Raw genomic sequence first — 57,671 nt, 5'->3', positions numbered from 1 at the left:
CATAGGCATGTTGCCGGGACAGGCCTATCAACAAGAGACAGTTTCCATCAAACCGGGAGATGTCCTGGTTCTCTATACCGACGGGGTCACTGAGGCCGAAGGGCCGGTTCCCGGGGATGACGATCCGACCGGGAAGACGCCACCCGGAAAGATTCCGCCGGAGGAGATAGAAGATGAGAAAACCATGGACAACATGTTCGGCGAAGAGCGCCTGCTGCAGGTCATCCGTCAATCGTCGCATCTCCCCGTCGCCGGGATCCGGGAAGCAATCCTGAAGGCCGTTTTGGAACATGCGGCCGGGGTTCCACAATCGGATGATGTGACCATGGTGATTATAAAGCGGCATCCTCTTGCTGAACCGGACGGCGGGACGGTCCCACAAGATGGATCAGAGGCGAATGTATAAAATGAAGAGGTTACAGAACCGGCCTCTTTGTCAATTCGGGTTCCTGAATGTGGCCTTCACAATCATCCTGCTCGCCGCGGGGGGCGGCCGCGCCACTCCCCATCCCATCACCATCGACGGCCGGTTTCCCGACTGGGACGTTGTTGAGATCATTTATGAAGATGCGGCCGGCGACGGCGCCGGCATCGATTTCGGAAAACTCCTGCTGGCCGACGATTCACGCTTTCTCTACCTGAAAATCGACCTGGGCGCTGTTTTGAACCTGCAGCAGAATAACAATCTCATCCTCTATCTCGATACCGATGCAGATGATCAAACCGGCTTAAATATTAATGGTATCGGCGCCGAACTGGAATGGAAATTCGGCGAGCTCACCGGTAACTTTTACACGGGCGGATCCCCCTGGAATATAGACTATAGCGATATTCGCTTCCGGTGCGGCCCCTCCGTCACATCGTCCGTATTTGAGATGGCGATCGGGCGCGGCATCCGGCCTGACGGCAGCCACTACCTCTTCAACGGGAATGACATCAGGATATTCTTCCGGGATGCATCAACCGGAGGGGACGAACTTCCCGAAGCCGGGGAAACCATCACCTATAAACTCGACAACGGAACGCCGCCCCCCGATGAGATAATAACGATGGGCCGTTCCGACCCGAACGATATGCGGATATCGACCTACAATGTCGAGAGGGACGGTCCTTGGTCGGGCGGACAGGCTTCTCGATTCGGCCGGCAGCTCGCCGCGGTGGCTCCGGATATTCTGAGTTTCCAGGAAATCTATGAACACACGACAGCGGAAGTCGTCGATTTTGTCTCTGATTGGATTTCATTGGAGCCGGGTGAGAGCTGGTACGCGGCCGGGAACAATGATTGCCATACCATCAGCCGTTACCCCGTTCTCGAGAGCTGGGCTATCGATGGCAATCTCGCCGTGCTACTGGATGCAACGGCCTTGCGGGGAACCCAGATCCTTGTCATCAACGCGCACCTCCCCTGTTGCGAGGAGGAGGCGAACCGCCAGATGGAAGTGGATCATATTCTCTCTTTTATACGAGAAGCAAAGCGAGTGGGTGGGATTTTAACATTACAGAGCGACACACCAATTCTCATCATGGGCGACATGAATTTCGTTGGTTTGAACCAGCAGGTTCAATCGCTGGTCACCGGTGATATCATCAATGAGGGACCCTTCGGGGAGGATTTCCACCCGGATTGGGATTGGACCCCGATGACTCCTGTCTACTGGCGCCAAACAGAAAGACGGATGGGCTACACCTGGCGCAATGACGGCGGCTTATTTTGGCCCGGCCATCTCGATTACGTCATCTTTACCGATTCGGTCCTTGAGATGGGAAACCATTTCGTCATCTACACACCGGCCATGGCGCCCGGTAATCTGGCGGCCTACGGTCTTCAATCGGGGGATTCCGAAGCCGCCGACCATCTCCTCTGCTGCGTCGATTTCCACCACCCTGATTCCGGCAGTGTCGTGGTCCCCGATCCATTTCTCACCGGGCTGGATTTCCAGATCCGGCCGAATCCCTCGGCAGGCGAAGCCGGTCTGGCGCTGCATCTGCCCCATGCCGGTTCCTTTGTGATCGACATATTCGATATCACCGGGCGCAGAGTCAGCCGCCCCTTCGGCCCCGAGTGGACCATCGCCCCCGAAGGAACGAGCGCCTTCAGCTGGAAACCGATGTCATTGGACGGCGATCTTCTCCGGCCGGGAACCTATTTTGTCAGATTACGGAGCCGGTACGCTTGGGGCGGGGGTACGACGACATTCAAATGGACCCATCTCCGGAGCTCTGCACCAAAGCAGTAACTAATTGCCACACAAGGTATTGTAAGGATAACACTGCCGGCATTCCAGATCCGCCTCGCGAATCACGGCCTCATCTTCCGTTCAACTTGACGTATCTGGAGCCTCGCAGTAGTGCTATTATATGAGGCCGGATACCTGAGCTCCTCGTGTCCGGTAATCCCTTTAAGAAAGGAGGCGGTGCGTGCTACAGAAAATTGGAGTGGTGGGTGGCGGCTGGATCGGCGGAGTTCTCGTCCAGGAAATCGTCCGACGTCGCTTGGCGCGGACAGTGGCCGTGACGGATCCCGCTCCCTTTGTGAATGAAAGTGATCCTCCTGAGAAACAGGACGTTCAGAGAAAACAATCCGTGGCCAAGGGCAAGGCCCTCGATATCGCTGAAGGAACGCCGGTGATAGGTTCTGATACGCGCATTGAGGCCTCCAAAGATTATGATATCCTCGCCGGTTGCGACATGATCATCAATACGGCCGGTGTGCCGCGCAAAGCCCGGCCGGATGGGACGTTCCCCTCGCGGGAGGAGTTGTTGTCGATCAACTTGAAAGTTACCAACGAGGTTTCGAAAGCCATCGGCAAGTATTGCAAAAATGCGATGATCATCTCGATCGCCAACCCCCTGGATGCGATTGTCTATACACTGAAGAAAAATCTGAATCCTCCAAAGAACAAGCTTGTCGGGATGGCCGGCGTGCTGGATTCGGCACGCTACCGCTACTTCGTCGCCGCAGAGGCGGGAGTCAGTGTCGATAACGTTGAGGCGATGGTCCTCGGCGGTCACGGCGACACGATGGTCCCGGTCCGCAGCTGCTGCCGGATTGCAGGGATGCCGGTTGAGAAGTTTATCGCCCCGGACAAGCTTGGAGCGATCGAAACACGGGTAAGAAAAGCCGGCGGAGAGGTTGTCGGTCTCCTGGGATTCGGTTCCGCTTTTGTTTCTCCAGCTTTCAGCGCGCTGGAAATGGCTGAAGCGATTATCTATGACCGGAAGAAAATCCTCCCCGTCTGTACCTTGCTCGCGGGTGAATACGGTATCAATGGATTGTATGTCGGCGTTCCCGCCATCCTCGGAGCAGGCGGCGTGGAGAAGGTCATCGAAATCGACTTGACCGCCGACGAGAAAGCGGCCTTGGCCAAGTCGGCCGAAGGCGTCAAGAAGACCTGCGACGAAGTCGACAAGATGCTCGGCTAATTACTCCAGCCTAACGAACCAGAAACGGAGGAGACCGAAATCTCCTCCGTTTCTTGTTGCGCTCCTTGATCCCTTTATTCGCTATTTCAACCGTTTCGGTCCCGCCTCGAGAATTCCCTCCGGGCAGCCATCTTTGTATTTCTTGAAGTTCTCGATGTACCGGGCCACCAGTGCGTCATATTTCTTCCAATACTCATCCTTATTCCCCCAGGAATTCGAAGGATCGAGGACGTCTTCAGGAACATCAGGGCAGGTAAGAGGCACCTCAAAACCGAAAAGTTTATCTTTTCTGTACTTGACCCCGTCTAGCTTGCCCTCAAGCGCCGCATTGAGGAGGTTTCGTGTGTGACGGATACTGATCCGCTTGCCGACGCCGAATTTGCCTCCGACCCAGCCCGTGTTCACCAGCCAGCACTGAGCGCCATGCTTAAGGGCCTTCTGCTTCAACATATTGGCATACTCGAAGGGATGATGAACCATGAAGGGCGCCCCAAAACAAGCGCTGAAAGTGATTTCAGGCTCTATTCCCAGACCGATTTCCGTTCCGGCGATTTTACTCGTGTATCCGGATATGAAATGATAGATCGACTGAGTCGGATCAAGCCGCGCGAGCGGAGGCAAAACCCCCTGCGCATCGCAGGTGAGGAAAATTACATTCTTTGGATGGCTGCGAACATATCCTTCCTGAACGACATTTGGGATGAAATTCAATGGATAACTGCATCGCGTGTTTTCAGTGAATCTGTCATCATCCAGATCCAGATTTCGGGAGGCGGGATCGAAAACAACATTCTCGAGAATCGTCCCGAAACGATGCGTACAAGCATGAATCTGAGGTTCATGCTCGGATGAAAGACGGATCACTTTGGCGTAGCAGCCGCCCTCCAGGTTGAAGACCCCGTCATCGCTCCATCCATGCTCATCATCCCCGATCAATTGACGAGTCGGATCGGCGGAGAGGGTGGTTTTGCCTGTACCCGAGAGGCCGAAGAAAAGGGCTGCATCGCCTTTATCGCCGATATTGGCTGAGCAATGCATCGAGAGAACACCTTTGAGCGGCAGGAAATAATTCATAACGGTAAAGATCGATTTCTTTATCTCACCGCCATATTTTGAATTGCAGACCAGCGCCATTCTCTTCGAGAAATCCATTGCGATGGCCGTCTCCGTCCGCGTCCCCTCAATCCTCGGATCAACCTTGAAACCACTTACGGCAATGAGTGTGAACTCCGGGACATGCGTCTTATAATCTTCCCGGTTGCGGATCTTGAGGAACATATTGCGGGCAAAATGACTTTGCCATGCCTTTTCGGTGATAATTCGAATCGGCATGCTATGCTCGGGATCCGCGCCGACAAAACAATCCTGAACAAAGACTTCCTCGCCCTGGAGATAGGACTGAATCCGGGCGAAGAGCATGGCGAATTTCTCGGAGCTGTAGGGCCTGTTATACTCGCCCCACCAGATGTTCTCTTCGCTGGAAGGCTCCTTGACGACATACTTATCTTGAGCGGCGCGGGCGGTCCATTTGCCCGTATAAACCAACATGGCGCCGCCGCTGGTGATATGACCCTCATTGCGGAAAACCGCCTCTTCGACGAGCGCCGGAGTCGGAAGGTTCCAGTAAACCCGGTCAAGATACTCCAGACCGTGGTTGTCAATTCCGTAGTCGCTCTTCAGTTCCTTGGCCTGCTTCAGGCCAGGCGTATCGAATTTGAGATACTTACTCATGCCCAGTCCCTCACAAGTTTGCGCTCTCCAATGAATAGCTCATTCGGCGAATTCAAATCCAGAGCCCATTTCATTCTTTCAATGCCCGAGGTGATATCTTTCACGGATCCGCAGAAGCTGACTCTAAGATACCCTTCCATACCGAATTCGATTCCGGGCACGGTGACCACTTGTACTTTATCAAGAAGGAACTGCGCAAGTTTCACTGAATCCTTCCTATATACACTGAAATCAGGAAAACAGTAGAATGTCCCATCCGGTGGAATGAGATGAACCCCGGCAAAACTTTTCAATTCGGTGATCATGACATTCCGGTTGTTTTCCAAGCTCACACGGAGGTTTTCAACATGGCTCTGCAGGCCCCGGAGCGCCCCGACCGCCGCGTGCTGAAGCAGCGCGGAGGGTCCGGACGTTTGGTGCCCCTGGATATTCGTCATCACTTCGGTCAGTCTCTTGTTTGCTATGGACCAACCGATACGGAAGCCGGTCATGGCATATTGTTTGGACACACCATTGATAACAACTAATTTCGATGTCTCCGAAAAATCCTTTGCATATTTATAGCAGTTTATCGGTTTTAGGTTATTGAAGATCAATCTCTGATAAATATCATCCATGATCAGATACAGCCCGCGCTTTTCGCAAAGCTGAACAATATCACTAATGAATTGTTCGGAATACATTGTCCCGGAAGGATTGTTGGGGCTATTGATCATGATCGCCCTGGTGAGGGATCCGATCTTCTCTTCAATATCCTGAATTCGGGGATGAAAAGTTCCATCTTCCGGCGTGACGGGAACGGGAATCCCGCCGCAAAGCTTGACCATTTCCGGATAACTGACCCAATAGGGGGCCGGGAAAATCACTTCCTCTTGAGGATTGAGAATGGCCTGCAGGCAAACCATGATCGCTTGCTTTGCACCGCTGGAGGCCATAACATTTTCGGGCTCGACCTTCCTGTTATAGAATTCCTCCGTATAACGGATGATCGCCTTTTTCAAAGCAGGTATACCGTCGGGAGGCGTATATCTAACCTCGCCTGAATTTAAGAGGCCCGCCGCCGTCGTCAAGGCTTCCAAGGGCGGTTTGCTTTTTGGCTCTCCCCCCCCCAGATGGATAACGGGATCACCCTTGGCCCGTAGTATGGCTGCTGTTTCGTTCAATCTCAGCGTAGCCGATTGACTGATAGATCTTGCAATTTGGCTGATACTCATTGCTTTCGCCGTCCCTTTCCATTTTTGCGCAAGTATCATCACCCCAAAGGCGGCATGACCCCTTCCGGAGTGAACATCCCGCAATAAAAACTGAGGGTAAAGGGGCGCAGATCCGATGTCAAGATACGAGGGGAGTAGCGATTTGGAAGGCTCCTTTGAATGCTCCGGATCGGCCGGATCGTCGGGCGCCGCCCCCGCGCAAATCCGGCCCAAAAGATCCATTAGCAGAAGTTGTACTGCGGTTGCCTTTCTCTAACACAAAGCAAAGAGGCGTTTCTGGATTATGCCGCTCTCTCCACCAGCTCTCGAACAGTCGCCAAGAGCTCATCATGATCCACGGGTTTTGTTAAAGCTTTGAGCGCGCCGAGATTCTCGGCCACCTCGAGATACCCCTCAGGAGCCAGGCGTCCGCCCCCGGAGATGGCGATGATCTTTACATCGGGGGATTCAGCGCGCAAACGCTGTATCGTTTCAAACCCTTCCAACCCGGGCATTATTATATCTGTAATGATCAAGTCAAAGGGGTTTTCCCGGAATAATTGAATCGCTTCAAATCCGTCAGCGGCCTCTACAATTTCATACCCTTCTCTTTCCAAAGTCAGGCGCAACATAGAGCGGACCTGGTTATCATCATCCACCACTAGAATTCGAGCCGTCATACTACCCCTCCGTCATTTTCTGTTTCAGGACCACTTGAATTGAATCGACCAAATCCTTGAACGGCACTGGTTTTTGGAGGCATTTCTTGATGCCAGTGGCCTGTTGTTGCTCCATGTCAATATCATCGGCATAACCCGAGATCATTATAATTGGAATCTCCGGTCGTATTAGATGAACTTGTCTGGCCAGCTCCAATCCCGTCAATCCCGGCATTAACTGATCAGTAATGATTAAATCATAATCATCAGGTTGTTTACGAAATGCGTTGAGCGCCTCCTTGCCGTTTGTTTTTATCGTCACCCGATAGCCAATCTTTTCGAACTGAGTTTTACCTAGTTTTGCAAGCATTCCCTCGTCATCAATAAATAGGATGCGCTCATTCCCTCCAGCGACACCGCCCTTGCTTGTGGCGGCTACCTTCCCTAGAGCCTTTTCCTTCTTTAGCGCCAGAGGAAGTAAGATATGGAATCTTGTTCCCACATGCGGCGTGCTTTCGACATGAATCTCCCCATCCGCTCTCGAAATGATGCCGTGGACCGTCGAAAGGCCGAGCCCCGTTCCTTCCCCGGGGCTTCGTGTCGTAAAGTACGGATCATAAATGCGTTGAAGTGTGGCTTTATCCATTCCATGCCCTGTATCTTCCACCTGGATTCGCGCATATCTCCCGGTCTTTAAATTGGGGTATTCGGTGTGGGAGGGCATTGCCTCAATCTGATCCAAGCTGATTTTTAATACCCCCCCACCCTCTCTCATTGAACTAAACGCATTCGTGCCGAGATTCATCAGGACTCGCTGAATCTCCATCGGATCGATCAATACCGGACCGCATTGGTCATTGATTTTTTGCTGGATATCGATAGTCACCGGAAGCAATCCCCGGAGCAATTGTATTGTTTCTTTGATGACCGGCTGGAGGTGCGTGGTGCGGCGTTTGAATTTGCTGGCCTTACTGAATGTGAGTATCTGCTTGACAAGATCGGCCGCTCTTTCGCCGGCATTTTGAATCTGCTGGAGATTACTAAAGGTCGAGCTGTCCCGGGGGACCTCTTCCATTGCCAAACCAGCGTACCCAAGCACAGCATAAAGAATATTATTGAAATCGTGGGCGATCCCTCCGGCCAGGGTGCCGATCGCCTGCATCTTAGTCGCTTGCCGGAGTTCTTCTTCTATTTGCCTTCTTTTCGTAATATCGGAGAGCGATATAAGCACTCTTGCCAAGGAAATTTCATACCCGCATGCTATCGAACATCGAACTGAAACGTATATGCTGGATTCATCAGAGAGGTGTAATTCTAATTCGAAATCTTGGATCGCCTCACCTCGGAAAAGAGCGACAAGCGGCCGCATGATACTTTGGTATGAATTGTCTGACAGCAAGCGTGAATACTCGAATGCCGAGAAATCCCTCGATTTGAACCTAAGCAGGTTTCTGGCAATTTCGTTTGCATCGATAAGCTTAATCCGAGCTAAACATTCCCTTCCGATACTTGAGTTTTGTTCAAAATAGGAGTCCAAATCCGTGATATTATCCAAGCAGAATTCATCGAAATAGGCCTTTGCTTCTGAAATATCCACCTCAAGAACTGCGACCGGAGTGTCTTCAAAAAGGCTTCGATACCTCTCTTCACTTTCACGAAGCGCATTTTCTACAATCCTTTGATGTGTGATATTCATGATGCCGGCTAGAGCGCCGGCGTAGATGCCCCCACCATTGAAAATTGGAGCTAACGACAGATTTGTATATATCAGTCCGCCGTCTTTCTTTTGAAATACCATTTCAAACTCTGTGGAACCATCATCTTGACAGCTCTCCAAATATTTTTTACAGAGTGGAATCTTGTTGACGCCGAGGAATGACAAAATCGACTTTCCCTCAATCTCGTCGATCGAGTAGCCAAGCATATCGGCCATACATGGATTAACAAATGTCGTTATGCCGTCGCTGTCAACCGCCCAGATACCCTCTTGTAAATTGGCGACGAGCGTTCGATACTTCTCTTCGCTCAAAGCCAGCGCCTGTTCCGCCTGTTTTCGTACGGTCGCGTCTTCATAGATCGCCACTATTTCACCGGAGGGCAGCTTATAGACATAGTTATCCCGCCAGCCCGCGATTCTCTCATCTTGATACCAAGAGATCGGAAAAGACTGCGGTTCCCCGGTCCGCCAAACTTGTTGAAACAACGCAAAAAGACCGAATTCCTCCACTCCGGGGAAGATTTTCTTTACACTGCGCCCGATGACTTCTTCACGTTTGACACTCTCCGTCATTTCGCCGCATTTGTTGAAATCCAAAAAGATAAAATCCTCACCATCATTCACTGCTTCATAGATCGCGGCGTTGAAATGCAATTGTCTAAACAAATGCCGGTAGCGATTGTTGCCTTCTTGCGGAACGATCGCAATCTTTGATCGCTCGTCGCCGGTATGCGATGCTGGTTTCGGATAGAAACGGGAATGGGGGACGGTATCCACCCGGTCCTCAGGAAGATCCGCTCGTTGTGATTCCGGCATGTGATTGAATTCCCATCCAGTTCCCGGGAGTTAAAGGCCCCATGGTCCGACTATTCGAACTATCGTCATAAATGGCTCCCATCTTCAGCTTGATCGGACCAGCGGAAATATCTTGTTACTTCTTATATAACAACAAGATAAACTCGTAATCGGACCCGCCTACCGCGGGGAGCCCTCCATCCGATAGAGATCCAGCCTCAGATTCCTTTCACCGGCGGGAGAGGCGACCGGAAGGCGGGGCGGATCCCCCGGCCGGTTCTTGGGCTTAGCGCCATCACGGCGCTTCGCCCAGCACCGCCGCTTTCAGTGCCTTTTGGAAACGTACAAGTCCGGGGGGAATAAATGGGGGCGGATCGAATCGAAGAGGGCGACTTAACTTCAATCGAAATACTATCTTGACCGCCGGATGCTAAACCCTTAGAAATTATACGAGAATCCAATAGAAAAGGAGCTCCCAATGAATCAAAGAAATATGAAATGGGATCTCGAATCGATATTTCCAGGCGGTTCGAATTCAAAAGAATACAAGGAATTCCGGGAAGTTGTCACCCGGGATCTGCACACGAGAAAAGAGATATTCTCCTCCCTGCAAAAATCAATCTCAGATGCCTCTAGATCGTCATGGGCGGATTTTTTGAGTTCAATGCAGGATCTTATTGAGCGTCTCAATCATGCCGCGAGTTTTGCCGGCTGTCTCTCCGCTCAAGATGTCAAGGATGAACATGCCAACACGATACTCGAGGAGATGTCAGCACTCGATGCGATGTTTCAGACGATCATGACCGATGTCGAAGAGGTCGCCATCAAGACCTCCGACAATGAGTGGGCAAAGCTTGTCGAAGATCCAAGGTTGGCCGGCGCCAAGTTCTTTTGGAACGAACTCCGCACAAATGCCAGGAAAAAAATGGAACCCCGCCTGGAGAAGCTGACGGCTGAATTGGCTGTCAACGGCTACCACGCGTGGGGACGGCTTTATACAAAGATCGCCGGGGATCTGCGGGCCGAGTTTGATGTGGCCGGCAAGATCGAAACGTTATCCATGGGCCAGCTGGCCAACAAGATGAGTTCCCCCGACCGGGATATCCGCCGGCAGGCTTTTGAAAAGCTCGAAGCAACCTGGAGAAGCGTCGAATCGACGGCGGCCATGGCGCTCAATTCACAGGCCGGCTTCCGCCTGGATGTCTATAAGAATCGTGATTGGAGCTCGGCTCTATATGAACCCCTCGTAATGGGACGGCTGAAGAAGGAGACCGTCGACGCGATGTGGCAGTCGGTGGCGCGCGGTATTTCGCGACTGACGGACTATGTGAATGTTAAAAGGAAGTTACTGGGTATCGACAAATTCCGTTGGTATGATCAGATCGCCCCTGTTGGAGGCGGCAACCTGAAATACACCTATGATGAGGCTTGTGATTTTGTCATCACCCATCTTACAACCTTTTCTCCTGATCTCGGCGCCTTAGCGAAGAAGGCGATCGACAATCGCTGGATCGAAGCGGAGGATCGCTCCGGCAAAGCCGCGGGCGGATTCTGCACAGGCCTCCCATTAAAAAGGGAATCCCGCATCTTCATGACATTCTCCGGCGCCTACGATGAAATGATGACACTGGCGCATGAGATCGGGCATGCTTATCACAGCCATGTTCTGAGAGATCAGGACTATTTCGCACGCCACTATCCGATGAATCTCGCTGAAACCGCATCGACCTTCAATGAATTGCTGGTTACCGACGCCGCACTGGAATCAACAACCAACGCCGACATCAAAATTTCCCTTCTGAATCAGAAAATTCAGGATGGGATGACAATGTTTTGTAATATTCGCGCCCGTTTTCTCTTCGATTGCATGTTTTATGAAGAGAGAAGGAAAGGCACCGTGCCGAAGGACCGGCTCAATGAACTCATGGTCGAGGCTCAGAAAACAGCCTTTGGTGATATCCTTTCCGAAGATGGTTACCATCCGTACTTTTGGGCGTCCAAACTGCATTTCTTTATAACAGAAATGCCGTTCTATAATTTTCCATATACATTCGGATATCTCTTCTCTGGAGGGATCTACGATTTAGCGAAGAAAGAGGGCCCCTCGTTCTACAAGAAGTACCGGGCTCTTCTTGCCGATACCGGCTCCATGACAACGGAGGCGGTCGCACAAAAACATCTCGGCATCGACCTGACACAAGAGACATTCTGGGATGATGCGGTGAATCGCGTCCTTATGGATGTTGAAACATTCATCTCAATGGTTGAAGAATAAGAGAGGAAGTCATGAGCCGCACCCAACATACCATGCCAGTGGCCGTTTCAATGCTGCTGGTTCTCATCGCTGGACCTTTGGCAGCAGCCGACGTCAATGAAGGCTCTTTATCCTCGACACCACAATCATCGCTGTCCTATCAAGGTCATGAAAACGATACGGACAGCGACAATCTCATCGCCGTTTATCCGGCCTTGCTCGGAACCCGATTGGATGACTGTCAGACCTGCCATACCGGAGGTATCGTGACAGATGCTGATCAGAAAGAGTTTTATCTGAATCCCTGTTCCTATTGCCATTTGGTCCCCACTCCCGACGCATCGTTTACAGTGGGGATACCCGGGAGCTTTGAAGCCACACTGAATCCATTCGGCTTGGATTATAAAAACAAAGGCCGGGATCAAAAGGCCTTAAAGGACATTGATGGGATTGACTCCGATGATGATGGCTTCACCAACATCGATGAATTGATTCAGGGGCGCTATCCGGGCGATGCCGGCAGCAAGCCGGGCCAACCCTTCGCGCCCACCGACACATTAAGTTGGGAAGAGATACACAATCTTGACGTTCACAATCAATTCATGCTGGTAAACGCACATAGGCAGAATTTCGATCATTACGTCGCCTACACAGGTGTTACCGTAAAGGAAATCCTGAGCGCCGTCGGCGCTGATGCCGCCGGCGCCACCAGCGTGACCTTCATCGCTCCCGACGGCCACGCCAAAGACTTTGCCATAGAGCAGATCAAAACGGCATTCCCCGCCGGTCTTTATTATGGAAACTTGGATCCGGGACATTTCACCGATCCGGATCAGGGGTTTGTGACGTACCCGCCGGCCGAATTCATCCCGGAGGGCATTGAGGATGGCGGAGAAATTCCGGGAGAACAGTGGATCATGATCGCTTATGGCCGCGAAGGGAACGACCTGGATCCCGGCCATTTGGATTACACTTCCGGAACACTCGAGGGCGAGGGTCCCTATCGTTCCGTCGTTCCCCAAAGCAGGCCCGGAGCGCCGGATCGAAGCTCAAAACATCCAACCACATATAATGACGGCCTGGATTACGATGACAATAAGGAACACAACTCCGGTCTCTGCACTCGTGGTCTGGTCGCCATCCGCATCAATCCCATGCCGGAGGGGTATGAGGAGTTTGACTGGAAAAACGGAGGATGGTCTCTTCTTGAACACCGGCGGATCCTAATTTATGGTGCAGGAATCACCCGAAAATAGAGATCCACAAAGCTTGATCCTGCCGTACACTGAGGATTGCTCCGAAGCAAAAGGCCCGGTTCAATTCAGAGATGGAGTCTTTACGGGTATTGAGGAATGGGAGGATTGGAAAATGACGACTAGATATCGCCGATTCATCGGAATCTTCGCGAGCTGCATCTTTGTCTTTTCAACGATCTTGGTGACAGGATGCTCGAGCAAATCGCAGACAGGCGCCGGAATAGGAGCCGCCGCTGGAGCCGCCGCCGGAGCCATCATCGGCCACCAATCCGGCAATAAGACGGAGGGCGCTGTCATCGGCGCTGTCGCCGGCGCCACCGTCGGCGGCCTTATCGGCCGTCGTTTGGACAAGCAAGAGGAAGAGCTGGCGGCGATCGCCGCGACGGAACGAACCGAAGAAGGACTGATCGTTACCCTCTCCTCTGAAAAAATCAATTTTGAGGTGAACAGCAGCGTCGTCTCATCCCATTCCCGCGGTGTGTTGGTCCGTCTGGCAAATACGCTCAAAGAGTATCCAGAGGATATTATCCTCATTGCCGGGCATACCGACAGCGATGGCGCCGCTGAATACAACCTGAGCCTCTCCAAAATGCGCGCCCAGGCCGTGGCGGATATCTTCATCGCCAATGGTATTGATCCCGCCACGATCCAGGTCCGGGGGTATGGCGAGACGCAGCCGATTGAATCAAACAATACGGCGGATGGAAAAGCGCAAAACCGCCGTGTGGAATTGACGATAACAATTGATGAGAGCAAAGTTCCGCAGGGTTGATCGAAGTAGTATTGTTGTCGATTGAAAAGATGCGTTTGGAGTAGGCCGGCCTAACAGCCGGTCTATTCCATTCCAGCCGTCTCCAAGATCGCCCGCGCCGGTAATTGGGGATCCTGGTCAAAATAAAAGGCACAGAAGTTTCACGATATGCGCTCCTCAAAGTCCATGAGAGGTCTCATGAAATCTTTTGATGTCGGCATCGACAGCTACAGTCTCCAGCCCCTCAACCTCACCCCGGATCAGGTCCTGAACTGGGCGAAGCAGCACCATGCGGATGGCGTCCATTTCACCGAGATCAATAGGCCGCCGGATCGCGCCCTCGATAAAATATTTCTTCGCGACTTGTCACAACAAGCTGAAAGTGCATCCCTTTATTTGGAATGGGGAGGCGGGCAGCACCTTCCCTATGATACGGCAACCTGGGATGTCAAAGATATCTACAGTGAAAACTTGAGGGCGGCGCAGGAGGCGCATCATCTGGGCACATCAATTGTACGATCCTGCTCCGGCGGGCTCATGCGCTGGGCCGACAAGGCGCCGCCGACCGAAATCCTGCTGATGGGAATGACCGAAGCGCTCGTCAAACAGCGTGATTTTCTCACCGACCTCAATGTCACACTCGCCATAGAGCTTCACTTTGAGTTCACAACATTCGAGCTGTTGCGGCTCTTCGACCGGTGCGGCGCCGAGCCGGGAGGTTATCTCGGGATTTGTCTTGATACGATGAATCTTCTGACGATGCTCGAAGATCCCGTTTTAGGCACGGAACGTATTCTTCCCTGGGTCGTGGCGACGCATGCCAAGGATGGCGCGCTTCTGTTGAATGATGAGGGACTGGTCTCTTTTACGACCGAGATCGGCAAAGGTCAGATTGACTTCCCACGGATCCTCTCGCTCCTCTCGACCCTGAACCGAAAGATCCGGCTCTCGGTGGAGGATCATGGCGGATCCTTCGCCATACCGATCTTTAACCTCTCCTTTCTCTCCCGTTTCCCCGATCTTACCCCCACCGAACTCAGCCGGTTGATACAGCTCGCCTTCCATGGGAATCAGGGGGTTCAGGAAGGAAAGGCGGCGCCCCTTGATCGCGCCCTTTGGCCCGGCATTTGTGAAAGCAGGGTTCAGAGGGGTGTTCATTATTTGAAGCAACTCTGCGGTTCAGGGCCGGGAAAAGAGTGAAACAATGAGTTCATCATTTGAATCTTTTCGATACCCCAGCAAGGCCGCTCTACTCAAGAAATGTGATGGGTTGGGTCTTTCCATCTCATACCTGGACAATTTTGATCTTCTCTTCACACCGCTTGCCGTCGGCGACCGGCAGACGCCGAACCGGTTTGCCATCCAGCCGATGGAAGGCTGCGACGGAACGGAAGATGGGGCGCCCACGCCCTTAACATTCCGCCGCTATCAGCGCTTCGCCGCCGGCGGCGCCGGTCTGATCTGGTTTGAGGCGACCGCGGTCACTCCTGAAGGAAGGGCGAATCCGCATCATCTATTATTGTCAAAAGCAAACCTGCCGGATTTCAAGCGGCTGGTTGAGGAGACACGCCATGCCGCCGCCGTGGCCGTCAATGGTTCGCATGCGATCCTTCTCATTTTGCAACTCACCCATGCGGGCCGGTATGCACGCCCCGTGGACCGGCCGCAGCCGGTCCGGGCTCAGTACAACCCGATCCTGGATCCGCTCCAGGGTCTCACCGAAGAAGATCCGCTGATCACAGATGAAGGATTGCTGGATCTTCAGGACCAATTTCTCAATGCAGCGGAGCTGGCCCTGGCGGCCGGATTCGACGGCGTCGATGTCAAAGCCTGTCATGGCTATCTGATCTCGGAATTGCTGGCCGCGGCCACTCGTCTCGAAAGCCGTTTCGGCGGGTTATTCGATAATCGGAGCCGTTTTCTCACCGAGACCGTGCAGAAGATTCACGAGGAGTTCCCCGGGCTGATTGCCGCCAGCCGGATCAATGTCTATGACGGCGTGGAATACCCTTATGGTTTTGGAGTCGATTCAGAGGATCCCGATCAATTCGATCTGTGGGAACCCATTGAACTGATCAAAAAACTAAAGAATAGCGGTTGCGCTCTTCTCAACATCACAATGGGTATCCCCTATGTCAATCCGCATATCGGCCGGCCTTACAATACACCTCTCGCCGGTGGAAAGAGCCCCGCGGAGCATCCCCTGATCGGCATCGATCGGCTGATGACGGCCACCCGCGTCCTGCAGCAGGGCGAGACCGACCTGCCTATGGTCGGCACCGGCTATAGCTGGCTTCAGCATCATTGGCCGCATGTGGGAGCCGGCGTGGTTCAATCGGGCGGCGCGCAACTGATCGGTATCGGCCGCGGAGCCATCGCCTACCCCGATTTTGTGAAAGATCTCTACGAAAAAGGCGCCATGGATCCCGGCAGCGTTTGCATCGGTTGTTCCCGCTGTTCCCAGCTCATGCGGGATCACGGCCGGGCCGGGTGCGTCGTTCGTGATGCTGAAATTTATCAGCTTGAATATCAGCAGGGACGGGACCGGGCTAAGGAATCGGAAGGATAATCCCACGCATGCCGTTGATCCGCTCCGACATAACGATCGGCGATTATCAGATCCCCCTGTTTTCAGGGAACACGGTGATTGTCGGCAGCGGCGCGGCGGGTCTGAATGCCGCCCTGCAGCTTCACCGCCGCGGAGTCCGGGATATCGCAATTGTCACCGAATGTTGGGGCGCCGGCGCTTCCAACAACGCCGGTTCGGACAAGCAGACCTATTACAAACTCGCCATTGCCGGTGATCAGAAGGATTCCCCGCAGCAGATGGCCCATGATCTTTGCCATGGAGGATCAACACACGGGGATATCGCGCTGTGTGAGGCGCAACACTCGCTGCAGGCCTTCTACAATCTCGTCGATCTCGGTGTCTCCTTTCCCCATGACGCCTATGGCGGCTATCCCGGTTATCGCACCGATCATGACCCGCGCGGCCGGGCGACATCGGCCGGACCCAGAACCTCACACGAAATGTTCGCTTGCCTCGGCGCCGCCGCGAAAGAAGCGGGGATTCAGATTTTCGACAAGCATCAAGTCGTCGCGCTTCTCACTCAGACCGTCCATGACGAATCTTCCGTTTGCGGCCTTATCGCAATCAGCACCGGCGCCCTTCAAGAAACCAACGGCTTTGTATTGTTCAAGACAGCCAATGTTATCCTTGCGACGGGAGGACCCGGCGGATTATTCAAGGCATCCGTCTATCCGGAGAATCAACCCGGCTCTCTGGGATTGGGCCTTGCCTGCGGCGCCATGGCCCAAAACCTCACCGAGTTTCAATACGGTTTATCCTCTATCGGCTTTCGCTGGAACCTTTCGGGAAGCTATCAGCAGGCGATGCCCCGGTACCTTTCAACCGATTCTGATGGCGCCGACGAAAGAGAATTTCTCCTGGAACATTTTCCCGATAGCCAAACCCTAGCCGGAGCCGTTTTCCGGAAAGGTTATGAATGGCCCTTTGACGGCAACAAGATCGAGAATTATGGATCCTCACTCATCGATCTCCTGGTCCACCGGGAGACGTCGCAGAGAAACCGGCGTGTCTATTTAGATTATACAAAAAACATAAGTAATCAGCCCTTCAACCCCCATCAGCTCGATGGTGAGAGTTTGCACTATCTGACGCGATCCAAGGCCCTGCGGGAGACGCCTTTGGTGCGTCTTCAGGCCATGAATCCGGCGGCCGCAAAACTCTTCGCAAGTCACGGGATTGATCTGTCGCACGATCGTTTGGAGATCGCTGTCTGCGCTCAGCATTGTAACGGCGGGCTGACCGGCAATATTTGGTGGGAATCGAATATCCGCCACCTCTTCCCGATCGGCGAGGTCAACGGGAGCCATGGCACGCGCCGGCCCGGTGGTGCGGCCCTCAACGCCGGGCAGGTCGGCGGGATTCGCGCGGCGCTCTATATCGCGAAACATTATACGGGACCGCCGTCCACCGACGCCCATTTCCTTCAGAAGACCAGGGCTCAGATCACCAGGATCATTGATCTGGGAAACAGGATGTCCGGCGGGGGCCGCGCAGAATCGCTGCGGCCGGATCAGGTCATCGAGGATCTCCGGATCCGCATGAGCCGGAGCGCGGGACCGATCCGGGATCCCGCCGGGGTCGCCCAGAGCCGGCGGGAAGCCTGGGATCTCTTTCAGCGGATGGGAAAGGATTTGGCCGTTTCGGGGCCCCATGAGATCGGGCTGGGGTTCCGGGCGCGTGATCTGGCCCTGACACATGCCGTTGTCCTCGAAGCGATCCACGAATACATTAGCAAGGGGGGGCTATCGCGAGGGGGTTTCCTGATCCCGCAACAAAACGGCGCGATAGAATGCGAAATCCTGGGATCCGGCGCCTGCTTCTCTCTCAACAGCAGCAGCGCGCCGGTGGAAAAGAAAATTCTGGAAATTTCGGTGGACTCTAAAAACCGGCCCCAAACAAGGTGGGTTGATATCCGTCCTGTGCCGAATCCGGATGATTGGTTTGAATCTGTTTGGGATGATTACCGCAAGGGACGTGTCATACCTTGATGACAGCTCTTGAGAATTAAGGAAGGCCTCTAATAGCTGGAAATTGAAAGCAGGCGTATAAATGGAAGGCCGTCTGAATCCCCCAAAACCCCGGCCGGTCGCCTTTGTTACGGGCGCTGCGAGAGGTATTGGCCGCGGTATCGCCATTGAACTCGCCCGGAATGGGTACGACATCGTTGGAAATGCGACAAATTACAATCCGGCGCAGACCGGATCGGGATTGGCGGAAGTACAGGCCCGGGTAGAAGCATTGGGGGCCGCCTTCGCTCCCGCCCCTGGGGATATCGCCGAGTTGGATCAGCACGAGCGATTGCTGGCCGTCGCCCTGGCCCGTTTTCAACGTGTCGATCTTCTCGTCAACAACGCCGGCGTGGCGCCCGTTATACGCCGTGACATCTTGGAGACAACTCCCGAAAGTTACGACCGCGTTCTTTCTGTCAACAGCCGGGGACCCTTCTTCTTTGCGCAGCGGGTGGCGCGGCAAATGATGAAGCAGGTCGCTGTCGATCCGACACTTCCGGCCGCCATTATCTTCATCTCTTCTATCTCGGCCGACACCTCTTCCCCGGGACGCGTCGAGTATTGTGTTTCTAAGGCGGCGATGAGCCAAATGGCCCGTGTCTTCGCCCACCGGCTGGCCGAAATAGGTATTAATGTTTATGAGGTCCGTCCCGGTCTCATCAAGACCGACATGACCGAACCGGTCCAAATAGCTTATGACGCCAAGATTGAGAAGGGCCTCATTCCTCAAAAACGCTGGGGCTTGCCCGAGGATGTAGGTCGCGCCGTCGCCTCGCTGGCGCGCGGCGATTTCAACTATTCGACCGGCATGATTGTAGAAGTCAGCGGAGGACTCAATATCCGCCGTCTATAGAGTTCTGGGGAGGATCCGTTGAATAGATCATTGGCCGTACTGAAGAAGCTGAAGCAATCACGACTGATTGCCCTGCTTGCTCCACGCCGTCCCGAAGAATGCCTCACGGCCTATGAAGCCCTGAATGATCTGGGGATTGTGCTGGAGATCGCCTTCCGGACCGATGCGGCGCTCGGTGGGATCCAGGCGGTGCTGAAACGCCATCCCGGCGCTCTTCTCCTGGCGGGAACGGTACTGACACCGGAGCAGGCCGATGCGGCGATTCGCGCCGGAGTGGCGGGTGTCGTTTCGCCTGATTATTTGCCCGCCGTTGTGGAAACCTGCTGCCAAAAGGATATCCTCTGCGCACCCGGCGGCACGGCCGATGCGGGCAAGCAGCTTGTACAGAAAGCGGAACTTTACAGGTGCGACCTTGAAACCCTCCGCATAAAATATCCATATCAATGGCTGTACAAAATTTTTCCTGCGATCACTGGAACCAATAACCTTCTTAAATCTTCCACCGCCTGGAAGGCCGTCTATAAAGATCTCCTGCTGTTCTATACCGGCGGTGTCACCTACGAAAATCTTGAGCCGATCTCGACGCACGATCCCAAGGGGATTATCTGCGGATCGGTGCTCACGAAGCTCATCGACACTCCGGATAAGATGCGGGAAGAGGCGAAAAGATGGCTCGCGGTTCTTTCCGGAGCCGGAACAGAGGCGCCGGCCACGGCCCCAAGGCCGGGAGAACAGGACAAAAACAACAGGATTGAAGCCGATCAAAGAGTTGTCACCTTTGGCGAGATCATGCTCCGCCTCTCTCCGCCGCCGGGCCGGCGCCTGCAGCAAGCCGGGTCGTTCGACGCGGGGTTTGGTGGAGCCGAAGCGAATGTCGCGGTGTCGCTGGCGCAATTTGGTCATCCCTCACGCTTCGTCACGGCCCTTCCGGAAAATGATCTCGGCCAGGCGGCGATCCAAGAGCTTCGCGGTCTCGGTGTCGACACTTCATGTATCGTCCGGCAGGGAAACCGGATCGGTCTCTACTATCTGGAACACGGCCTCTCTCAACGGCCGTCACGCGTCATCTACGACCGGGCCGGCTCTTCCATTGCGGCCATTCAATCCGGTGATATCGATTGGGAAGCGGCGCTTAAAAATGCGGCCTGGTTTCATTGGACCGGCATCACGCCGGCCCTCAGTTCCTCCGCGGCCGAATCTTTACGAGAGGGCTTGCTGACAGCCAAGAAAATGAAAATCCCGATCAGTACCGACATCAACTACCGCGGCAAATTATGGCCGCGGGAAAAGGCGCGAGAGGTCATGACGCCGTTGATGGACTTTGTCGATATCGCTATCGGCAACGAAGCCGATATGGGGGATGTCTTCGGCATTCATGCCGGCGCGTCGGATCCGGATTCGGGCCGGCTGGATATCAAGGCCTATCAAGGCGCGGCCGGGGAGATGGTCGAAAAGTATAAGCTGAAAATGATGGCGGTGACGCTGCGCGAGAGCCTCTCCGCTTCTGATAACCGGTGGTCGGCCGCCCTCTTCGATGGATCAGCGTTTTATCACAGCAAGACCTATTCGATCCATATCACCGATCGAGTCGGCGCCGGAGACGCTTTTTCCGCCGGTTTGATCCACGGGATCCTGGCCGGCCGTTCGTCCGCCGATGCGCTGGAGTTCGCTGCCGCCGCAGCGGCGCTGAAACACACTATCGCGGGAGACTTCAACAGGGTCTCCCTTCAAGAAGTGGAAGCCCTTGCCGGCGGGAAGAGCTCCGGCCGCGTTCAAAGATGAAGTTCAGCGTTAGTTATACACTCACCAGGGAGCGCAATGACTCAACACCAAGGTCTGTATGAAGCCATCGTTAAAGGTGACGCCAAATCCGCGGATAGCCTGACCGTGATAGCGCTGGGCAGCGGCGTGGAACCCGAGGACCTTCTCAATATTGCGCTCATTCCGGGAATGGATGAGATCGGGCGGCGGTTTGAGGCCGGCCTTTGTTTTTTGCCGGAACTCCTTATCGCGGTGCGGGCCATGAAGGCGGCGATGTCCCATATCCGGCCGCGCCTCGCCGCATCCAATGTGAAACCGGTGGGAAAAGTCGTCATCGGCACGATCACCGGCGACCTTCACGATATCGGCAAGAATATCGTCGCCGCCATGCTGGAGGGGGCCGGATTCGAGGTGATCGATCTGGGTCTCGACGTGCCGCCGGAGCGGTTTATCGATGCGGTTCGCAGCGGAGGGGCGCATCTTGTCGGGATGTCGGCCCTGCTTGCGACGACCATGCCTATGATGAAGGGGGTCATCGAAGCACTGGATAACGCCGGCTTGAGAGATCAGGTCAAAGTGATGGTCGGCGGCGCCCCGATGACACAAAAGTTCTCCGACGAGATCGGCGCCGACGGGTATGCCGCCGACGCCAGGGGGGCCGTGGTTCTGGCGCGCCATCTCATCGCCCGCGACTCCTGATCGATCAAGGAGCAAAGACGAATGACATCCCGAGAGCTCGTCTGCCGAACCCTGGAATTCGATTCCCCCGCCCGGATCCCGCGTCAAATGTGGCTTCTCCCCTGGGCGGTTCAACAATATCCCGAGCCATCGCGGCGGCTTCAGAGAGATTTTCCGGACGATATCGGGTCCTCCCCGTCATTTTTGAAGCAATTCCCGCACATATCGGGCGAAAAACACACGCCGGGCACTTACATCGATGAATGGGGATGTGTCTTTCAGAACCTCCAGGCCGGCGTTATCGGCGAGGTCAAGGAGCCTCTCCTCCACGATTGGTCGCGGATCGAAGATCTCCGCGTCCCCACGGAAGCGTTGAGTGTCGATACAAACAAGGTCAACGAATTCTGCGCCTCATCCGAACTCTTCCTGCTGGCCGGCACCTGTCCCCGCCCCTTTGAGCGCGCTCAATTCCTCCGGGGAACGGTGAATCTCTTTATGGATTTCATGGATCGCCCAACGGAACTCGACCGCCTGCTGGCGATCTTGCACGGGCTTTATGTCAAGGAGATGGAGTTGTGGGCAAAGACGGATGTCGATGCTCTTTATTTTATGGATGACTGGGGCAGCCAGAAAGCCCTTCTCGTGTCTCCCGATCTCTGGCGTGAGCTCTTCAAGCCCCTCTATCGGGAATATGCGGAAATCGCGCATCGCAACGGAAAGTATATCTTTATGCACACTGACGGCTATGTCCTCGACATCTTCCCCGATCTGATTGAATTGGAGATCGACGCCGTCAACTCACAGATCTTCTGCATGGGGGTGGAAGAGATCGGAAAAAAATTTGCTGGAGAGATCACCTTCTGGGGTGAGATGGATCGCCAGCAGATTCTCCCCAACGGTTCGCTTGATGAGGTCATCGCAGCCTCCCGATTGATGAAATCTTCCTTACACCGCGGCGGCGGCCTGATCGCCCAGTGCGAATTCGGCGCGGGCGCAAATCCCGAGAATGTCAGAGCTTTCTTTGAGTTTTGGGAACGGGAGGCAACGTGACCCTTTTCGGCCTTCACATTCTGGACGTTGGAATCATCGCCCTTTATGTTCTTGTGATTCTCTGGCTCGGCCACCGCATCGGAAAAGGCACCAAGAACACCGAGGATTTTTATATAGCGGGCCGCAAGCTAGGGAAGTTCTATCAGTTCTTTCTCAATTTCGGCAACTCCACCAATGCCGATCAGGCCGTCGCCGTCTCCCGCGAGATCTATCGCCAGGGCATCGGCGGGATGTGGATTCAATACCTTGTTCTCTTCCTCACCCCCTTTTATTGGTTCACCACGATGCTCTATCGCCGGTCCCGGCTGATCACGATCGGCGATTATTTCACCGAGCGTTTCCGCAGCCCTTTTCTCGGCGGATCGTTCGCCGTCTTCACCCTGGCGATGGCCCTGATCGGCGGGGGTGTCAGTTATATGGTGGCCGGAAAGACGATGATGGCCCTGACGCCGAAACCGGAAAGCGCCTATACGCAGGAAGAGCGGCTCAGTGTTGAGCGTTTCCAGGAACTGCAAACGCTCAAAGCCCATCTTGGCGACGGGCTGAATGCCGAGGAACAGGTTCGGTATGATGAGCTGAACGAAAGAAGCAAGCGCGGCGAAATCCGATCCTTCATCTCTTATACAAACCCCGTTGTCTTCTACTTCGCCTACGCCTTCATCGTGGCGATCTACACCGTGATGGGGGGCTTCACCGCCGCGGCGGTCACCGATGCGATCCAAGGGTTCCTCATCATCACCTTCTCATTCCTTCTGATACCGATCGGATTGGGGAGGATCGGCGGGTTTGAGGGACTGCATCAGGCCGTCCCCAACTTCAAATTCGCGCTCTTCGGTTCCGCCGCGACGAGTGAATACGCCTGGTACGCGATTCTGGCCATGGTCGTCGCCAACCTTGTCTCGATTGTCGCCGCGGCGCCGATGATGGCGACCGCCGGCTCCGCCAAGAACGAAATGACCGCCCGCGTCGGCATGATCGGCGGGATGTTCCTCAAACGCTTCATCATGCTCTTCTGGGCCTTGGCCGGCCTCCTCGCCATCGGCCTCTACGGCGGGAAACTCAGCGACCCCGATCTCATCTGGGGCCACATGACCTACGATCTGCTCTTTCCCGGCGCCATCGGTCTCATGCTGGCCGGTATTCTCGCCGCCAACATGTCGACGCTCGACGCAACGGCTGTCACAAACGCCGCCCTTTTCGTCCGCAATCTTTATCAACCCTGGAAACCGAATCAATCCGAGCGGCACTATATCAATATAGGACGGATTGTGATTCTAATTGTTCTTTTAGGTGGCATCGGGTCGGCGCTCTTCGTGAATAACCTCCTCGATCTCTTTAAATATTTTATCTCCCTCCCCGCCGTCTTCGGCGCGTCGATCTGGCTCGGATTTATCTGGCGCCGTTTAACAAAACGGGCGGTCATCCTACAGGTCTTTATCTGTTTCACGCTTTACGCCATCATCCCCAACCTGTTTCAGACCCTTGACGGTATCAGAACCCATCCCCGCCTCTTAATAGAAACACAACCCAAGACTGTCATGATTACGACCGGCGCCGTCGACGATGATCTCCTGGCGGGGCGCGCCGTAAAGATCGGCGATGCGATCCGCAAGCCGATGGTCATCGAGCCGACCGGCATTTTCTTTGATAAAGTCGTGCGCTCCGATCCCTCCGATCCCGTCTCACCCAAGATAGGGATGGGGCGGTTCCACGCGGAGATCTGGGTTCTGAGCTGGTTCAAAATCGATTTTTCATCGGCCTCCAAGGCGCAGCTTGTCGCCACCCGCTTCTTCTTCGACGCGCTCTTCCCCTTCTTGCTTCTCTTCATCTTCAGCATCATCACCAAGCCTGTACAAAAGGAGAGCCTCGACGCCTTCTTCGGCAAGATCCACACACCGGTGCAGCCGACACCCGAGGCGGAGCGCCGGGCTTTGGAGGAGGCGGCCAAGCTTCCGGAGATCTTTGAAAAGATGAAGATCTTCCCGGGGTCGTCGTGGGAGATCCTCAAACCCAACCGGTGGGATCTTTGGGGGTTCGGCGGCAGCTGGGTGATGGTTGGTTTTATCATCTTCCTGCTGTGGCTGCTGGTGCATATCGGCGGCTGAGGAGGCGATGAGGGCCGCCGGGGTCCGAGGGCAAAGTATGGGTTATTAATTGAGCGGCAGAATCATCACTTCAATCCGAATTTCAGCCGTCCCCAACTATCTTCTTTTGATGATGTGGGTTGAGGGCCCTTCCACCACACCAAATTCCAATACCAGGGCGCTGCGTCTATGTGCCGTACCATTCCAATATCTGCAGCGTACCAATCCTCAGGATAGCCGGGTGGGGGATCTTCTGTCTCCTCACCTCTCCGTCCAAACATGTCATGCGAATCTATCGATTTAAAATGCGCGGATTTGATCGAGGGATTAATTCCAACACCATAAGCATAAAAGTCACCGGCCGGGACATTAACTTCACCTTCCCAATAAACTTTTAATCCGTAATTGAATGGGCCCCAAATTGGATTTCCATCGAAATCATACACCATAATATCTTCAGTGATCCAAGTACTATTCAAATAGAGGGGTGCGTTTATCATTTTGACCGGAGGAACATAGACGGCCTGCCATCCATCGTCCAGATTATGGGCTCCATGCAGAAAGAGGTTTCCGTCATCATCGCAAGTCCAGAAATTCTCGTATGTTTGCAGCGCTTCTTCCTGATGTCTGACTTTTGTCCAAACACCGAGCACCAATTTGTCGCCTGTCATCGAAATAGACATGGGGCCATATTCAATATTTTCGTAGTACCACTCTGTTCCTGTCTCCAGGGGATGATAATTCTGACCGAACAATGATGATGGGAACCCGGCCGATAGAACGACAACCATGACGATAAAACCTGATGGTTTGGGGCCAATGCGAATCATAAGTGTATCCCCCAATCTCTTTATCTTGGTTTCGAAATACTGTATTGACGAAATCCATTTCTCACTCATGAACAATCACAACCGTGCTATAATTGTATTCAATCCAACTCTAATTTTCAAGGTGTCAGCACTCTCCGCCCGGTCCGCGCCCAGACCACATCCATCTCGCCGGGCAACAGCCCCGCCTGGTAGGCGTTCCGCAAGATTTCCGCCAAACCGTCGACCCATGTCGACTCCTTCTCCGGAGGACCGGACCGGCGGATGAGATGATCAGGAAACGCGGCGATCACAGGCATCGATTCGGCCGCGGCGCCGACACAGAGGGTCTGCGATCGTGCCGCCTTCAATCCACAGGGAATCAATGACGGGTCAACGTTGCCCTTTAAACAGGTCCATAACTTCTTCCACTGGGGATCCGTATTGGGAGAGGGGTACTCTTTCAGCCTGCCGTCCCGAAATTGCACTCTGATGGGTGACATCCCACCGGCAAACTCAATCTCAGCATCGCTGAACTCACATAAGAAAATCGGATCCTGAATCTCAGCGACGGCGTGTGATGCATAGAAGCGCAACTCTGCTCCACTCTCCGTCTCGACCCGCAGCGCCGCCGTATCAAAACTCTCGATCTCATTTGCGCGGTAGAGTTCCGCCGTGACGGCGGCGGGCATCGCGGATCGGGCCATCTCATCGCCCAGAAGATAAAGCATATTGTGCATGTCATGCGCCATCGCGTTGTTGAGCGGGCTGTCCATGACCCAACGGCCCCTATCATCCCGCAAACGTCCGGCCCAGTTGTTGCGTTTGTAATACGACGCATCTCTCGGCCAGAGGGTCAGCGATTTCATTCTCCGCGGTGTCCCGAAGTGACCCGCCTGAATATCCCGCTTTAGTTCCTGGATTGAAGCGCTGAACGACCATTGATAGCCGATCGCCACCCAGCGGCCGGAACGCCGCTCGCACGCGATCATCGCATCCACATCATCAACCGTGGCCGCGGCGGGTTTCTCGCAGAGCACATAGCTGCCCTTTTCAAGGGCCAGGCAGGTCTGCTCCCGGTGGAACTGAATCGGAGAGGAAATCACGGCCAGGTCAGCACGCCCCACGCCATAGAACTCTTCCAGGGAAGTATAAAATGGAACACCCCGTTCTTTCAGATCGCGCACCCGCCGGCAGGCGCCGGGGTTGGGATCAACAGCGCCGACGATATGGCCGGCGGGGAGTCCGGGCTCGGCGTTGGCCGGGTCCAGCAAGGCCTCAAGATAAACTTCGCCGTAACCGCCGATCCCGACGAGGACGATATTCATTGCGACGCTCCCCCCACCGGTTCTTCGAGCAGGTTCACTTCCACAAAACGCCGGGTCCGGCGATTGAATCGTAGTGTCTTGATCTCAAAAGCTGAAAGCTCCACCACCCTCTTTGCCCCCGTTGCGGGAATTGACACCGTGGTCGACCTGGATCTTCCCGTCGGTTCAAAGAGACGGATGATGAGATCGTCGTTTGATTCGGCATATTTAAAGACACCGAGTTGAACCACCTGATCGCTCAATACGACACCCGCCTTCGGCTGCTTTCCGCCCCCGGCGGGGAAGAAATTCAAGGCCATCGGGCGTTCATTCAAGACCAGCGCTTCGCGATCGATCCGTTTCAACCGGCCGGCCACCTTTCCGCCGTTCAGCCAAAATCGGAAATGCCGTTCACCCTGGTCCATCCGGGTCGTATGCCGATCGGGCTTCGTGATCGGGCGCCGGCCTCCGGTCGGATGAGCCGCATGGGCCGGAGAGCGCAGCAGGGAAAGCCGCAACTCGCCCCGGGCCATATCCGACCCGTATGTCGAGTCATTGATACAGGTCAGGCAGAAATTATCAGCGCGGGAGACGACCGCCGTCCACTTCTGAGCCACCGCCTCATCGCCGTTCGCCGGGAGATCGGCGGTTCCATAAGCGGTCTGCCCCTGGTAGACGGCATCCCGAAGCGTCGTGGGGATCGACAGCTTTAACATTCGATCCTTCTCATTCCAATAGACGCGGGTTTCCAGCTCAATCTCCGTGCCCTGTTTCGGCAATTTGTATTGCTGGCAAATGGTGGAATCGCGGTAACCATAGATCGCTTCAACGACACTGCGCACAGGGCCGTCTTCGATAACCCGAACCGAGGGGAGTGCTGGACCGGCGATCCCGGAGAATCGCGTTCCGGCCGCTTTTGACAGCAGCTTGAAACTCCCCGCCTTCTTCCGAAAAGACCTGGTCGTCATCCCCCAGGGATCGGCGTTGTCTTTCATGACAAGAAAACGGCCCGCGTTTGGTTTGACCAGATCGACCCCCTTGACGCGATAGCGATCGATGAAACCGGTTCGTGTATTGATCACGACTTCCATATCATCTGACCTAAATCGAATCTTCCCCTGGCGCGCCTTCAATGCCGCCGCCGGTTTCCTGCGGATGAGATTCAAGCGCACATCGAAGCGGTTCATTTGAGACGGCTCAAGGACCGCTCGAAAGACAATCCGCTTGCGATGATCTTCATTGATATTCGCGCGTTCCTTCTCGGCTTGAACCGGTATTTCCCGGCCCTTTCGGAAGAGCGCCGGTTGCAAAAAGCGATCGGTGCCATGCGGCCAATTCGGTTGCAGTTCGCACTCAACGACACACTCGGTCCGATAGGGATGATGATTGTAGATGAGGATCGGATACTCCCCTTCCCGCGCTCTGCGCTGCCCTGCGGCCAAAGCGAAGAAGGCGCGGGCTTTCACACGGGAAAGGATTTCCAAGCCATGATCGAGAATCCGGAGCGTTGCGTCTTCTACCGATTGAATCGATGTGCCGGGAAGGGCGTCATGAAACTCGCTCACGGCCAGATCGCACCCGGCCTCCCGAAGCGCACTTCGTGGATACTCCGTGAGTTTCTGCAGAGAGGCGGCCGCCGCCATCTTCTCGGTCATGTAGAGCGTGTTCTCCAGCTCCCGATGCTTCTGCTTCACCCGGATCATCGATGTATAACAGCCGACGGCCCAAGGATTGAGATCCCCGTCATGTCTCGGGACCGATGGATAGGCCCTGCGATGATCTTTAAAGAACGCCTCCGGTGTCGAATGGTCAACCTTTGTCGCTGTTGATCTGCGGATCAACATCGCGAGATCCCCCAAATCGCGGCGCGAAGGCCCGCCGCCATGGTTGCCGACACCCCAGAGCAGCAGGCTGACCCGCTGCAGCGCCCCGCCCGACGGACTCGCCGGCGGCACATCTTGAAGATGATGAGCTTGATACGATTGCGTCTGAATCCATTGCGCGGTCCTTGCCGCCGCACCGCCGGGCGGCGAGTTGTAATGCGCCGTCGCCAGAACGGCGCGGATCTCCGATCCGTCAAACCCGACCCAATCAAAGATCGGGGCCGGCGCCGCCCCGTCGGACCAGCCGGGCCGGCAATAGATATAGGAATCGTAGCCGCTCTTCGCCAGGATCTGTACAAGCCCGCGGGAGTGGCCGAAGGGATCGAAATTCATCGCCGTGGTGACATCGACACCGAACTTTTCGCGGAAGTAGCGCTTGCCGAGCAGGATCTGGCGGACGAATGACTCGCCGGAAGGCATATTACAATCGGGCTGGAGATACCATCCGCCCATGATATGCCACTGCTTGGCTCGAACGAGGCGGCGGATCCGCTTGAAGAGCGCCGGCTCGTATTCCTCCACATACTTATACAATATGGCTTCATTGTGGCAGAAGATGAGGTTGCCGAATTCTTCGCAGAGATCGGCGGCGGTGCGGAAGGTCGCGAGCGTGACGGCCGCCCCCTCCTCCCAATCCCAGAGCCAAACCGGATCGATGTGGGAGTTGCAAACCATATGGAGGGTGTTATGGGGCATGCGGTTTTGCCTTTCTCAGCCATGCAGCCGGAATCAGACGCTTCCCGGGAAAGATATCAGATCGCGCGCGTTGTTGGGATGGAATTTCCTTTGGGAATTTCTTTCGGGTTAAAATTAGGGGATGAAAAACCGTCCGGAGGGCTCGGAATCGCTTTGGATCCCCAATTCCCGGAAGATCAGCCCGGCGAAGACCCGGTGGCCGTGGCCGTTGGGGTGGAAGGAATCGCTCATCCACCGGCCGTGCTGCTCGGGATGCATCTGCCAGTATGCCGTGTGATCGATGAGGGGCAACAGCCGCTCGCGGGCGACCTCCCTCACCGCCTCCATAAAATCGTTAAAGCGGGGTTCGCGGTCGGGCGCGGTCCCCTTGAGGATCGGGCAGGTGGTTTGCAGGCATAGCCGGGCCGGGAGGCCGGCGGCCAAGTCGGCGAGCCGGCGGAGGTTCCCCGTGAATTCCGCTAGATCGATGCCGGATTCTTCAGAGCAGTCATTCATCCCGATCATGAGGAAGATCAGATCAGGTTGAAACCGGGCGACCCGGCGCGCGAAGCCGTTGAGAAGCTCCCGTGTCGTATCCCCGCTGATGGCCGTATTGATGACGGTATCCGACACCCGGCCCATTTCGCCCCGGACCCGTTCATCGAAAAGCTCCGGGTAGTCGCGAAGCCCAAAGGTGTGATAGGCGCCATGCGTAATGCTGTCGCCGTAGAAGAGCCACGTCAGGGGCGCATTGAGCGCCAGGATTTTGCGGACCGAATTCATCTGAAGCCTGTACCATAACCTCTCTTACTCACCGAATGTCAGATCGAGATCAGCGATTGCGCCGGCTTGTGTCCAATCGGTCGAGATATACTCAAACTGATCGACAACATCTCCCTCCGCGTTGGTTCTTACATATTCGGCGTCGATCGCCGTGACATAGGGAGCCGCCTCACCGCCGGATGTCAAGTATTGCACATGCTGGAATCCCATGTGAATGTAATCCTGAGTATAGGGCAGAGCGCTGATCCGCACGTGCATAGTGCTTTCATCGTGAATCCCGCCGTTGAAATCCACCTTGTAATAATATGTATATTCCACGGTCAGGACCCGCCCATCCGTCCCGACATCGCCATCGACGGTCAACCACCAGTGATTATTGGTGCCATGCAGTGAATCCCGAACCGAGAATGTATAACCATCCCACACGATCGGCCAAAGATTGTGCTCGAAATGCCGGTCCCGGCTTTCACCGTCGTTCCAAACATGCGGCGCCCGCATGTTGAAGGCAAGGTGATCACATCGATGCAGTTTCCGGAGAAGCTCGTCATTGGCGACGGAGACATCACCGAAATCGACTTGCTGATTCGTCGGCGTGGTCCAGGGAATTGTCTTGGGGACATCGGTGGAGTCGCCATCGTAATAGATACGCAGCGTGTTCGCGCCGGGGAAAAACTCACTCAAGCCGTACGTCCCAGTGCCATCACTCTCCCGCGTCCGCGTGGGAAGGCGGTATTCCGTCGCCCCGACTTTGCTGATGGCGCGAGCCGTCACGCCCTCGAGGGGGTCGCCGTTGCCGTCGACGAAACGGCAAACGATATGATGATTCCAGCCGATCGCCTGCAGCATAGCCGGAATTTTATCGGCTTGGCCGGAGTTCTGAAGCAAGGTCTCGATCTTGTCACGCGCCGCTAAAACGCCGGATGTCCCTAAGGCGACGATCTCATAGCAATCCTGCCACAGCTGCTCGCGCGAACCCTGCACCACCGGCACGGTCACAAGTTCATTGGCATAGTTGCGAATCTCGGTATCCTCGCGAAGGATCGCCGCGAAAAGCACCATCGTCATCCCCTCGAGATCTCGATAATCAACGCTGATCGGCGAGATCGACCCCCCGCCGCCGTTGGTGAGAAAGGTTCCCTTCTCCGGCCCCAGGCCGCCGACGATCCCCTTGAGATAGTACTCAGCAAGGTAGGCCGGCTCCTCGATGAGCTGGTTCAACGCCCCCGCCATCCCCACATGATGTTCGTTGGGGCGCACATTCCGGAAGAAGCCGAGATAGCCGCTGTTCCCCAGGAGCACATGATGAAGGTAGTGGCCCACTTCATGGGCCACGCTGCCGGTCGCGTCATCGGGTATAACAATGGCGCATTGCGATACAAGGCCGAAGGAATCCCAGTAGGGAACATATTTCGGCGTTGATTTGAACACGTACGCGCTCCGGTTTTGGGGCACATAGAGGACCGGTGAGAGGGGGCCGTTAACATCCTGCTGAACCTGCGCGCGCCGCGAGGCCGGCACGGCGTTGATCAAGGTGTTCATGGCCTCCCGGACATTTTGCTCGATTTGGGCAAAAAGGACTTCGTTTGCGGTGCCTTTTTTGTATCGCACCGGCTTAAACTTTTTTACCCCGGACCAGGGCAGCGACATTGCGCCCGCTTTTTTTGCGCCCACGGGGAGTTCAAAGACAAGAGTATCGCCCTGGCCCGCCGTGCTTTTCAGCGGCAGCCAGCCCGACGTATCGAGTTCCTCCCCCTCTTGTACGGCGTAGTCCAAGGGGAGGTATCCGACGAGAAAATCGACATCCTCGGGATCATGGTCGATGAGGATTTCAAGAGACCCCGATCCTTCGTAGATGATCTCAAAAGCTCCTTCGTCCGACTCGGTCTGAGGGCCCGATTCCAATTGCAGAATCGTGAGGAGGCCGCTTCCGCCCGCCGGGAATCTGAAGGTGCGGCCGGTCAGCGGATCCACAATCCGCCCGCCGGGCGCGGCCGGCGCATCATACACCTGGCTTTCGCCGTAGACCCATTCCGGAAGCGCCGGATCCCCTGAGCCATCAGAGGTTAGTCTTTCGCGCTCACCACAACCCGAGAGCGCGCAGAGAGCGACCCAGACAATTATAAACGTCGCGAGACGCCTCAAAATGATACCTCCTTGGACGGATGACACTTGAAACGCGCTGATGCCCGCCCGCCTACTCATGGAACTCCATATCCAGGGTTGACGTCGCATCGGGGTGCGACCAATTGGTCGAGATATAGGACCACGATTGGGTGACCGTTCCATCTACGCTCTGGGTATAGGTCGCCTCCATGAGGGTGATGTAGGGAACGGCCTCAGCCGCCTCTTTTGTATAACGTACATGCTGGTGCCCGAGGTTTAGGTAGTCACTTGTATAGGGCAATCCGGTCACCACAACTCTTATATGGCTTTCGGTATGTGTATTTCCGGATTGGTCATTTGTCCAGTCATAAGTATATTCGGCGTTCAAAATCATACCGTTCATTTCAACATTGCCGTCTGAGATCATGACGCCGTGGAATCCATACGAATCGATCGTATCCCGTACTGAGAAGTTAGAACCATTCCAGGTCAATGGATAGAGGTGGTGCTCAAAATGGCGATCCCGCTGCTCACCGTCGCTGAATAGATGGCGCGCCTGGATACGGAAGGTGATGTGCTGGCAGCGATGCAGCTTTCGAAGAAGCTCATCACTCACGACACTGATATCTCCAAAATCAACCTGCTGATTGGTTGGCGTGGTCCATGGAATTATCTTGGGGACATCGGTGGAATCGCCATCGTAATAGATACGCAGCGTGTTTGCGCCGGGGAAAAACTCACTCAAGCCGTACGTCCCAGTGCCATCACTCTCACGTGATCGCGCGGGCAAACGGTATTCCATGCTACCCACTTTGCTGATGGCGCGAGCCGTCACGCCCGACAATGGATTTCCATTCCCGTCTACGAATCGACAGACGACATGATGATTCCAGCCGATCGCCTGCAGCATGGCCGGAAGTTTATCGGCTTGGCCGGAGTTCTGAAGCAAGGTCTCGATCTTGTCACGCGCCGCCAAAACGCCGGATGTCCCTGAGGCGATGATCTCATAGCAATCCTGCCACAACTGCTCGCGCGAACCCTGCACCACCGGCACTTTAACCACCCTATTGGCATAATCCCGGATCTCGTCGCGATCGCGAATCACGGAAGCGAGCATCGCCACCGTCATCCCCTCGAGATCTCGATAATCAACGCTGATCGGCGAGATCGAACCACCGCCGTTGGTGAGAAAAGTCCCTTTCTCCGGACCTGCGCCGCTGACGGTGCCCTTTAAATAATACTCAGAAAAGTAGGCCGGTTCTTCGATCAGCTCGTTCAGCGCCCCAGGCATCCCCACATGGTGTCCGCTGGGGCGGGCATGTTGGAAGAAAATCAGATAGCCGCTGTTTCCCAGAAGAACATGATGGAGATAGTGGCCGACTTCGTGCGCCACGCTCGTGGTGGCGTCATCCGGTATAACAATAGCGCATTGCGCTACGAGGCCGAAAGAATCCCAATAGGGCACATACTTCGGCTTTGATGTGAACAGGTAGGCGCTGCGATTTGCGGGGACATACAGAACGGGTTCGAATGCGCCGTTCACAGCGGCCATAACCGCGGCGCGACGGGCGGCCGGCAGGGCATTGATCAGAGAGTTCATCGCGTCCCGAACATTCTGTTCGATTTGGGCAAAAAGAACTTCGTTCGCTGTCCCTTTTTTGTAGCGAACCGGCTTAAACTTTTTTACGCCGGACCAGGGAAGTGACATCGAACCCGCCTTTTTTACGCCCACGGGCAGTTCAAAGACAAGAGTGTCACCCTGACCGGCCGTGCTTCTGAGCGGCAGCCAGCCCGATGTGTCGAGTTCCTCCCCCTCTTGTACGGCATAGTCCAAGGGGAGGTATCCCACGAGAAAATCGACATCCTCGGGATCATGATCGATGAGAAGCTCAAGAGACCCCGATCCCTCATAGGATACCTCGAAAGCCCCTTCGTCCGACGCTGTGTGGGGTCCCGACTCTAATTGTAAAACGGTGAGCAGACCGCTTCCGCCCGCCGGGAACCGGAAGGTTTGACCGGTCAGCGGATCCACAATCCGGCCGTCCGGCATGGCCGGCGCATCGTAGACCTGGCTTTCGCCATAGACCCATTCGGGGAGTGTCGGATCCCCGGAGCCGTCGGAGGTTAATCTTTCTCGCTCACCGCAGCCAACAAAACAAAAGGCAACAACACAGACCGTGGCAAATGCAGCCGTTCCCCGCATGACCCTCATCCTCCACTACTGCCTGAATGTTAAATCAAGATCGGTTGTCGCCGCGGCCCAATTTGTCGAAACATACTCATAAAAATCTATCACGCTCCCACCCGCATCGGTTTGCGTAAAAGTCGACTCCATCGCGACGACATACTGCTCCGCCTCCTCACCGGTTTTCACATACTTTACAACCCGGTTCCCACCACCAATGTAATCTTCAGTATAAGGCAACCCGGCCACATTCACTCTCCTGTGAGTTTCAGTGTGAATCCCCCCGGTTTGGTCTTGGGAAAAATCGGCGGAATATTCGACATTGAGAATCCTACCATCCGCGCTTACATTGCCGTTCGCCGTCATCAAATAATGGCCGCTAACATCATCCACTTCATGTCGGGCGGTAAAGGAGGTGCCTGTCCATACAAGGGGCCAGACAAGGATCTCAAAGTGCCCGTCCCAGTTCTGCCCGTCACTAAAGGTGTGGGGCGCATTCAGTCCGAAATCAATTCGTGTGGTTTGGTGCAATTTGTTCAGCAGCTCATTGCTGACAACACCGATATCGCCAAGATCGACCTGCTGATTCGTCGGCGTGGTCCATGGAATTGTCCTTGGAACATCGCTTGAATCGCCGTCATAATAGACACGCAGGATGCTTGCGCCTGGGAAAAACTCGCTCAGGCCGTATGTCCCGGTGTCATCGCTCTCCCGTGATCGCGCGGGCAGGCGGTATTCCGACGTTCCGACCTTGCTCACGGCGCGAGCCGTCACGCCGGATAACGGATTCCCATCGCCATCCACAAAGCGGCAGACCACATGATGACTCCAGCCGATCGCCTGCAGCATGGCCGGGAGTTTGGCGGCCTGGCCGGAGTTCTGAAGCAATGTCTCGATCTTGTCACGCGCCGTCAAAACGCCGGATGTCCCTGAGGCGACGATCTCATAGCAATCCCGCCACAACTGCTCGCGCGAACCCTCCACCACCGGCACGGTCACAAGCTCATTGGCATAGTTGCGAATCTCGGTATCCTCCCGAAGGATCGATGCGAAGAGAACCATCGTCATCCCCTCGAGATCGCGATAATCAACCGTCATCGGCGAGATCGATCCCCCGCCGCCGTTGGTGAGAAAGGTCCCCTTCTCAGGCCCCAGCCCGCCGACGCTCCCCTTGAGATAGTACTCCGCGAGATAGGCCGGCTCTTCGATCAGCTCGTTCAGCGCCCCCGCCATCCCCACATGATGGCCGTTGGGACGGACATTCCGAAAGAAATTCAGATAGCCGCTGTTCCCCAGAAGGACATGGTGAAAGTAATGACCGACTTCATGGGCCACACTGCCGGTGGCGTCATCGGGTATGACAATCGCGCACTGAGAGATAACGCCGAAAGAATCCCAATAGGGCACATACTTCGGCATCGACTTAAACAAATAGGCGCTGCGGTTTTGGGGGACGTAAAGAACCGGCGAGAGCGAGCCGTTGATATCCTGTTGTACCTGCAAGCGGCGCGATTCGGGAATGGCGTTGATAAGAGTCGTCGCGGCCTCCCGGACATTTTGCTCGATCTGAGCGTAAAGGTCGGCCTGCGCGGTCCCCTTTTTGTAGCGAACCGGCTTAAACTTTTTCACTCAAGACCAGGGGAGTGACATCGAGCCCGTCATTTTTGCGCCCACGGGCAGTTCAAAGACAAGAGTGTCGCCCTGGCCCGCCGTGCTTCCAAGCGGCAGCCAGCCCGACGTGTCGAGTTCCTCCCCCTCTTGTACGGCGTAGTCCAAGGGGAGGTACCCCACGAGAAAATCGACATCCTCGGGGTCATGATCGATGAGAAGTTCAAGAGACCCCGATCCCTCGTATGTAATCTCAAAAGCCCCCTCGTCCGACGCTGTCCGGGGCCCCGACTCTAATTGTAAAACGGTGAGTAGACCGCTTCCGCCCGCCGGGAACCGGAAGGTTTGACCGCTCAGCGGATCCAAAATCCGCCCGCCGGGCGCGGCCGGCGCATCATAGACCTGGCTTTCACCGTAGACCCATTCGGGGAGTGCCGGATCACCGGAGCCATCGTCGCTGGTTAGTTTTTCTCTGCCGCCGCAACCAGAATGCACCAAGAAATAAAGAGATAGACAAGAAATTAAAGTCCTGCGCCACATGAAAACCCCTCCTCGGGTGGATGGAATAAGAACGCGCCGTCATCCGCTCGAGGTCTCCAGGGGAACCATTAATTGGCGTTCTAAACAATCGCGCTGTATACGGCCACTTCACTACATGGTGATCTGCACTTTGTGATTATAACCGAGGGGGATCGATGCGGCCAGAGGAAGAAACAACAGAATCTCAGGCCTTTACTCCAGCAACCTTTCAGGCGGAATCCCGGGATGTTTACATAAATTACCGCCGTCGCGCCAGCACCACCCGCCGGGCCCAGCTCTGATCTTCGGTTTCCATCCTGATGAAGTAGACGCCGCTGGAAACAGGGCGGCCGTTATGATCGGCGCCGTCCCAATTGAGCCGCGTCGTCCCCACAGGAAGCCGGCCGTTGTACAAGTGGCGCAGGCATCGCCCGCCCGCGTCATAGACCGCCACATCCGCGGAACCCGTGGAGGGCATGGCGAGGGCGACCTGAACCGCCCCGAGCGACGGATTCGGCGCCAGGCCGATGATTCCGGCGACAACCGACAGGTCCCCCTCCAGCGCGCCGGAAATATGGTCCCCGGTATCGAAAGCGATCTCATCGATCCAGAATCCGAGGCCGTTCACACCGCCGTCGGAACCGAACTGAATCCGGAATTTAACAGTGTCGGAAATGTAAGCGCTGAGGTCGAAGACGGCGCCGGTCCACCCGCCGGTCGAACCCGACCAGCCCGGATCATATCCAATACCGCTCAGGGAGATGGAGGGGTAACCGCCGGAGGGCGTCAGCGTGGTCCATTCAAGGGAGCCGAGATCCAGGATCTGGAGGTTCGCGCCGTCGAATCCCGATTCGGTTTCACACCAATAATGAAATGACAGGCGCAGTTCCGTTTCATCCGAAAAATCATAAGCCGGGCTTTCCAGAACGCCGATGATATCATCCCCATAATCGCCGGTCATCCCAACGCCCCAGCAGTTCTGGCCGCTGAATCCGGCGGATGGCCCACCGGCGAGCGGCGTGCCGTACTCCCAGATAGATTCGTTGTAAAAACCCCCGCCGCCGCTTTCAAAATCCTCGGCCGCCGTCGGGAGCTGCACGGCGAACTCGACATCCGACCTTGTTAAACCCGGATCCAGGCTCGGACCGCCGACCCAGTAGGCATCCACGCCGTACCCCGGCAGATTGTCAAAGATAAAGATATAGGCGTTGCCCTCGGGAAAGCCGGGAATCGACCAGCGGCCGTCGGGGCCGGTAACGGCGCCGCTTAGCGGAACGCCGATCGGCGTGACGCGGACATTCTCAAGCTCTGTGTAAGCGTCGTCGGCATAGACCACACCGCCGATCTCGATCGTGGGCGCCGCGGTCAATGCCACATCGACAATCGACGTATTCCCGGTGGTAATGATGACCGGTTCGGTCGCGGAGGCGTAGAAGAACGAGGTGAAAAGTAATGTATAGGTACCCGATTGAAAAGGCAGGCTGTAAACGCCGCCGGCGCCCGTCACGGCGAAGGCCCCGGTTTCAAGCGCCGTCACCGTCACATCGGGGATCGGCAGCCCTGAAGCGGCGTCGGTGACGGTTCCCGCTACGGCGCCGATACCATTTTGCGCCTCAGCCCAGGCGGCGGTCAGATTCGGCCGGGGCCCGATATGATCCGTCCCCTCCTGCGGGGTGCCCGTCGCCACGAGAATGTCCCGCGCCAGTCGCGCATTTAATGGGATCCCGAAGGCCGCCTTTACCATTCCCTGCAGCGACGCCACCGATCCGGTGACGATCGGAGAGGCGCTGGAGGTGCCGCTGAAGGTATCGGTATACCATTCGATCTCATCCCCGCCCTGAAGATTCCCGTATCCGGTTGTACAAACACTGTAACCCCAGCCGTGCAGATCGACGCGCGCGCCGTAATTTGTAAAACCGGCCGGTTCGAGGGCGCCGCCGTTCGACGCGCCGCAGATAATGGCGCCCGAGTCGCGGACATTCCGGTCGAAGAGCCCCATATAAACCGCGTCGTCAAAATCCTGCTGCCCGTTCCCCGCCGCCTCGCAGCAGATGCGGCCGTTGGCGGAGGCGACAAGGATCGCGTCAAAAACATCCTGCCAAAACTCCATGCAGACATAACCGAACTGCCCCTGCCCCGTCGCATTGGGACCGGGGGCATGCAGCTCGATCAGAAAGATGTCGCCCGGGTCGAGGTTGGCCGCCGCGGTGTTGATCGCATCGGCGGTGCCGAGTTCGGCGATCGAGACGCCGCCGATCTGGACCTCATGGCTGATCCCGGTGACGCCGTAAAGATTGCCGATCGCACGGATCTCCCCCGCCACAGCGGTTCCATGGTTGCGCCAGCCTTCGTCCTCGATCGCGCCCCCCGCCGTGAAGAAGGGCGCGGGGAGATCTTCGTGATCCCAAAGCCAGGCCCCCTCGATATCGAGGACCTTGACGGATTGACCCCGCCCGCCGGCCGTGGCCCAGACCCCCTCGGCATCGACCCCGTCGGGGGCCGGATCGAGGTACCCTTGCTGAGGGGTGTAATCGGGGCTCCGTTCCTGGAGCCGCCCCGCGAAGGCCGCTCCGGCATCAAAGGTCCCGGCGAAGGCATCAAAGCCAAGGGCCGCCGGAACGGCTCTCGGCTCCAGAAAGGCTGTTTCTATCGCTGGATCGGCCCAGAGCGCCTTGAGAATCCCCAGAAGCGCTTCGCGCGATGAGAAATCCGAAGGGATCAAAGGCGTTAACCGCGCATACCGGTTGAGGTTAGGCAGCCGACTGCCCACCCGGCCCTGCCCCGCCCGGCGTTCGGCATCGAGTGCCGCCGCATCCCTGGAGAAATGACGTTCCAGCCGGAAAGCGGCCGCGGCCCGCCGCAGCAGTGCGGCGACCCGAGGGGCATCGGGCGCGTCAGGTCGCAGTAAGCCGTTCTCCACCGCCAAACCCGACCCCTCCGCGAATTTAATGATGATGCGGCCGGTCGGAGCGGGGGTCTGATATCGTAACTCGTTGAGATTCAAGTCATTCCCCCATACCGGCGCCAGCCCAATCGCCGCGATGAGAGAGAAGATCGGGAGGATGGCCATCAAGCGATGCCGTGTCATAGAGACCTCCAGGTGGGATTCTGCTGCCATCAGTGGATGTACGGCCTAACCATTTAATTATAGACTTCTTGGCCGGATTTTTCCACCGCCGGGCGCCGTCTGCAGCCCCTGGCAATCTCCCCCCCTATAAGGTATAATTGCATTGGAATCTTGGTGGAGCTGCGCCGCCTTAATCCACCCTGATTTTGCGATCTCCAATTGGGACCATTCCCAATACGGGAATATTGCACCGGGGGAATCCATGTCTGGGTTTAATCGTGTGGGGCTTGCCCTATTCTGCACCATCCTGATCCTGGGCCTGAGTCTGTCCGGCCCGCTTTTCGCGGCCTGCGACGAGATCGATCCCTTAACATTGCTTCCCAACGAGGGGTTTTGCTCGGGATGGCTTGCCGACGGCGCGCCGGGGACGGCTTATACACTCGAGGAGCTGACAGAGTTCATCGACGGGGGCGCTTTTCTCCACGATCAATACGGTTTCACGGCCGCAGTCTTTCAGAATTATCTGTTCGGAACCGTGGCCGCGAGCATCAACTTATACAATCAGGGCACAGCCGAGGGGGCTGAAGGGCTCTTCAACGATCCCTCCAGCGGGATGGGCGATCCGGTGCCGGAATGGACCGGCTCGGGAGAGGCGCGTTTTCAACCGGCCTTGTCCTATATCATTTTCCAGTTCTGGGAAGAGTGCTTCTACGGCTCCATCTATATGAATCCCGCCACGGTGTCGGATTTCTCCGAGGTTCTTTGTATCGCCACGGAGATTCTGACGATTATCCAAGGAGCCGTGCCGGTGGATTACCAGAGTTGGGGATCTCTAAAAATCAACGCCAATTGATCAAGTGGCAAGTATGGCAACAGTGGTGAAGACGGGAGGGTTCCATGGCCGACGAGCGAGGATCTGAACAGCAGGGCGATCATCAGGATCAGCCGAGAACAAAACATGACGGATTGAGACTCCGCGCGGGCCGGGATCAGGTCTCATCAAAAGGCCTCACGCGCCGCCGTTTCCTTCAGACCACCGCGGCCGGCGCCGCGGGCATGATCATCGCACCCTATATCCTCAAGTCGCCGGCGGCCCATGCCGCCGCCCGCGGCGCCAGGGTCGTTCGCGCCTTTCACGCCGGCGCGACCTCCGGATGGGACACGGTGAATCAGGAACCGGTCGATCTGATGGTGCACGCCGCGATCCGCGCGCTGACGGGCCACGAAGAGACCGGCGCCGCCTGGAAGAGCCTCTTCCCGGGCATCAACAACACGCATAAAGTCGCCATCAAGATCAACCTCGCCTGCGGCGATGTGCCCACGCATCCCGAGGTGGTGAACGCGATCATCGACGGGCTCCTCATGATGGATCTGGGCGGCCAGCAGCTGCCCGAAGAGCAGATCATTGTCTGGGACTTTGACAATCCCTTCTTCTGCCCGCAGACCGGTTATACACCGAATTGGGGCGGCCCCGGCGTGCAGTATGTCGGCACCGATCATCCGAGCGTTGGGTATGATTCACAGACCTTCGTCATCGATCATCCCCTGAACACGCACTCCTATCATCAATTCTCAAAGATCATCATCGATCACTGCGATTATATGATCAACGCCTCGGTGATCAAAGATCACAGCGAGTCCGGCATCACATTCAGTCTGAAAAACCTGTACGGTACGGTGAACGGCATCTCCACCTCATACCAGATGCATCTATCGGGAACGTACGGCGACGGCCACACCCGGGGCGAGCCGGGATTGGCCAGGTTCCTCAGGGATGACTTGGGCGACAAAACCAAGCTCTATATCATCGACGGCACCTTCGGGCTCTATAACGGAGGACCGGGTTACATCCCGCCCTATCACACACCGCCGAACTGGGCCTACAACAGCGTGATCGTGGGGATCGATCCTGTCGCGACGGACCGGATCGGCACCATCAAGATCAACGAGGAGCGGGCCAAGCACGGCTTGGGCGCGCTGAATCCCAGCATGCTTCCCGCCGCGGCGGGGGATCCGTACTATCTCGGCACGGACGATCCCGAACTTATCGATTTAATCGAACTCAATGTTGAACCCGGCGCCGATGTGCCGGGGAGTTCGCTCGGTTCCAAGGCCGTAGCCCTGCTCGCGCCGTATCCCAATCCGGCCGGAGGGGCTTGTACATTACGTTTCCATTGCGCGACGGAATCCCATGCGGAACTGGTCATCGTCGATGTCCGGGGTTCAGTCGTCCGCCGTGTCGCCGACGCGCATTTCACGGCGGGGATGCACCGCTTCCATTGGGACGGATGCGACGACCGCGGTCGTGCGCTTCCGAGCGGAATCTATTTTTGCAAGCTGCGTACCGGGTTGGGAACGCGGCGGCAAAGGGTTGTTTTCATTCGGTAACTCCTTCAAGGGGATCTGACCGCGGGAACCCAGGCGGGGACCCGCTCAGTCATGGGAAAGGACGAATCATGCGGAATGCCATCTGTGCCAGCGTCGTAGTGTGTGTCGCGCTCTGTCTGCTCGCCTTCGCGGGATCGGCGTGGGGTGAGACACATAAAATAGAGCTCTCTCAAGAGACGGCGGGGGTGACGTTGTTGGAACAAACCAACGACCAGCTCACTTTCCAAATCTCCGTGGGGGAACTCGCCACAATGGATGTGGAGACTGCGGAGGGAACCTTCAGCCGGCTTCTGCTCCCCGGTTTTCACTCATCACAGCAGCTCGGCCAGCCGCAGCTGCCGATGCTCAATCAGCTTTTCGAGATCCCGTATGGCGCCGGGATGTGGGTTGAAGTATTGGATTTTGAAACCCGCGAATTTGCGCTCGCCGATTACGGGATTTTGAATCCCCTGCTGCCGGCCCAGCCGAGCGTCGCGAAGAACCAGGATCCAGCGAGCCTCCCCTTCCATTACGATCCGGCGACCTACGCCCGCAACGAGGAGTTCGGCTTCGACCTCGTCCAGGCGGTCGATATAGGTCAGATGCGATCGGTGCGGATCGGGCGTCTCGAAGTAGCGCCGGTGACCTACAATCCCCAAATGGGAACGGTCACGGTCAAAGAAAATGTCAAGTTGGCGATCCACTTCACCGGCGGCGATCTCGAGGCCGAGCGGGCCCTCAAGGACCGGACCCAGAGCCCCTATTTTGAGGTCGTTTATGATCAAATCGCCGGGTCGCGGGATGATACGCATGACACCTTCCCCGACAAGTACCAGGGTCCGGTGACCTATGTCATCGTGGCCGCCCGGATGTTTGAAACCCAGTTGCAGCCCTTCATCCAGTGGCAGACCGAACGCGGTTTCAAGGTGATCGTCGGCTACACCGACACCATCGGCGGCACGACATCCGCCATACAGAGTTATGTCCACGGCTTGTACGCCTCGGAGAATCCCGCCCCGACCTTCGTTCTTTTTGTCGGCGATACCGGGCAGATCCCGGCCTACAGCCTCTCCGGCATCAGCGATCTCCCCTACTGCGATGTCACGGGTGATGACATCCCCGAAATGTACTATGGCCGTTTCTCCGCCAACAACTCGACGGAATTGCAGCCTTACATCGACAAGACATTGGAGTATGAGCGACACGAGTTCCCCGATCCCTCCTTCCTTGGTGAGGTCGTGATGATCGCCGGCTATGACACCGGCTATGCCGCGACCTACGGGAACGGGCAGATCAACTACGGAACCAATCATTACTTCAACGCCGCCCACGGCATTCTGAGCCACACCTATCTTTACCCCGAGTCGGGTTCCTCGGATGCTCAGATTATCCAGAATGTAAGCGATGGCGTCGGATTTATAAACTACACCGCTCACGGCGGTCAGACATCCTGGTCCGACCCAACTTTCACAATTACCAATATCAATGGCCTGAGTAATGACCACGAGTATTGTCACGCGGTGGGGAACTGCTGTCTCACCAGCAGCTTCCAGGTCACAACCTGTTTCGGCGAGGCCTGGTTGAGGGCGCCCAACAAGGGCGCGATCGGTTATATCGGCGCGTCGGAGAGCACCTACTGGGATGAGGATTACTGGTTCGGCGTCGGCTACGGCCCCATCGTTTCCGGCGGCGCGACCTATGAACAGACCGGTCTCGGTTCTTATGACGGGATGTTCCACGATCACGGCGAGGCGATCCCGCAATGGTATATCGTTCAAGACTCCCATGTCTTCTGCGGCAACCTGGCTGTGGAGGAAGCGGGCAGCAGCCTGACCGGTTATTACTGGGATATTTACAACCTGATGGGTGATCCCAGCCTCTCGGTCTATCTCGGGGTGCCGGATGCCAACGCGATAACCCTTCCGCCGAACATTCTTCCCGCCGCCACGTATGTCACCGTCATCGCGGAACCGCACAGCTATGTCGGTTTCTCGGCGGATGGCGTTCTGCTGGGCGGTGGAATGATCGATGCCGACGGAACCTCGAATATCCCCATTTCGAGTGTGGCGGCCTATTCGAGTGTTCATGTCGTCGTCACCTGCCAAAACAAGATCCCCTATATGGTCGATCTGCCGGTAATGACGATGGAAGGGCCTTATCTGATCGTCGATCAGAACGACTTTAACGATTATTCCGGCGATCAGGACGGCGAGGTCGATGCCGGTGAGAATGTGATCCTCACCACCTACCTCAAGAATATGGGCAGCGACGCGGCCACCAACGTCACGGGCACCCTCGTTGAGGTCCGCGGTGTGACGATCAGCGACGACTACGAGACCTGGGGAACGATCAATCCGGATCAGACCAAGCCGTGCGATGACAATTACAACTTCGTCGTCAGCTGGGATACGCCGGATCAGACCCAGATTGATTTCGTGATCAATATATCCTCAAGCGAGGACAACTGGGATCGAACCTTCAGCCTCGTCATTGACGCGCCGATCGTTGAGGTTATCGATGTCTCGATCGACGATACCGCGGGCAACGGGGACGGCATGGCCGATCCGGGCGAGACGGTTGGGCTGACATTCCACCTGGCCAACTCGGGTCACGAGGACTGCCGGAATATCAACGGCCTGATCTCCTGCGCCTCCGACTACATCGATATCACCGATGGTTCGGGTTCTGTCGCCAATGTTCCCGAAGGCGGCGACGCCGATCTATCAGGATTCAGCCTGACGATCGATCCGGCTTGCCCTGAGATGATCTCGCTCGATATCGCACTCAACATGACGGCTTCTCTGGGGCACCAGATGTTCTACAATTACCCCATGCCGATCGCCCCCTTCTTTGATGACTTTGAAATCGATCTGGGCTGGACGGTCAGCAGTACAGCGACATCCGGCGTATGGGAACGCGCCGATCCTCAACCAACAACGTACAATGGCGCTCCCGTACAACCGGGGGATGATCACACACCCGCGCCCGGCGTCAACTGCTGGGTCACCGGTCCCCTCGCCGGCAGCGCCGCCGGAACCTACGATGTCGATGGCGGCGCCACCGTACTCACCTCGACCGTGGCCGATCTTTCCGGTCTTGAATCAGCGACACTGGAATACTGGCGCTGGTACACCAACAATCTCGGGAACGGCGGCGGCGAAGACTGGTGGGATGTTGAGGTCTCCGATGACAACGGCGCCAACTGGGTCTATCTCGAGCACACTCAGAGCAGCGCCAATCAGTGGACCAAAATGACCTTCCAGCTCGAGAACTTCATTGAGATGACCAATCAGGTGATTTTCCGCTTCACCGCGGCGGATGAAGGCAGCGGCTCGCTGGTTGAGGCGGCCGTTGATGACTTCATGCTGTGCGGCGCCAGCAGCGGATCTTCCGGCATTGACGAACCGGTGGCCGCGGCGATCGGCTTCCGTCTCTGGCAGAACTCACCGAACGCGGCGAATCCGACCACCACGATTCGCTACCGGCTCGATGCCGGCAAACCGGTTCCGACGACCCTGAAGATTTATGATGCGATGGGCCGCCTGGTCCGGACGCTCGTGAACGAAGCGCAGGGCGCCGGCAACTACAGCGCCGTCTGGGACGGCCGCGGCGATCACGGCCGCAGCGTCTCAAGTGGTGTGTTCTTCTACGTTCTGAACTCGGGCGAGAACCAGCAGACGCGGAAGATGGTGGTTGTGCAGTAAAGCAGTAACGTAGTAACGCCGTAACGCAGCAGCGTTGGAAGTTCTACATTTCAGCTCGGAAACGGGCGGGTGACGAATCGACTCTTTGGAGGACGGTTCAGCCCGCCCGTTCTTTCATCCCCGCCATCAGCGCGCGGATCGCTTCGCGATGTTCCTGCATCCAGGGGATCATTTCCGGATCGAGTTTCTTCATCAGCGCAAAGGCGCGTTCTTCTTCATCCAGCAAAATGCAATAGGCCAGCACCGCGCCGACACGCGGAAACCGCTGCTCCTTGTAATCGGGATCGTTGGGATCGGCCGGTTGGGGGTAGAGATAAGTTTCTAATCTTTCACGAAGCAAATCCGGGAACGCCTTGGTCTCTTCAACAAACCCGCCATCCCGCCATTTAAAAATAATCGGCGGGAAGGGACTCGCGGCATAACTCCAATCGTAATAGGCCAGGCCGTCGTAATTTCCGACACCCTCCAGCACCCCGTCCCCATCCAGATCCTTAAACTGCAGGCCGCCGTTGCCGGTATAGATCGATCCGATCCGCCTAAAGGCGGGATGCCTCGTATAAATATAATACTGCGAACAGCAGTGCGCGCCGCCGCTGTAAGCCCAAACGATCAACTCGTCGCTCCCGTCGCCGTCGAGATCCTTCGTCTCGCCTTCACAGAGATAATCGACCGATGCCTCGATGACGGCGTCTTGGAGGGTGATCTCGATTCGCGTCTGCGGAAGATCCGGATCGAGGTTTGTGGGACCCCACGTCACGACATAAGGATCCCAGGGCAGGTAATGTTCAACGACATAGGTGGAGTCGGCTTCGAGGAGAATATCCCCGTCGCCTTCCCCGGCTTCCTCCAGCGGCGTATCTAATGTGATCTCCGCGGGCTTCCCGGACTCAACTATTTGAAGAACGACGAATCCGGCCGCGGCGATCATCACCACGACAATAATCCCGATAAAAAGACCGCCCCCGGATATTGGGGGCGGCCGTCTTGACAGCTTTCGTTCCATTTCAGTTCGCGACAACGATCCGGCGCGTGCGGACGATGCGTCCCGCTTCCATCCGCGTGAAGTAAACGCCCGCCGGAACGCGGCGCCCCTGACTATCGCGGCCGTCCCATTTCACGACATGACGCCCTTCAGGCAGCACATCCCCGCCGAGACGGCGGATCATCCGGCCCGAGGTGGAGATGATCTGCAGGGAGACGCGCGAGGGCTCATCCAGGCGAAAGCGCAGTTCCGTGCCGTTCCGGCATGGATTGGGAACGTTCGGCGCCAGGAAGGTCCCGCCGACAACGCCCGCGGGGTTGTCGACATCCGACGGTTCATAGTTGATCACCGTCATCGAACCTGGATCGCTGACACCGATCTCGTAGGGGGATCCGGAAGAGAGCTCGACCCATGTACAGGGTTTAGCCGCCCAGCCGTGGGAAGCCCGCTCGGTATTGATATACTCACGGCCCCAATAGTCGCTCGTCGTGGGGTCGGTTGAGAAGAAGAGGGTGTTCGGCGTCATTTCAGGGAAGGTGTTCCAGATCTGCGGCGGCTCACCCGGCCCGCCGTTGTAGGTCGCCTCAATCACATCGGCGACAACCAGCGCCGTCTTCGGCTTCACATACTGATCCGCATTGAGGGTCAGCATGCCGGGGATATTGCCGCAGAGGCTCGCCGGCGAGCAGGAGCCGTAATGATTCTTCAAGGCCAGTGTGATCTGATTATTCGGATCGGTGTGGCTCTTCAGCACCGGGATGCTGATCAGGTAATCGCAATCAAGAATATATTGTGAAAGCCGGTGGCTGCCATACACGTAATAGCTGCTGGGGTTGTTATTGTTGCTGCTGATAACGGCGGCGTGCCCATTAAAGGTAAACCGGTCGGTATTGTACCCGTAATTCACAATATTGTTATCATCATAGATGACGACCTGGCTCACATCGAAGGTGCCGCCCAGCATCAGCGACAGACCGGAAACCACGCCCCGCGCCACCTGCCATTTCGACTCCGTGGGTCCGATGCAGTTGACCTTGATCGCGAAGGTCGAGCCGCTGTGAAGACCGGGGAAAAGCGATTCAAAAGCGGCGGCGGTGTCGCTGATTCCTGTCAGCATTTGAACACCGCTGTGAACAGCCCCGGCGATCTGATCCTGATCGAGACCTCCGGAATAGAATTCAGGGTCGTGATAGATGACGATCCGGCCCGGCATGACATTCCCGCGGGTCCCGGCGACAGCCTTCTTCCCCAGCTCTACCAGATCCCTGGCGGAAGCTTTTGATCCCGCCGCGGCGATAGCTCCGACGGCGGAGAGTTTCAAGAAATCACGGCGACTTGGGCCGAAATGATCCTTCTTTTGTGCGGTAGATTTTTCCCCAGACCTCTTCCCCGCGGGGTTCTCCATGGTGCTCCCCCTCCTCGATGGCAAGACAATGGCGCGACGCAGTATGGTGAACCGGCCAGGCTCTATGGACCCCAAAACATATTTTATAATTATACCGTCTAGCGCCGCGAACCGCAACGGGACAGCGAGGCGCAACGGCCAGGCGCAACGGCCAGGAGCAACGGCTGGGCGCGACGGTTAGGCGCGAATCTGGAGCCGGATCCGCAGATCGTGATCGGTCTCCCAATCCTCCGCCACCCGCTCCGAACGGCTCAGGACATATTGGATTTTGACGGCGAGGGTCTGGGCGGGATGAAAGCTCAAAGATGACGTAACCGATTGTTTCATAAGGGTTTCCCAGTCGTCACCCGCTCCGGCAAAAATGTCTTTGGTGCGCGTCCAGGTCACCCCCCCGCTAAGACTGGCATCGAGCCGCCACCGCGACCGTCTCCAGGTCACCCGCGCCGTCGGATTATAAAGATGGGTCAATTCACCCAATTGCCGGTCCCCGGTCTCCACCTTCTGGGCCTCGAGCGAGAGATAGGTCAGCCATCCCCGGCCCCAGGTCTGATCCCACTGACCGGTGAAACGCCGCCGCGTCTCCGTCTGCGTCAAACCCTCATCCGCCGTCGATCCGATGAGGCGGAGCATGAGATTCCCGCCGCTGGGTTTCATCTCAAGCCGGCTCTCAAGCTGCCGCTTCGTCCCCTCGGTCGCAAGCCCCTCCTGGCGGTTCAGATCCTTCTCCTGCTCCCACCGTTCCACCAGCCGCATCCAGGTGAGCAACTGCACCCGCGCCTCACCCATGCCGCTCCTCGTTCGCCGGATTTGAGAAGCGCCGGACGCTTCGGTGAAAAGCGACCCTCCCCCCGGCAGCGACACGCCGGGTTCGCCATCCTCCGTCTCGGTCGTCCCCACATCAAAGCGGAAGGAGAGACGCGACAGCCCGGCCATCAAACGTCCCGGATACAGTTGCAGCGTCCCCAACAGCAACCGCTTCACATCAAAACCGCCGCTGCGTCCCTCGGGATGCCAGAAAAGATCCCGGTGCGACTCCCACCGCAGATAGGCGTCGAGGGCGGAATGGGGGCGTGTCTGCAAGGTCGCATCGACCTCTTGATAGCGGCGCAGATTTTGAGACTGATCCTCATCGGGGAGATGCGTGCGGCGATCCTCGAAGGCGAGATTCCAGGAGAAGGGATTCCCCACCGATCCATTCAGACGGATAAAAGCATGGTCGGTGGTGCGCTTGCCTTCCGTGGCTGTGTTGAGGCTGTCTTCCGCCTCTCCGCTGCGGCCGCCGCGCCACTCCCGGTCGCTGCGTTGAACAAAAGCGCGGAGCCATAAGCGCCGGATGCCGAAGGGTGTCAGCCCCGCCTGATCCGGGCTGACCTCCAGCTCGGCCCGGCTGATCCATTTCTCCTGCCGCTGCCCGGGTGTGTTTAACAAAACCCGCCCGCGGCGGATTTCAAGATTGGGGAGACCGGACCGCAGGAGTTTTAATCCGGCCGTGAGAGAAGATTCTTCTCCGTATCGGGATATCGCGGACGAGTCGGCGCCGGATGATGAAGCGCCGCCGATGAGACCCTCGGGATCGATCTGATCGGAGAGCCGCTTCTCCCATTCCACCTCAGCCTGGAGGTTGCCGGCAAACTCCCATCGTCCTTTTAGCTCGGAGGCCTCCCGCAGCCTTCCCAGAAGGGTTCGGCGGTCTTCAAATGAGGCGTATTCACCGCCCAAATTGCGATAAGACCCGGAAAGTTCGACTTTATCATACCGCCCCTGGAAACCGGCGCCGGTAGCGGTTCCGTTCTCATCACTCTGGTTTAACATTTCACCGGATGTGGTTCGGCTCACCGCCAATTCGGGCGTCACCCTGAGAAAGCGCCGCTCGTCCTTCCATTCCAGACGGGCATTGAGATCGGCCGTGGTGATATCGCGCGCTTGATCGTCCCGCCAGCGGGTTGCGTTGGCGCCAAAGAAAAGGTGATCATCCGGGGCGAAGCCGGCCTGCCCGGCGACGACCAGCCCCTCATCGGAGGCCGTGGACCCCTCGCCGACTTCATAGAGGTATTCGACCTCGATCACCGAATCGTCATCGAGAAGAATATGCTCAAAAAAGACAAAGAGACCGGAGGCCGGGATCATCGAGTAATCGACATCGGCGCGAAGCTGTTCGCGATCAACCGTAATCCGCTCTGATCCGGGCGCCAGATCGCGATGACTCAGACGGAAGGTGTTGAGGGTCGCCTGATAGGTGACGTTGATATCGTACAAGCTGACCGGTTCATCCGCATAGATTTCAGCCGGGAACGGCAGGGGCTCGGGAAAACTGAGGAGCCCTGTAATCGGACTGAAATGATCCGGATCCAGCAATCCGTCGCCATTGGCATCGAGGCCGAAAAGTGAAAGATAAGATTCACCCTGAGGATCAGTCAGGGAACCGGTGGAGTCGCTGATCGAAACAGCGAGCGATCCCGGCACCGGACCTATTGTGATGAAATAACGATTCCGCAACCAGCCGCCGGTGAGATCGGCCTCATGCGCGCCATTGACGATTGTTAAAGACTCTCCCCCGCCCAATGGAGCGGCCAGGATGAGGGTGCCGCCGTTTGACCCGATAATATAGTCGGCAAAGGGCTCCAGACGATCCCACGACCCGCTCAGGCCGGCAATGATCCGGTCTTCCGTATTGGCGTTGTCGCTGCCGGCGACGCCGTCGTCATGATAGAGGACGGCATCTCTCAAATCGGCGGAGGTCCACCCCTCCGGCAGGGGGAAGACCATCCCCTGTACATAACCTGTATCCCGGATCCGCGAATCGACCGCTCGGTTCCCGCCGTAATAGACATCGCGGCCGGGCAGGGTCCGCCGCTTGCCGGCCCAGGCATCGGCCGTCAGCAGGCGCCGGTGGGTTGATTCAGAGCGATCCCCCATCTCCACACGCGCATGGCCGCCCCGCAGGCCGGTTCCGGGCGCCAAACGGGTGTTAAAGAGCTGTTGCTCGATCTCACCCAGACTCACGGAGCGGAGGACATCCGAGCGGGCGCCGCGGTAGGTCAGTTGATACTTCGAGTTGTCCGGATCGGTCGTATCGTAGAAACCGGAAAGAGTCCGATCCGAATCCATCCGGCCTGTTAATGTTAAATCGTAGCGCGTATCGGTGATCAAATCCCCAAGACCGGTCCCGCCGTCCGGTCCTGAATCATCATCTTCGATAAAGATCGTGGCGCCGCCCTTAATGTGCAAGTCTTTGCCCGAGGGCGCGACGAGACCCAATCCGGCGTCATCCAATCCGGCCCGCCAGCGGGGTGCATTGGAAATATCAGAACCCTGCGCCGCCAAGACCTCTTGGCTGCGGAAGGTGAAGAGATTGGGGTTGTCCTGCCCTTGGCTGAGCCCGTAGACGATCTGTTCGGAACCGAGGTAGATGAGGGTCTCGCTCATCCAGGCCATTTCAACGACGGCGCCCGGCGGCATTGGAACGGCCGCTGTAAAATCAATCCAACGGGCCGTCGCTTCGTCGTAGACGGCGTAGGCGCGCTCGGTCACAACCCAAATCCGGTTCGACTCCCTGGCAAAGGCATGCACCGATTCGCCGGGCATCTCGTCACAGGATTGATCCCGCCGCCAGATCCCTGTCTCGGCGCTGTAGCTCCAGAGCCCCTCGTCGGTGCCGAGCCAGAGATCATCCCCCTGCAGGGTCAGCTGGTGGATTCGGGCGTCGGGAAAATCGACCCCGGTTTCAAAACTGGTCCAGCTCTGAAGCTCTTTATCATACCGTGCGATGCCGTCTCCGGCGAACGCCCAAATGTACCGGGGGGTCTGCCGGAGGGCGAGCACCGCGGGAGATTCCAACCGTCCGAGGGTTGTATAAAGGGTGAAGCTCTCCGTTTCCTTGCGGTACTCGGCGATCCCGTCGTCGAGCGCGAACCAGACGCGATCCTCTCCAACGGCGACATCGCGCGCCATACCCCAGGATTCATCACCGGGGCGCTCCATCGCTTCCCACTCCAAAATATATTGATCAAACCGGGCCGGGCCCTTATCGGTGGCCGCATAGGCGTAATCGCCGTCGGATTCGACGGCATAGACGGCTCGACCGGGACACTCCTCCCCCGATTTGTAAGTCTTCCAGTCATCAAACCGGGCATCGGAAGCGCTCACCCCGTCGCTCGAGATCCAGATCGTGCCATCGGTTAATGATAAAGATTCGAGCCGGCCCGCGGGAAGGCCGTCGGCCGATGAGGTGTGAGTCCAGGTTTCCGATGCGGGGAGAAAACGATAAAGGGCGGACGGCGTGAGGATCAAGATCCGGTCTTCGGATGCGATGATCCGCGGGCGCAAATCCTCCGCCGTCGTCTCAGTTTGGAGCTGTGGCGCCGGATGGGTGGTGATCTGCGCCGCGGCGGCGCCGGAAAGAACGGCAAGGTGACAGAGTATGATCCAACAGAGTGCGATCCTGCGCATGCCCGGCCGCCCCATTCCTAACCCAGTTCCTCGATGCGGAGAGTCTCCAAGGCCGATGTTCCAACGCCATGTTCCGCCGCATGGCGGATATAGGCGACTTGATCGGGAAGGAAGGTCTGGCCGTTCCAGGTCGAGAGCCCGACGCCGAAGGCATCGACGGCCACCGGATCGATACCGGCGACGACGCCGTTGAACTCATCGACGGTTCCGGGGCCCGAGGGGCCGCCGGTTTGTAGAATGCGGATCGCATCCAGAATCGTCAGCTGCGGCTTCAACACCGTTGCGAGATCGGCGATCGCCTGATGCAGATCCATGTCGTTGTGGAACGTCTGCCGGTCCCACACAAGCCCCATGAGGTTCTTCAGTCCAAGACTGACGCCTGTGGCGGAATGCGCTTTGGCCGAGGGGAGATTGATGAAGACATCCGCCTTCTGCAAGACAACGGGGATCGATGTTTTCTTCAGCGCCCTCCCACCCGGTACATCGATCGCCACATAGCCGCTTTCCTTGTCCAGTGAAACCAATTTCGCCTTCGGGAAAGCGTCGACCGCCTCGGCCGTACCGGTGCGCTTGAAACACCGCTCCGGATCCCGGAGGGAATGATCGACGACCAGCACCCGCCGCGCCTCGGCCTGAAAGCAGGCCTCGATCACAGCCGTAAGAACCTCGGGATGCGTGGTTGCGCCCAAATTAGGCGGGGTTTCAAAGCTCGCGTTGGGTTTGATAACGACGACCTGATCAGGTTTTACAAAACGCCGGATCCCGCCCAGGGCCTCCAGCGCCCTGAAGACAGCCTCTTTCGGACTCCCCTTGGCGAGAACCAGATCGGGTGCCGCATCCGCCGCGTCAGCGCCGAAAACAGGGGTAAATACGGGGTTGAAACGGGAGCCGAAAACGGGACCGAGACCGGGCCATGCGGGCAGGATAAGCCCCGCCCCGACAATCTTTGCGCCACTCTTTATAAAATGCCGGCGATCCATAACACCATCCTGTCTCTGGTGCGGCCCCTCAATACCAATCTATTCAACCTGCCGCCGGTGCGGCTCTCATCCAGCAATACTTATCCGGCAATTTTATCCAGCAATCTCATCCACCACCGCCGTACCGAAGAGATCAAGAAGCGTCTTGGCGTCTTCCGTGCTGCTGTCGATATAAATCCTCACCCAGTATTGACCCTTGAGGAATTGAATCTTCTGCCACCCCAATCCGATGAAGAGCCGCTCCTCGTCACCGACATCGTCCAGCTCCTCATAACTGCCGCTCCCGTTAATCTCAACGTCATGATGCAGATCGGCGGCATCCTCCGCGGTCCCCATATCGTAAATATAGACATCCAGTGAGGCCTGGCTTCCCGCCACATTCCCCAAATAATTCTGAAGCGCCAATTCCTGAAAGTTATATGTTAAATAGACTCCGTACCCGCCGTTGATGACCTGCTGCAACTCTTCGGCGTTGGTCGCAACCTGAACCGAGCCGTTAAGGCTCATCCCGCTCGTTCCCTGGGGAATGAAATCCTGCGGATGGCGGATCGTGGGTTCCGTGCCGCCGTTGCCTTTGTCATCACTGCAAGCCGCGAGAAAGATCCCCAACGCAAGAACCAAACCGGCCGACACCACGAAGCCCGCGGCGAGCGTCCTGGCCTGGCGTCCTGCACCCCATCCCCGCTTACCCCATCCCCATTGTGAAAGAACCATTCCTCAGCTCCTTTGAATGACCGCTCCCTTGGATTTTCTCAATCCCGCAGACCTCGCTATCTTTCAGGTCCTGATCTGAATCTGATGACTTTCCAAGTGTATCATTAGCGGCCCCCGGTCTCAATGGGGTGGAACCCTCTGTCCCGCTACTGGATAGGGAGATCGCCGCTTCCGGCTTCCGGGATGGGTCGCTGGCCGCAGGCTTGGGTTTCCAGCCTGTAGGTTCGTTTCATAAGCCTTGGTTATCTTGAGGCACGCGGGTAATCTTGAGGGATGATGAGGAGAAAGATATCGCCCAGCCCCACCAGACAAATCTGAGGGATTCTTCGGTTACCTGATGATTTACAAGGAATTACACGAGATCCGATGGAAGGATTACATTGCCGGGATTCTTAATCGCTTCATAGATAGCCTTCCGCAAGTACGCTTTCGGATCCACACCACACAGTTTCGCCGATTCCAACCAGCTATAAAATAGAGCCTCGACCTCCGTTCCGCGTTGGGATCTCGACCCGTAGTGATTCTTTCTTCCCAGAACGATTCCGCGCAACGCTCTCACTGCAGCATTATTGTCCAAGGGGACTCGTGGATTCTCCAAGAATGCCTTTAGGCCAGGTCATATGTTATACATATATGCAATCGCCTTGCCTAAGCTGCTTCCCGGTAATGGCCGGCGTGCGGTCGCCCAATCCTTGATATCATCGATGATCGATGACGACCGTTATTATCAGGCTGACGTATTAACCAGTGCTGAATCGTATTCGGCGAAAGATTCAGGGACAGACAAATGGAAGAGAGCGCCCGCCCAGTTTTCATTTCCTCTTTGATAAATGCCACGTTTGCTTCGCGTATATCCGATGAATATCGGACTGCTGTTCGGGCCTTCCCTTCACGAACGCCTTTAATCAGGGTTTTGATTTCCGTTTCTCGAGCTGTCATTTGACTCCTCCTTTCGAAGGACCAAGATGACAGATATTACAAAGCGTGGCCAGACGGGGTAGGGCGATATCTTACGATGAATTAAGATGAATACAAATAATCTTGACACTTGCACTAGGTGCAAATAGTTTGACTCTACTTAGTAAGAACGAAGCATTCGAATGTTTACACGCGAGAGTTATATTATAAAATAATTGATTCTTTGATCCCTTCGTGCTTGGAGGCTCGGCTGATTCTGAGGTAGGTGCCAGTCATAAAACAAGCCTACCTAATAGAATCGGTCTTCGATAAGGTCTCTGCAGAATGTAAACAATAAAGGAGAAAATAATGCGGGCGATAGTGATGTTAGTCATGTTTGCTGCACTAATGGTAGCCTTTACCGGCTCGGCCCAGGCATATCCGAATTGTACTCAAGTCGCTGAAAGATGCCAAGAGGAAGGGGATTGTTTGACTAGAATTCAATGGGGGTCGTATTGCGATAACAATTTACGGACCTGGAGGTGCTGCTGGAAAGAGGGTCCAGGAGGACCATGCGATGAAATATGTTTTCCTACTTGGAGCCTTTGCCATTGTGATACTCCCGAGGGTGTGACTGCTTACTTGCGGGAACACCAATCAGGATGGCAAATGGTAGCACAAAACCGGTAGAGGAAATACAGGTAGATGACCGTGTACTTTCTTACAATGAATCTTCGGCCAAGATGAGAGCCTCTGAGGTCACCTCAGTTCACAAGCCATTCTTTGTTGACCACTACTATATCATAAACGAGGAGCTTCGGGCAACAGAGAATCATCCTGTTTTAAGCGGGGGGAAATGGGTTGCGGTGAGTAGCCTTAGTGTCGGTGACGTGTTAACTAACCCAGATGGCTGGGATATTGAAATTTATACTGTACAGAAAATCGAAGAAAGAGCTATGGTTTATAATTTTCAGGTTACATTGGAAACTTATGTTGCCGCAGATATGATCGTTCACAATAAAGAGGATTGTGAAATGTACGATCAGTATTATCCAGAATAGTTGGCTGCATTGATGTGCCGGGGAGGCACTCTAAATTGGGATTGTTTGTTGACGGGCTAATAAAATGGAAGGTTTTCTCCAGCATCACAATGCAAGTTGGGTATTGCCGACTCCTGTTCTTTGGATGGTATTTTACCATAACAATGAAAACCTTAGTATTTCATTCAGAGCAATGTGATCAATAAGCCTCTGAAGAAGGTATGAAAGCATTGTGTCCAAACCATAAAATGAGACACTCTCTACTCAAACGGGCGTTGCGAATCCTTGGTTCAGAAGAGCCAACTGTCAGAAGTGTTGCCGCTTTTCCTCTGCGACAAAAGAGTCGGAGAGGGGCAATTATGTCAACATGCCAATTTGCTGTATTCCAATGAGATACTCTCTGCACAGAAAACGGCCGCCTCCTCTTCCTGAGTTGGACAATAATTCTAAAGCCGGTCAAAGATTCGATCATCGGCTTATATCTAGGTTTAGGCATAATCCTAGCGCAGACTATTCATGAGTGTCTATTTAATCGCGTTGAAATCAGCTTACAGCCCTGTACCAGATGATCAAGATCAAAATTATCGCACTCAATCAGACAATTGATCAAAAGAAGCAATAAGGAGAGCAAAAGAGGGTAATTATTTGTAATCATCCCCACTGCCGAATACCCGGGAACAGCACCGAAAGATTTCAGTCGAAGAATTGGCCAATCATTGAACAGCAGAAAAGAGAATCGCTATTCTCGGACAGCTCCCAGATTCATGGCCAGACGGGACCAGAGAATTTTAAAGGGATATGACTTCGGCATGTGAAACACAACCCGCCGCATGGAGACAACGAGACGGACACCGATCTTCAGGAAATGTTCACGCAGGGTACCCGCTTGCAAACTGCCTGCACGGTTACGAGCAAGATGACAACGTAACTCTTGCATCAACACATAAGCCGCCGCCGTCATCAATACCCGCAGCTGATTTGCCAGGAAGCTTGTGCAACTCGTCCGATCGATCTGCAGGTCAACCTTAAGTTCCTTGATCCGGTTCTCGACATCACCCCGGGCACAATAGACTTTCTCATAAAGCCACCGCGGGGACTGCTTCAGATTGGTCACCACAAAACGAAGATTCTCTTTCAGGTCCCTGCCGGGATGGTCAAGAATCTCGGTTTTGAAGATCACCCGTCGTGCCCGCGACCAGGATTTGGCTTTGTAAGTACATTCTCCATAGGCTTTCCATGATGGATCGCCCTGGCGCCAGTATTCCCAGCTCCGGCAAAGAGCGTCAAAGACATGTTTCTCCAGCACGACATTCGTAGCAAAACCAACGATGTAATCGAGCCCGGGTTGTTCGTCAAGGAAGTCCAGAATCTCGGGCGCCCGAAAGCCACCGTC

Annotated in this window: 39 protein-coding genes (1 of these 39 running past the window's edge); 18 read left to right on the top strand and 21 right to left on the bottom strand. The window is 56.0% G+C overall.

The window, feature by feature from the left end:
- The 3 genes from KJ970_14130 to KJ970_14120 form a co-directional block, all read left to right on the top strand.
- Positions 1 to 406, top strand: the end of a protein-coding gene (locus KJ970_14130; GenBank protein MBU2692054.1) for a SpoIIE family protein phosphatase. Its footprint begins 2,102 nt before the window's first position; the window shows 406 of its 2,508 coding nt (coding positions 2,103–2,508); the start codon falls outside the window, past its left edge; it ends in the stop codon at positions 404 to 406.
- 1 nt (position 407) lies between these two features.
- Positions 408 to 2,237, top strand: coding sequence for an endonuclease/exonuclease/phosphatase family protein (locus KJ970_14125; protein ID MBU2692053.1), 1,830 nt, complete (start codon positions 408 to 410; stop codon positions 2,235 to 2,237).
- Positions 2,238 to 2,418: 181 nt separating this feature from the next.
- Positions 2,419 to 3,423 (top strand): malate dehydrogenase, encoded by a 1,005-nt coding sequence (locus tag KJ970_14120; protein MBU2692052.1) that lies wholly within the window; start codon positions 2,419 to 2,421, stop codon positions 3,421 to 3,423.
- 81 nt (positions 3,424 to 3,504) lie between these two features.
- Here KJ970_14120 and pckA read toward each other — a convergent pair whose 3' ends face one another.
- The 4 genes from pckA to KJ970_14100 form a co-directional block, all read right to left on the bottom strand.
- Positions 3,505 to 5,154: a phosphoenolpyruvate carboxykinase (ATP) gene (gene pckA / locus KJ970_14115; GenBank protein ID MBU2692051.1), complete on the bottom strand. Its 1,650-nt coding sequence runs from the start codon at positions 5,152 to 5,154 to the stop codon at positions 3,505 to 3,507.
- Positions 5,151 to 6,368 (bottom strand): pyridoxal phosphate-dependent aminotransferase, encoded by a 1,218-nt coding sequence (locus KJ970_14110; protein MBU2692050.1) that lies wholly within the window; start codon positions 6,366 to 6,368, stop codon positions 5,151 to 5,153. The genes pckA and KJ970_14110 overlap by 4 nt, the downstream gene beginning before the upstream one ends.
- A gap of 281 nt (positions 6,369 to 6,649) precedes the next feature.
- A complete protein-coding gene (locus tag KJ970_14105; protein MBU2692049.1) occupies positions 6,650 to 7,027 on the bottom strand; it encodes a response regulator in 378 nt (125 codons plus the stop codon).
- Position 7,028: 1 nt separating this feature from the next.
- Positions 7,029 to 9,539 carry a PAS domain S-box protein gene (locus KJ970_14100; protein ID MBU2692048.1) on the bottom strand — a complete coding sequence of 837 codons (2,511 nt, stop codon included), beginning with the start codon at positions 9,537 to 9,539 and terminating at the stop codon, positions 7,029 to 7,031.
- Between the two features lie 457 nt (positions 9,540 to 9,996).
- On the opposite strand from KJ970_14100, the gene KJ970_14095 reads away from it, so the two are divergent.
- The 11 genes from KJ970_14095 to KJ970_14045 all read left to right on the top strand — a co-directional run bounded on the left by KJ970_14095 (position 9,997) and on the right by KJ970_14045 (position 24,825).
- Positions 9,997 to 11,793, top strand: a complete 1,797-nt coding sequence (locus KJ970_14095; GenBank protein MBU2692047.1) for a M3 family oligoendopeptidase — start codon at positions 9,997 to 9,999, stop codon at positions 11,791 to 11,793.
- An 11-nt stretch (positions 11,794 to 11,804) separates the two neighbouring features.
- Positions 11,805 to 13,028, top strand: coding sequence for a hypothetical protein (locus tag KJ970_14090; protein ID MBU2692046.1), 1,224 nt, complete (start codon positions 11,805 to 11,807; stop codon positions 13,026 to 13,028).
- A gap of 112 nt (positions 13,029 to 13,140) precedes the next feature.
- Positions 13,141 to 13,800 (top strand): OmpA family protein, encoded by a 660-nt coding sequence (locus KJ970_14085; GenBank protein MBU2692045.1) that lies wholly within the window; start codon positions 13,141 to 13,143, stop codon positions 13,798 to 13,800.
- Positions 13,801 to 13,977: 177 nt separating this feature from the next.
- Positions 13,978 to 14,979, top strand: a complete 1,002-nt coding sequence (locus KJ970_14080) for a sugar phosphate isomerase/epimerase (protein ID MBU2692044.1) — start codon at positions 13,978 to 13,980, stop codon at positions 14,977 to 14,979.
- 4 nt (positions 14,980 to 14,983) lie between these two features.
- Positions 14,984 to 16,348, top strand: a complete 1,365-nt coding sequence (locus tag KJ970_14075) for a hypothetical protein (protein ID MBU2692043.1) — start codon at positions 14,984 to 14,986, stop codon at positions 16,346 to 16,348.
- 8 nt (positions 16,349 to 16,356) lie between these two features.
- Positions 16,357 to 18,357, top strand: coding sequence for an FAD-binding protein (locus KJ970_14070; GenBank protein ID MBU2692042.1), 2,001 nt, complete (start codon positions 16,357 to 16,359; stop codon positions 18,355 to 18,357).
- 61 nt (positions 18,358 to 18,418) lie between these two features.
- On the top strand, positions 18,419 to 19,231 hold the full coding sequence (locus KJ970_14065; GenBank protein ID MBU2692041.1) for a 3-ketoacyl-ACP reductase: 813 nt from the start codon (positions 18,419 to 18,421) through the stop codon (positions 19,229 to 19,231).
- Between the two features lie 18 nt (positions 19,232 to 19,249).
- The gene (locus KJ970_14060; GenBank protein ID MBU2692040.1) at positions 19,250 to 21,013 is read left to right on the top strand and encodes an aldolase; all 1,764 of its coding nucleotides are present in this window, start codon (positions 19,250 to 19,252) and stop codon (positions 21,011 to 21,013) included.
- Positions 21,014 to 21,049: 36 nt separating this feature from the next.
- Positions 21,050 to 21,691 (top strand): corrinoid protein, encoded by a 642-nt coding sequence (locus tag KJ970_14055; GenBank protein MBU2692039.1) that lies wholly within the window; start codon positions 21,050 to 21,052, stop codon positions 21,689 to 21,691.
- A 21-nt stretch (positions 21,692 to 21,712) separates the two neighbouring features.
- Positions 21,713 to 22,720, top strand: coding sequence for a methyltransferase (locus tag KJ970_14050; protein ID MBU2692038.1), 1,008 nt, complete (start codon positions 21,713 to 21,715; stop codon positions 22,718 to 22,720).
- Positions 22,717 to 24,825 (top strand): sodium:solute symporter family protein, encoded by a 2,109-nt coding sequence (locus KJ970_14045; protein ID MBU2692037.1) that lies wholly within the window; start codon positions 22,717 to 22,719, stop codon positions 24,823 to 24,825. The genes KJ970_14050 and KJ970_14045 overlap by 4 nt, the downstream gene beginning before the upstream one ends.
- Positions 24,826 to 24,890: 65 nt before the next feature.
- On the opposite strand, the gene KJ970_14040 is transcribed toward KJ970_14045, so the two are convergent.
- From KJ970_14040 to KJ970_14000, 9 genes are all read right to left on the bottom strand, one after another.
- The gene (locus KJ970_14040) at positions 24,891 to 25,703 is read right to left on the bottom strand and encodes a hypothetical protein (protein ID MBU2692036.1); all 813 of its coding nucleotides are present in this window, start codon (positions 25,701 to 25,703) and stop codon (positions 24,891 to 24,893) included.
- A gap of 47 nt (positions 25,704 to 25,750) precedes the next feature.
- The gene (locus tag KJ970_14035) at positions 25,751 to 26,938 is read right to left on the bottom strand and encodes a Gfo/Idh/MocA family oxidoreductase (protein ID MBU2692035.1); all 1,188 of its coding nucleotides are present in this window, start codon (positions 26,936 to 26,938) and stop codon (positions 25,751 to 25,753) included.
- A complete protein-coding gene (locus tag KJ970_14030) occupies positions 26,935 to 29,496 on the bottom strand; it encodes an alpha-mannosidase (GenBank protein ID MBU2692034.1) in 2,562 nt (853 codons plus the stop codon). The genes KJ970_14035 and KJ970_14030 overlap by 4 nt, the downstream gene beginning before the upstream one ends.
- Before the next feature lie 114 nt (positions 29,497 to 29,610).
- Entirely contained in the window at positions 29,611 to 30,258 is a 648-nt protein-coding gene (locus tag KJ970_14025) for an SGNH/GDSL hydrolase family protein (protein ID MBU2692033.1), read from the bottom strand.
- A gap of 24 nt (positions 30,259 to 30,282) precedes the next feature.
- The gene (locus tag KJ970_14020) at positions 30,283 to 32,400 is read right to left on the bottom strand and encodes a hypothetical protein (GenBank protein MBU2692032.1); all 2,118 of its coding nucleotides are present in this window, start codon (positions 32,398 to 32,400) and stop codon (positions 30,283 to 30,285) included.
- A 52-nt stretch (positions 32,401 to 32,452) separates the two neighbouring features.
- Entirely contained in the window at positions 32,453 to 34,564 is a 2,112-nt protein-coding gene (locus KJ970_14015; GenBank protein MBU2692031.1) for a hypothetical protein, read from the bottom strand.
- Between the two features lie 15 nt (positions 34,565 to 34,579).
- Positions 34,580 to 36,175 (bottom strand): hypothetical protein, encoded by a 1,596-nt coding sequence (locus KJ970_14010; protein ID MBU2692030.1) that lies wholly within the window; start codon positions 36,173 to 36,175, stop codon positions 34,580 to 34,582.
- Positions 36,176 to 36,694, bottom strand: coding sequence for a hypothetical protein (locus KJ970_14005; GenBank protein MBU2692029.1), 519 nt, complete (start codon positions 36,692 to 36,694; stop codon positions 36,176 to 36,178).
- 238 nt (positions 36,695 to 36,932) lie between these two features.
- Positions 36,933 to 39,761, bottom strand: a complete 2,829-nt coding sequence (locus KJ970_14000; protein ID MBU2692028.1) for a carboxypeptidase regulatory-like domain-containing protein — start codon at positions 39,759 to 39,761, stop codon at positions 36,933 to 36,935.
- 241 nt (positions 39,762 to 40,002) lie between these two features.
- On the opposite strand from KJ970_14000, the gene KJ970_13995 reads away from it, so the two are divergent.
- The 3 genes from KJ970_13995 to KJ970_13985 all read left to right on the top strand — a co-directional run bounded on the left by KJ970_13995 (position 40,003) and on the right by KJ970_13985 (position 45,811).
- Complete coding sequence (locus KJ970_13995) at positions 40,003 to 40,593, top strand: hypothetical protein (GenBank protein MBU2692027.1); 591 nt, start codon at positions 40,003 to 40,005, stop codon at positions 40,591 to 40,593.
- A 44-nt stretch (positions 40,594 to 40,637) separates the two neighbouring features.
- Positions 40,638 to 42,128 carry a DUF362 domain-containing protein gene (locus KJ970_13990; protein ID MBU2692026.1) on the top strand — a complete coding sequence of 497 codons (1,491 nt, stop codon included), beginning with the start codon at positions 40,638 to 40,640 and terminating at the stop codon, positions 42,126 to 42,128.
- A gap of 68 nt (positions 42,129 to 42,196) precedes the next feature.
- Entirely contained in the window at positions 42,197 to 45,811 is a 3,615-nt protein-coding gene (locus tag KJ970_13985; protein ID MBU2692025.1) for a T9SS type A sorting domain-containing protein, read from the top strand.
- A 97-nt stretch (positions 45,812 to 45,908) separates the two neighbouring features.
- Here the strand turns inward: KJ970_13985 and KJ970_13980 are convergent, their stop codons facing one another.
- The 7 genes from KJ970_13980 to KJ970_13950 all read right to left on the bottom strand — a co-directional run bounded on the left by KJ970_13980 (position 45,909) and on the right by KJ970_13950 (position 55,280).
- Positions 45,909 to 46,814: a VCBS repeat-containing protein gene (locus tag KJ970_13980; protein ID MBU2692024.1), complete on the bottom strand. Its 906-nt coding sequence runs from the start codon at positions 46,812 to 46,814 to the stop codon at positions 45,909 to 45,911.
- A 1-nt stretch (position 46,815) separates the two neighbouring features.
- Positions 46,816 to 48,198 carry a DUF362 domain-containing protein gene (locus tag KJ970_13975; GenBank protein MBU2692023.1) on the bottom strand — a complete coding sequence of 461 codons (1,383 nt, stop codon included), beginning with the start codon at positions 48,196 to 48,198 and terminating at the stop codon, positions 46,816 to 46,818.
- A 177-nt stretch (positions 48,199 to 48,375) separates the two neighbouring features.
- Positions 48,376 to 52,647: a hypothetical protein gene (locus tag KJ970_13970; GenBank protein ID MBU2692022.1), complete on the bottom strand. Its 4,272-nt coding sequence runs from the start codon at positions 52,645 to 52,647 to the stop codon at positions 48,376 to 48,378.
- Positions 52,648 to 52,664: 17 nt separating this feature from the next.
- Positions 52,665 to 53,627 carry a DUF362 domain-containing protein gene (locus KJ970_13965; protein ID MBU2692021.1) on the bottom strand — a complete coding sequence of 321 codons (963 nt, stop codon included), beginning with the start codon at positions 53,625 to 53,627 and terminating at the stop codon, positions 52,665 to 52,667.
- A 93-nt stretch (positions 53,628 to 53,720) separates the two neighbouring features.
- On the bottom strand, positions 53,721 to 54,341 hold the full coding sequence (locus KJ970_13960; protein MBU2692020.1) for a hypothetical protein: 621 nt from the start codon (positions 54,339 to 54,341) through the stop codon (positions 53,721 to 53,723).
- A gap of 352 nt (positions 54,342 to 54,693) precedes the next feature.
- On the bottom strand, positions 54,694 to 54,918 hold the full coding sequence (locus KJ970_13955; protein MBU2692019.1) for a transposase: 225 nt from the start codon (positions 54,916 to 54,918) through the stop codon (positions 54,694 to 54,696).
- Positions 54,919 to 54,989: 71 nt separating this feature from the next.
- Positions 54,990 to 55,280: a hypothetical protein gene (locus tag KJ970_13950; protein MBU2692018.1), complete on the bottom strand. Its 291-nt coding sequence runs from the start codon at positions 55,278 to 55,280 to the stop codon at positions 54,990 to 54,992.
- A gap of 620 nt (positions 55,281 to 55,900) precedes the next feature.
- Between KJ970_13950 and KJ970_13945 the strand changes: the two genes are divergently transcribed.
- Positions 55,901 to 56,299: a hypothetical protein gene (locus KJ970_13945; GenBank protein ID MBU2692017.1), complete on the top strand. Its 399-nt coding sequence runs from the start codon at positions 55,901 to 55,903 to the stop codon at positions 56,297 to 56,299.
- Positions 56,300 to 57,017: 718 nt separating this feature from the next.
- On the opposite strand, the gene KJ970_13940 is transcribed toward KJ970_13945, so the two are convergent.
- The coding region (locus KJ970_13940; protein MBU2692016.1) for a transposase at positions 57,018 to 57,671 on the bottom strand (654 nt) is incomplete at its 5' end.

This window comes from Candidatus Eisenbacteria bacterium (assembly GCA_018831195.1).
In the GTDB taxonomy this organism is placed as follows: domain Bacteria; phylum Eisenbacteria; class RBG-16-71-46; order CAIMUX01; family JAHJDP01; genus JAHJDP01.
The sequence above is the reverse complement of the archived record's forward strand: the minus strand, read 5'-3'. Positions and strand labels throughout refer to the sequence as shown.

Coding starts and splice junctions, on each gene's coding strand:
- KJ970_14125 (MBU2692053.1), top strand. CDS start 408: ATGAAGAGGTTACAGAACCGGCCTCTTTGTCAATTCGGGTTCCTGAAT.
- pckA (MBU2692051.1), bottom strand. CDS start 5,154: ATGAGTAAGTATCTCAAATTCGATACGCCTGGCCTGAAGCAGGCCAAG.
- KJ970_14110 (MBU2692050.1), bottom strand. CDS start 6,368: ATGAGTATCAGCCAAATTGCAAGATCTATCAGTCAATCGGCTACGCTG.
- KJ970_14105 (MBU2692049.1), bottom strand. CDS start 7,027: ATGACGGCTCGAATTCTAGTGGTGGATGATGATAACCAGGTCCGCTCT.
- KJ970_14100 (MBU2692048.1), bottom strand. CDS start 9,539: ATGCCGGAATCACAACGAGCGGATCTTCCTGAGGACCGGGTGGATACC.
- KJ970_14095 (MBU2692047.1), top strand. CDS start 9,997: ATGAATCAAAGAAATATGAAATGGGATCTCGAATCGATATTTCCAGGC.
- KJ970_14090 (MBU2692046.1), top strand. CDS start 11,805: ATGAGCCGCACCCAACATACCATGCCAGTGGCCGTTTCAATGCTGCTG.
- KJ970_14085 (MBU2692045.1), top strand. CDS start 13,141: ATGACGACTAGATATCGCCGATTCATCGGAATCTTCGCGAGCTGCATC.
- KJ970_14080 (MBU2692044.1), top strand. CDS start 13,978: ATGAAATCTTTTGATGTCGGCATCGACAGCTACAGTCTCCAGCCCCTC.
- KJ970_14075 (MBU2692043.1), top strand. CDS start 14,984: ATGAGTTCATCATTTGAATCTTTTCGATACCCCAGCAAGGCCGCTCTA.
- KJ970_14070 (MBU2692042.1), top strand. CDS start 16,357: ATGCCGTTGATCCGCTCCGACATAACGATCGGCGATTATCAGATCCCC.
- KJ970_14065 (MBU2692041.1), top strand. CDS start 18,419: ATGGAAGGCCGTCTGAATCCCCCAAAACCCCGGCCGGTCGCCTTTGTT.
- KJ970_14055 (MBU2692039.1), top strand. CDS start 21,050: ATGACTCAACACCAAGGTCTGTATGAAGCCATCGTTAAAGGTGACGCC.
- KJ970_14050 (MBU2692038.1), top strand. CDS start 21,713: ATGACATCCCGAGAGCTCGTCTGCCGAACCCTGGAATTCGATTCCCCC.
- KJ970_14040 (MBU2692036.1), bottom strand. CDS start 25,703: ATGAGTGAGAAATGGATTTCGTCAATACAGTATTTCGAAACCAAGATA.
- KJ970_14035 (MBU2692035.1), bottom strand. CDS start 26,938: ATGAATATCGTCCTCGTCGGGATCGGCGGTTACGGCGAAGTTTATCTT.
- KJ970_14030 (MBU2692034.1), bottom strand. CDS start 29,496: ATGCCCCATAACACCCTCCATATGGTTTGCAACTCCCACATCGATCCG.
- KJ970_14025 (MBU2692033.1), bottom strand. CDS start 30,258: ATGAATTCGGTCCGCAAAATCCTGGCGCTCAATGCGCCCCTGACGTGG.
- KJ970_14015 (MBU2692031.1), bottom strand. CDS start 34,564: ATGCGGGGAACGGCTGCATTTGCCACGGTCTGTGTTGTTGCCTTTTGT.
- KJ970_14005 (MBU2692029.1), bottom strand. CDS start 36,694: ATGTGGCGCAGGACTTTAATTTCTTGTCTATCTCTTTATTTCTTGGTG.
- KJ970_14000 (MBU2692028.1), bottom strand. CDS start 39,761: ATGACACGGCATCGCTTGATGGCCATCCTCCCGATCTTCTCTCTCATC.
- KJ970_13995 (MBU2692027.1), top strand. CDS start 40,003: ATGTCTGGGTTTAATCGTGTGGGGCTTGCCCTATTCTGCACCATCCTG.
- KJ970_13990 (MBU2692026.1), top strand. CDS start 40,638: ATGGCCGACGAGCGAGGATCTGAACAGCAGGGCGATCATCAGGATCAG.
- KJ970_13985 (MBU2692025.1), top strand. CDS start 42,197: ATGCGGAATGCCATCTGTGCCAGCGTCGTAGTGTGTGTCGCGCTCTGT.
- KJ970_13980 (MBU2692024.1), bottom strand. CDS start 46,814: ATGGAACGAAAGCTGTCAAGACGGCCGCCCCCAATATCCGGGGGCGGT.
- KJ970_13975 (MBU2692023.1), bottom strand. CDS start 48,198: ATGGAGAACCCCGCGGGGAAGAGGTCTGGGGAAAAATCTACCGCACAA.
- KJ970_13970 (MBU2692022.1), bottom strand. CDS start 52,647: ATGCGCAGGATCGCACTCTGTTGGATCATACTCTGTCACCTTGCCGTT.
- KJ970_13965 (MBU2692021.1), bottom strand. CDS start 53,627: ATGGATCGCCGGCATTTTATAAAGAGTGGCGCAAAGATTGTCGGGGCG.
- KJ970_13960 (MBU2692020.1), bottom strand. CDS start 54,341: ATGGTTCTTTCACAATGGGGATGGGGTAAGCGGGGATGGGGTGCAGGA.
- KJ970_13950 (MBU2692018.1), bottom strand. CDS start 55,280: ATGACAGCTCGAGAAACGGAAATCAAAACCCTGATTAAAGGCGTTCGT.
- KJ970_13945 (MBU2692017.1), top strand. CDS start 55,901: ATGGCAAATGGTAGCACAAAACCGGTAGAGGAAATACAGGTAGATGAC.